Below are 54,817 nucleotides of genomic sequence, written 5' to 3' on the forward strand. Positions count from 1 at the left end.
AGCCTGTACCTCCTTTGCCTCCCACGCCAGCTCCTATAGAGACACCAACGCCTACACCTCAAGCAACGCCAGAAGCTCCACCGCCACCAGGGGGTGTAATCGAGCGGCAACCCATCCAGCCTTGACCTGCACCTCTGGGGTTGAGACCTAAGCAAGTGGTGATCTAGGCTTCAAAGTTAGGGGATCCCTTCCCTTAGGTTGCTTGACTGGTGTGCACAGCATGGCAGGACACAGCAAATGGGCCAATATTAAGCGGCAAAAAGCCCGTGTAGATGCCAAAAAGGGCAGCCTATTTACCAAACTTTCCCGGGCCATCATCGTGGCAGCGCGCAACGGCCTGCCCGATCCTGACGCCAACTTTCGGCTGCGCTCGGCCGTGGAGAAAGCCAAAGCGGCAGGCATGCCTGCTGAGACCATCGAGCGGGCCATCGCCAAGGGATCCGGCAACTGGACCGACGACAGCCCCCTGGAGGAAATTCGCTACGAAGGCTACGGCCCTGGGGGGGTAGCTGTCTTGATCGAGGCGATGACCGACAACCGCAACCGCACGGCTGCCGAGGTGCGGGAGGCCTTCAGCAAAGTCGGCGGCAGCCTGGGGGAAAGTGGCTGCGTGAGCTGGCTGTTCCGGCAAAAAGGGGTGATTAGCCTAGAGGGGGTGACAGATCCCGAAGCTCTGCTGCTAGCGGTAGCCGAAGCAGGCGGGGAGGATCTCAAGGTAGAGGGAACCGACGCAGAAGTCTACTGCGATTACACCCTGCTGGAGCAGGTGGCCACCTACCTCAAAAAAGAAGGCTACCAGGTGCAAGAGGCGGCCATCCGCTGGATCCCCTCTACGGAGGTGCATGTGGAGGACCCCGAGACAGCCAAGCTGGTACTGACCCTCATGGAGCGGCTGGACCACTTGGATGATGTGCAAAATGTCTACGCCAACTTTGAGATCGACGAGGCATTGATGGAGAGCCTGGCCTAAAGGTTCTAGCGCAGCTTGACGGCGGTGCCGGCGGCGGTAACGAGGATCATTGTCGTGCTCATGTTGGTATGAATGCTAACGCCTAGGATGCCATTTGCTCCCAAACGTTTGGCCCGCTGCTCCAGCTCTTCCAAAACCTTTTTCTGGGCATTCTCGAGAACTTCTTCATAGGTTCTTGTGCGTCCCCCGATGATGTTGCGGAGGGCAGCAAGGAAGTCCCGTAGAACATTGGTGCCATAAACTACCTCGGCGGTAACAATGCCCAAGTAACGCTCAACCTCTCTACCTTGGAGCACGTCTGTAGTGGTCAGCAGCATGGCTTGTTTCCGCGTCACCCCCTCACAAGCTAGCCAATCCTCTCCAAGGTGGAAAGCTCTCCAACCCAGTGGTGGGAGCTAGAATGAGCTACCTCTAGGGCACCGTTTTTCAGCTAGCCAATGACAGCCCTAGTTCGCGTAGTGGGGAGCTTGAATCTGGACTTGGTGGTGCAGGTGCCACGCCATCCTGGGCCTGGGGAAACGGTGCTGGGATCCGACTACGCCACCTACCCTGGCGGCAAGGGGGCCAACCAAGCGGTGGCAGCGGCACGGGCGGGAGCCCAGGTGGAGATGTGGGGGGCAGTGGGATCTGACAGCTTTGGCCGCCTGCTGAAAGAGAACCTGGAGCAGAACGGCGTCGATACCCACCACCTGCGAGAGCTGGAAGGGCCCAGCGGCATCGCTCTGATCACTGTGGATCCAGCAGGGCAAAACCGGATTGTGGTCAGCCCCGGCGCTAACGGTCGCTACACCCCCGCCCAGCTGCCTCCTTGGACGCCGGCAGCGATGGTTCTGCTGCAACTGGAAATCCCCCTGGCCACGGTGCAGGCGGTGGCAGAGCAAGCCTTTGCCCAAGGGATCCCCATCCTGCTCAATCCAGCCCCTGTGGTGCCCCTGCCGGGATCCCTGTTGCGCCAGGTGCGCTACTTGGTGCTCAACGAAAGCGAAGCCGCTGCTCTGGCCCAGTTGCCGGTGGAGACACCCGCGCAAGCCGAAAAAGTGGCCCAAGCCTTGCAACGGCAGGGGATCCCGACAGTGATCGTCACGTTGGGGGGAGCAGGCTTGGTCTGGGCCGATGGCGGAGAAAGCGGCTACCTGCCGGCCCACCCTGTGGCGGTAGTGGATACCACCGCTGCCGGCGACAGCTTCTGCGGCGCTTTGGCCGCCTGCCTAGCTACTGGCAAACCCCTGAGGGAAGCTCTACGGTTTGCCAATGCCGCTGCGGCTTTGTGCGTAACCCGCCCTGGGGCTCAGCCTAGTTTGCCGCGCCGCGCTGAGATCGAGGCGTTTCTGGCCGCTGCAGGCCCCCATCCTTAAGCACAGCTTCCTGCGCTACACGGAAAAGGCCTCTTGGCGGTGCTGCCGCAGCCGCTCCAGGCTAAGAGGGCCCTCAAGGTGTTGCCAGGGAAGGGGATCCGCCGGATCCCAGTTGCTGTGGACGTAGTAGTCCAAGGGCGGAAGCTTTCCTTTGAGCTCTTTGAAGGCGCGCCGGTAGCTGCCCAGGGAGTCGCCAAACTCCCGCGCCAACTGCAAAACCTGCGCTACTCGTCGATCCCCTCTGGAAATCAGAGCCTGAATGACCGACCAACTATAGCTTTCTGGGCGGAACTCAATCCCCAAGGGACGCAGGTGTTTTTGGTACCACTGCAGCTTTTTCTCCGCCTGGGGATCTACCCCCTGCCACTGAAAGGGAGTATGGGCTTTGGGCACAAAGGTGCTACAGCCCAAGGTCAAGCGCAGGCGGGGAGCCACCTTCTTGAGCTCCTTGAAGAGGGCAACTGTGGCCTCGAGATCGGCCTGGGTCTCTGCCGGGATCCCCACCATGCCATAGAACTTGATCCCCTTCAGGCCGCCGGCCTGGGCGTGGGCTGCCGCCGCCAAGATCTCTTCGTTGGCCAGCTTTTTGTTAATGACCCGGCGCAGCCGCTCCGAGCCGCTCTCGATGGCCACGGTGATGGACTGGCTGCCGCGACGGGAGAGAACTTGCGCCAGGCGAGGCGTGACCGTGCCCGTGCGCACCGAAGCCAGGCTGAGGCGCACCTGCTCAAAACGATCCTGGGCCAGGTACTCCAGCAGCTGCTCAAATTGGGGGTGCTGGGTTACCGAGGCCCCCAAAAGGCCAATCCGCTGGGTCACCTGCAGCCCCCGCTCCACTGCTGGGATCAGATGCCCCTCCACCTCAGCAGCGCGGAAGGGCAGGGTCAGGTAGCTGGCCAGGCAAAAGCGGCACATCTCCGGACAACTGCGCACCACCTCCACCATGTAGATGTTCTCCCAGGCTGCCTTGGGGGTAACCACGGTGGAAACCGAGAGGGTGTTGCCGCGGAAGGTATGCTTGCGGATGGAGCTGGGGATCCCGTCCAGCTTGGGAATGACTTTCTCCACCGGGCCCTCGGGCTCGCGGTAATGCACCTCGTAGAGGCTGGGCACGTAGATCCCCGGTACCTGGGCCAGCGCCTGCAGCTTTTCCGCTCGGGATCCCCGCCGCACCTGGCGGTAGGTCTGGATCATCTGCTCCACCAGCCCTTCCCCGTCTCCCAGCAGGATGAGGTCGAAGAAGGCAGCAAAGGGCTCGGGGTTGGCCGTCAACACCGGGCCACCGCCGAAAACCAAGGGATCCGCTTCCCCCCGCGCCTCGGCCTGGAGGGGGATCCCCTGTCGCTCCAGCAGATCCAGGATATGGACGTAGTCCAGCTCCCAAGACAGGGAAAAGCCCATCAGCTCTGGATCCCGCGGCAGAGGTTCGGCCAGATCTGTAAAGAGGCGGGAGACGACCACATCTTGACGGCTGGCCAGCAGGCTCCAGATGACCTGGTAGCCAAGGCTGGTGATTCCTACTGAGTAAGTGTTGGGAAAGGCATAGATGACCCGCACGGCGTCCGGGTCGGGTGTGGCCGGGGTGAAAAGAAGCTGCTCGAGGGCAAACTCCGAAGGGGTCAAGGCAAGACGGCAAGGAGCTCCTTTCCCAGCTTAGTCGGGTTTTGCAGGATTCACCGCGCTGCGCCGGCAAGCTCCAGGTACTTTTGCTTTACCGCCTGAATATCTTGCCACATCAGCCACTTGGGACTGCCGGGGGTGCGGTCGGGGTTACGCAGCAGATAGGCTGGGTGAAAAATCGGCATGCACCAGCGCCCCTGCCACTGGATCCACTCGCCGCGAATCTTGGTAATGCCCCGCTTATCCCCCAAGAGCGAGCGCACCGAGGTGGCGCCGGTCAACAAAATGATCCAGGGATCCACCAGGCGGATCTGCTCCAACAAGTAGGGCCGGCAGGCGTCCATCTCCTCCTGGGTGGGCACGCGGTTGTTGGGGGGACGGCACTTGACGACATTGCAAATGTAGGTGTCCCGTTCGGAATCTAGCCCCACGGAGGCCAAGATCTTATCGAGCAACTGCCCCGACTTGCCCACGAAGGGCAGCCCTTGCAGATCTTCCTGTTCCCCCGGCCCCTCGCCGATGATGAGAATCCTTGCCTTGGGGTTGCCTCGGTGCACCACCACATGGGTACGGTTGGCCGCCAACTCGCAGCGCTGGCAGACTCGGCAGTGCTGCTCCAGTTGTTCCAGATCCCGATAGGTACCGGGGGGAATGGGCACCTGGGCCGAGAGCGGGATCTGATCCCATTGGGGAAGCGTCTCCGCAGTGGGGGCAGGCGGCTCTAGGGGATCGTCAAACAGGCTGGGCTGAAGCTCCGAGCCTCTTTTCTTGGCAGCCATTGCAAGCTGGGGGGTTCCTTGTGCAGCGATCTTCGGCTGCTCCTTTGCCCTTGTCAAGCTGGGAGGCTCTTTCCCCCAAAAGGCAGCCTTTACGTCTTGTTAAACTGAGGAGATAAAAGCCGGCCCCAGCCCCCTAAGCCTGTATGCTGCTTCTATCCAAAGACCTGCCCAACCTCGACTATCGCCCCACCCTGCAGCGCTTCGGCGAGGACTGGCGGGATCCCCTTTCAACTCTTTTGGGCTGGGGACGGGCTGCCGGCGCCGATTTGGTGGAGATCTTCCTGGAGCGGGTCAACTCCATCAGCTGCCTGGCGGAAGACGACGCCATCACCAGTATCACCCCTCGGCTTTCCACCGGCGCAGGGGTGCGGGTGTTTCGTGGCCTGGCTGACTGCTACGTCAGCACCAACGATCTCTCCTTTGCCGGCCTCAAAGCTGCTCTGGAAAAAGGCCTGCTGCTCATGGGCCTCACCCCCCCTGGTCCTGCCGCTTTGGTCTCTCCTGCCAACTTAGGGCTGCTCCAAGACTACGCCGAGCGCCGCAGCAAAGACGGCTGGCTCAAGGAATGCAGCCCTATTGGCGAAATGGGCGAGATCCTGCTGCGGGCCAACGCAGAGCTGAAGCGGCAAGCTCGCCACGTCCAGTCCCGCCGCACCAACTACTTCCGCGACTGGCAGGAGATCCTGGTGGCCTGCAGCGATGGCACCTTTGTGCGTGACATTCGCCTCACCCAGTCGGTCAGTTCTACCCTGCTCTGCGCCGACGGCGACCACCGGGCTTCGGTTAGTCAACGGGCGGGGGGCACCGGGGATCCCGACTTTTTGCGCCGCTGGGATCTTGTAGCCCACAGCCAGGAGCTGGCAGAGGCTGCCGGCCAGATGCTCTACGCCGACTACGTGGAGTCGGGCACTTACCCCATCGTCATGTCCAACGCCTTTGGCGGCGTGATCTTCCACGAAGCCTGTGGGCATCTCTTGGAAACCACTCAGATCGAGCGCAAAACCACCCCCTTTGCTGACAAAAAAGGCCAGAAAATTGCCCACAAAAACCTCACCGCCTGGGATGAGGGGCTCTCCGAGGGGGCCTTTGGCAGCCTGGATGTGGACGACGAGGGCATGCCGGTTCAGCGCACCCTGCTCATCGAAAAAGGCATTCTGAAGAACTTCCTGGCCGACCGCGCTGGCTCCATGCGCACTGGCCACCCTCGCACCGGCAGCGGTCGCCGCCAGAACTACACCTTTGCCCCCGCCAGCCGCATGCGCAACACCTATATCGCTCCCGGCGATGCCGAACTGGACGATCTTTTTGCTTCTATTGACAAGGGCATCTACTGCAAGCGCATGGGGGGAGGCAGCGTCGGCCCCACGGGACAATTCAACTTTGCCGTTGAAGAAGCCTACCTCATCGACAACGGCAAAATTACCAAGCCGCTCAAGGGGGCTACCCTAATCGGGGAAGCTAAGGACATCCTGACCAAGATCTCCATGTGCTCCAAGGATCTTCGCCTAGCCCCTGGCTTCTGTGGTTCTGTCAGCGGCAACATCTACGTCACCGTGGGTCAGCCCCACATCAAGGTGGACGCCATCACCGTGGGCGGGCGCTAGATCCAGGGATCCCCCATGGCCTACGACAACGTTTGCAAATACCTGGCAGAGCGCTTCCCGGAGCAGTTTGCCGCCTGGCTGGTAAGAGAAGTGGCTGCACCGGTACAGATGCTGCCTACGGAATTGTCAGAGGAGCCCATCCGGGCAGACTCCGTGATTTTGTTGGGGCTTCGGCAGAGCATTTTGCATCTGGAATTTCAAACAGATCCAGATCCTGAAATCCCCTTTCGCATGGCTGACTACCGGCTTCGCCTCTATCGGAAATATCCCCAGCTACCGGTGCGGCAGGTGGTCATTTATCTTCGCAAAACGCGCTCGGAGAGGGTTTTCCAAACCTTTTTCCGCCTAGAAAGGCTCAGCCATGTCGAGGTCATTCGCTTGTGGGAATGCAACTTGCCGGCCGGAGCCGTTCGCGTGAGCGGTGCGGAGCACATTCGCGTGAGCGGTGCGGAGCACGTTTGGCAAGCCCTGCTCCCTTTTCGCGTCTTGAGTCAGGTGGAGGATCCGGCAGAAACCTTGCGGGGAGTGGTCAGTGAGCTAGAGCGCTTGCCAGACCTCAACGAGCGACGGGAACTGGCAGCGGCAACAGCCGTTTTGGCAGGACTAGCATTGGATCGGTGCTGAATTCGACAAATCATGAGGTCTTTGGATATGAGGGAGTCGGTGATCTACCAAGAGTGGCGGGCAGAAGCTCTGCGCGAGGGCCTAGAAGCAGGGCGCAAAGAAGGTCTGCAACTGGGCCTGCAACAAGGACTGCAACAAGGATTGCAACAGGGATTGCAGCATGGAGAAGCAACGCTGGTTTTGCGGCTTTTGCGGCGGAAGCTGGGATCCCTTGACCCGGCTCTGGAAAACAGGATTTGGACTTTGCCAACGTCGCAACTGGAGGCGCTGGGGGAAGCGCTGCTGGATTTCAACAGCGTGGAGGACTTGACCGCCTGGCTGGCCCGTCGGTAGGGGAGAGAAGGAGTGGCGATACTGCAAGTTGAGGCCTTGGCCGAACGGGTGCAAAGCTGTGCCCAACGTTTGGGGATCCCCCAGTTTGATCTCTACGGGGCTCAAGTGGACGAAACCAGCGTGCAGGTGGATCACGGGGAACCTCGCCAGGTCCAGGCTTCCCACCGCTGCAGCGTAACGGTGCGGGCCTGGAACGACCAGGGTCAGGTGGGGGTGACCTCCACCACCGATGTCGATGAGGCGGGGCTGGAACTGGCTCTGCAGATGGCCTTTGAAGCCAGCCACTTCGGTGTGCGGGAACATGCGCCCCAATTTAGCCCAGAGGCCAAGCTGCCCATTCTCCAGCCCTGCAACGACAAAAGGCCCCTGGCGCTGGCTAGCGAGCTCCTAGAGCAACTGGTGGCTGCTGAGAAGGCTTTGCTGGGATCCCATCCCGCCATCCAAGGGGTACCCTACAACGGCTTGGCCCAGCGACAGATCGACCGCTTTTACCTCAACAGCGACCAAGCCCTGCGCCAAGAGGGCCACACCCTGGCCTCAATTTTTCTCTACGGGAAAGCAGAACAAGAGGGCCGCAAACCCCGCAGCGCCGGCGCCATGCGGGTGGCTCGCAGCCTGGAGGAGCTGGATATTCAAGGTTGCACCAAAGAAGCTGCCGAGAAACTCATCAGCCACCTGGAGTACGAGCGGATCCCTTCGGGGAAATACACGGTGGTTTTTTCTGGGGAAGCTTTTCTAAGCCTCTTGGGAGCTTTCTCCAATCTCTTCAACGCCCAGAACATCCTCGACAACCAAAGCCTTTCCACCCCCGACTCGCTGGGCAAGCAGATTGCCTCACCTCTCCTATCGGTGTGTGATGACGCTCTCCACCCAACCAACGTAGGCGCAATTAGCTTTGACGGCGAAGGCACCCCCACCCGCCGGGTTCCCCTCATCACCAACGGTGTCCTAACCCACTTCTTGCACAGCGCCGGCACTGCCAAACGTCTGGGGGCCCAGCCCACCGGCCATGCCAACATCGGCGCCAAAGTGACGGTTGCCGCCCACTACTATCACGTGTTTGCTGGCGCACCGCCGGAGAGCACCTATGACTTGGCCACGGCTGAGAACGTGGTCTGGATTGACGAGTTGCAGGCCCTCCATGCTGGAGTTAAGCCTCTACAGGGATCCTTCTCCCTGCCCTTTCAGGGCTGGTGGGTGCGCCAGGGAGAGCGCATCAGCATCGAGGCGGCCACAGTAGCCGGGGACTTTCTGGAGCTGTTGAAGTCGATTTTCTACGTCGAGCCGGAGCCACAGGTCACTCCTGCTGGCCTGTGTCCCCGCATTTGGGTAGCTGACCTCTCCATCACCGGCCAGTAGCTCCATGAAACTCACCCGCCTCGACCTTAACAGTTGGCTCGTCCAGACCCAGAGGCAGACCTTCCTCCTGGATCCGTGGCTGGTGGATCCTTTGGTCTTCTTTGGCCTGCCCTGGTTCCTCCGCCTGGAGCACCGCCAGCCGCCCCCCTTTACCCCGGAGACTCTGCCCAAAATTGACGGGATCCTCCTCAGCCAGGGCCAGCCGGATCACTGCCACCCGCCTACCCTGCAAAGGTTGGACAAGCAGATCCCGGTTTTGGCTTCACCGGCTGCAGCTAGGGTAGTGAAGCGTCTGGGATTTGCAGCGGTTCAAGCTCTGGATCCCTGGCAGGGGGTGCAGTGGGGGGATCTGCGCATCACAGCAGTTCCCGGCGCGCCTTTGGGGCCGGTGCGGGAGCTGGGCTTTTTGCTGGAAGAGCTATCCACCCAGACGCGGCTTTACTATGAGCCTCATCTTTCCCAACCCGATGTCCGCCCGCGGCTGCAGCAGGAGTTTTCTCCCATCCACACTCTGTTGATTCCGGTGGTGGGGCAAATCTTTCCCCTCTTGGGCGAGGTCATCATGGGGCCGGAGCGAGCCCTGCAGGTGGTGGCAGCCCTGCGCCCGCAGCAGGTGATCCCGACGGCGATGGGAGAGGTGAACTACCAGGGCTGGTTGGCCGCCCAGATCCGCCCTCTGGGGAGCCTAGAGGAGTTTCGGGAAAAGCTGGGATCCCTGAACGCTGCCACCGGCCGATCAATCCGACTATGCTGCCCTGCTCCTGGGGAAACGGTGTCTCTTTCTGTTGCGGCCAAGGCATGAGCATTCCTTCCCAAGCCCCGCCTGGCCCTGATCTGGTGGCTATTTGGCGGGCAGATTACGCTCGCTTTCCCAAAAATCAAACTTACTCAATTTACGATCCCCAAGTTTACTTCCGGGATCCCCTCAACGAGTTTTGCGGCCTGGATCGCTATCGAGCCATGATCGACAGCCTGGGGCGGTGGCTGCAAGATATCCATCTCGAGCTGCACGACATCCAACCGGTCGGCGCTATATCAGCACCGAGTGGACGCTAAGGGGATCCCTGTCTTTTTTGCCCTGGCGTCCCCGCCTGTGCATCCCTGACTAGACAGCAATGCAACTCAACGCCACCCTCAATCCCTAGCGCTGCTCTCGCTGGCAGGTACTGCTGCAAGCTTTAGAGGGCGGGGAGTTTCTTTGCTAGAATTAGAGAGCTCACTTTTCGGCGCTGCTGAAAAGTAGTTGCATAGGTGCACTGGAGAGATGGCCGAGTGGTCGAAGGCGCAGCACTGGAAATGCTGTGTGGGGCAACTCACCGTGGGTTCGAATCCCACTCTCTCCGTCACAGAATCGTTTCCCTAGCTGCTGAGGTTTCCTGAGCTCGGGTCGTATGACTTTGCAGCTTGTTAGCTCCGCTTTTGCCCCCTCAGAACCCATCCCCTCCCGCTACACCTGTGAAGGAGACGACCTTTCTCCCCCCTTGAGTTGGTCGGGGGCACCTGCAGGAACCCAAAGCTTTGCCCTGATCATGGATGACCCAGACGCCCCCAGAGGCACCTTTGTCCATTGGGTAGTCTACAACTTGCCTGCCAGGGTCACGAGTCTGCCAGAAGGGATCCGCTCCGACAGCGATCTCCCCCAAGGGGCCGTCCACGGGCAAAACAGTTGGGGTCGGAACACTTATGGTGGCCCTTGCCCTCCCAGCGGCACCCACCGCTACTTCTTCACCCTCTACGCCCTGGACAGGCAGCTAGCCTTAGCTCCAGGAGCCACCAAAGAGGCCTTGCTACGGGCCATGGAAGGCCACATCCTCGCCCAGGCGCAGCTGATGGGCACCTATCAAAGGAGGGGAAGCTCGGGGTAGGCCCCCCATCCCTGCGTAGATCTTAGACTGAGGAGATCCCACAGCTCTTCTCTCCACACCACCGAGCCAGCCACTGCTTTTCTACCCAAAACGGGGATCCCTACCTGGGCCGGCAACTGCCAGACCAAGGCAGGCGCTAGTTGGGAGGAGAGGGCTGGTGCCGCTTCCAGAAGCACCCACCCTAGGCACTCGGCCTTGGTTTGCCGCAGCAAAGCTGCAAAGGCGGCTGCTTGGCTAAGGGCAGCTTCTTCAGGCAGCGTCAGAAGTACCCTGAACCCCCACGCAGCAGCTAGGTCAGCCCAGGTTTGGCCAGGCCCCAGAGGGTCGGCAAGGCTTCCGGGCACCACCAGCAGCGGGGCCTTCTCTCCCTCCCAAGCAACCATCTGCCGCCAGAGGGTTCTAAGCTGGGCTTCAGAAGGGCTGGGATCCACCTCGAGCAGGCCCCAAGGGGCTTGCACCGCCTGCTGCCAGGCCTCTGCCACTCCTGGCGCTGCCCGACTTCCAGGCCAGGTGTCTGCCACCATCACTCTCATGGCTCCCCTGTCTCAGCTTCCCAGAGGCTTAGAAACTCGGGTTGCACCTCAAAGCCAAACACCAAGGCCATGTCGCGCAGCATCGAGACCGATCCCAGTTTCTGCTGCTTAAACCAGCGCATCAGCACAAAAATCTTCTGGTAGACGAAGATCTCCAATGCCTCCGGGTTGTAGACGATCCCTTCGCGCGGGTTGAATTGGTGAGGCACCAGCATGGCGGCGTAACGGGCCAGCTCACCACTGCGCCAGTCGAGAAAGTAGGGCATCCAGGGGTAAACCGTGTCCCAGCGGATGAACCACAGGCGCACTTCTGGGATCTCCGAGAGCTCGCGCGGATCGTCGGGGCTGCGCGGCCAATCGATGGCGCACTGAACCTGCTGAGCGGCGCCAACGGGATCCGCCATCAAGGTTTTCACCAACTCATGGCCCGGCGTTAAATCCAGGGTTTGAATGGCTTTGGCCGGCAAGTAGAAGGTAATCGGCACGACGACAAGCAGTTACCTTAACGCCTTGAATCCTGGTCAGGGCTGTGGATAGCATCAACCCCTTGCAGCTTATCTCAGCTCTGGGCTATTCACCCCTGCCAGCGGGATCCCTAGCCGAGTTAGGTCGAGGACAAAGCCTGCCGCCACCAGGAACACCTGGTCTGCCAGCGGGGCCAGCTTCTGGGTGAGCTCCCCCATCCGATCGCGAAACTGACGCCCCAACGGATAGGCAGGCACCACCCCCCAGCCTACTTCTTCGGAAACCAGGATCACTTTTCCTCGGCAGCCTTGCAACGCTCTCAAGAAGGATTGCGCCAAGGGATCCCATTCCCCAGGCGAGCAGTCCAAGCTCTGGGCCACCCAGCCCCCCAGCGAATCCACTAGGGCACAGCAGGGCTGAGGTAGCTGCTGCAGTTCGGCGCCCAGGTCAGGCCCCGTTTCCCAGGTTTGCCAGGTGGGAGGACGCCGCTGCCGATGCTGTCGAACCCGCTCCGCCCACTCCGGGTCAGCCTCAGGATCCGGCTTAGGCCCCGTGGCCAGGTAGAAGACCGGCAGTCCGGAAGCGGCAGCTAGGCTCTCCGCCAGCCGACTTTTGCCGCAGCGGGCAGGGCCGCAGATAAGTACAATCGCCATCAGGCAGGAGGAGGGAAGTCCATTGCCTTAGCTTAGCGGTTGAAAACCCCTGCGCGGAGCTCGGGCACATTCTCTGGATCTGTGAGTTTGGAGCTAGGATAAAGCTCAATTAGGAGCAGTTTTACAAGAGGCATGACGGATCCCAAGCCAGCATCTTCCCCTGGCCAAAATGCTGCTTCAGCTGCCTCGCCAACCTTTCCTCCCCTTTGGCTGAGCCTGGCGTTGGGGATCACCACTGCGCCGGTTTTGTTGGGCTTGGTCTTGGCGGATCGGGCGGGGAAGTGGCTGGGATCTCTGAACTGGGAGGATCCGGGCTGGTGGTTGGGGGAACGGCTGCCCAACCTCGACAGCGCCTCTCTCGGCTGCCAGGCGCAAGAGCACCCTGATTCTGAGCCGGTGAAGTAGCTGGCCTGCTGCCTGCATATCATAGGTAGAACAGGTTCCTAGCAGGAGTGAGCAGTCTTTGCGGAGATCGCTTAGGCCAGCCCGAGATTTCACCTCCAGCTTCTTGGGAGAGGTGGGTTGGCTAGTGGCTTTTTTCTTTACGGCAGTGGTGAGCGGCTGCGTGGGTTACCTCTTCGGCCAACGTGCTCTCTCGGGGGTCTCCTCCCCGGTTGCCGAAACCAGCACTTCTTCTGCCTCGCGGGTCATTCGCGATCCCCGCACTGTGCCCCTCCTCAACGAGGCGGAGGTGATCGCAGCAGCGGAAGCCCTTCTTCGCCCGCCTCCCCCTCCTACTCCGCTTTTCACACCCCCACCCGTAGCCATTGCCCCTCCTACCCCCACTCCTCCACGCCGCTTGTCTCCCGAGTTGGCCTCGGCTCCCTCTCCCTTGTCTACCCCGCAGCCTGTTTCCCCCTCTCCGCCGCCGCGTCCTTCGCCACCACCTCCGCCTCTCCAAGTGGCTGCCAGCGGGCAGGTGGCCATGCAGGTGCTCTCCGTGCGTCGCGAGGGAGGGCAGGTGGTTTTAAACGTTGCCCTACAAAACAATTCGCCGGAAACGGTGCGCTTTCTCTACAGCTTCCTCAACGTTACCGACGACAACGGCCGGCCAATCGACGCTCTCATTGAAGGCCTGCCTGGAGAGCTGCCTCCCAACAGCCAAGTTTTCCAGGGAACGATCCGCATCCCTGCTTCCACCTTGGCTAGCTCCCGCTCATTGTCTTTGAGCCTAGCGGATTATCCCAGCCGCCGCCACCAAGTTGGGGTCAGCGGGATCCCTGTGCCACCCTAGCCTCTTCTTCTGCCCGTGGAGTTGAGAACCGGTGCCCAGCCCAGCCTTTGAGCGCCCTGAGCAAATCCGGGAGCTCTTTGACCGCATTGCTCCTCACTACGACGCCCTTAACCAAACTCTAAGCCTGGGGCTACATCAGGTTTGGAAGCGCATGGCCGTACGCTGGTCGGGTGCGGCTGCGGGGGAGCGGGTGTTGGATCTCTGCTGTGGCACTGGCGACCTGGCCCTGCAACTGGCCCGGAGAGTGGGACGAGGCGGACAGGTGGTGGGACTGGATTTCTCCCCAGCCATGCTGGCCATTGCCCAGCGCCGGGCCCGGCAATTGTTCCCCGACTACTCCCTGGAGTGGGTCTTGGGCGATGCTCTGGCCTTGCCTTTTCCGGATGGCAGCTTTGACGCCATTACGATGGGCTACGGCCTGCGCAACGTAACCGACATTCCTCAGGCCCTGCGGGAGATTTGCCGGGTGCTCAAACCTGGCCGCCGCGCTGCCATTTTGGATTTCCATCGCCCCAGGGGGATCCCTTTCCTGGAGAGCTTTCAGCGCTGGTACCTCAACAGCTGGGTTGTGGCCCAGGCCAAAGCCTTGGGATTGGCAGCCGAATATGCCTACATTGACCCCAGCTTGGATCGCTTTCCCTCCGGAGAACAACAGCAGCAAATGGCCTTGCAGGTGGGATTTTCTGCTGCCAAGTTCTATCCTCTCGCCGGCGGCATGATGGGGGTGCTGCTGGTGGCCCGCTAGTCTTCCACCACCCTAGCGCTGAGGAGAACCCTGCTGCCAAGTTCTGGCAGGGCAGGGGCGGCCGTAACCAGCACTTCTTGGACGCGCGCCTCCTCGGAGGGGGGTTGCGGCAGGCGCAAGGCAACAATGGCACTGCCCTGGGCATCTACTTGAAAGCTGCCGCAGTAGAGCATCTCCTCAGTGTCCAGCTTGAGCCAAAGGTGGTAGCGCTCCCCTTCAGGCAAAGAGGGCAGATCCCTTGCTGCCAAAACCACCGCCTGCCACTCCCCCGGGCGAAACAGCAAGTTAGCTGACCCTGCCTCCCCTTGCAAGGTAACTAGGCGAGATCCCGGCTGTTGGAGCAACTGGGCCAGCGCCTGCCCCGCTTCTAGGGGAGCTGGCTGCGGGGTCTGCCGTAGCCGCCAGTTATCGAAAGCCAGCAACAGCAGGGCCACTGCCCCTAGGCCCCTCAACCAGCGCTTTTTGAGGCGAGCCAGCCCTAGAGAGGGCAAGGCTGGCTGGGGGGGGATGGGCGGGGCGCCCGCTTCTGCCATCACCTGGCTTCGCACGCTGGCCGACGGGATCACCCCCGGCAGCCCATAGGGCAACAGATGCAGGGCTTCTTGGAGGGCTTGCAATTCTGCCGCTAGCTGGGGCTCTTGAGCCAAGCGCGCCTCTAGGGCCCTTGCCTGCTCGGGTGGCAAGATCCCCAGCAGATAATCGGCTAGGATTTCTTCTCCCAGCTCAGAGGAACATGTAGACATGGCCATCCCAAAGCCCCGCCGCCTTACTGGTCAAGCAGAGGCCGCAGGGATCTCCGCAACTTGCAGAGGGCTTGGCGAGAGCGGGCTTGGACGGTTGCCAGGGGCATCCCCAGCTCCTGGGCAATGTCTGCCGCGCTTAGGCCTCGATAGTAGAGTAACTCCAGCAGCTGGCGCTGGCTTTCCGACAGCTGACTGAGAGCCTCCTGAACGGGCTGCCGCCGCTCTTCGACGGAGAGCTGCTCAAAGGGGGCTGGGGATCTATGGCTGGCAATCAGCAGAGGCTGCCAGGGTTTCCCGAGGCGGCGCTGGCTGCCTCGAGAGCGCAGACGCTCAAGGGCCTGCGCCCGGGTCAACCTACACAGAAGACTGTTGATGGATCCCTGCCTTGGATCGTGGCTGGGCTTCCGCCAGAGAAGGGCAAACACCTCCTGAGTCAGATCCTCCGCCTCAGTCATACAGCCCAGGATCTGGAGGGCCAGGCCATAGACCAAGCTGGCGTAGCGATCATAAAGAGCCGCTAGAGCAGCAGGCTGCCCCGCTTTGAGGCCTTCCATTAGCTCCAAATCGGTGCAGGCTGGCCAATTCCTCACCCGCTTGCGCCAGAGGAAACCGAGCTGCTTGTCCATCATTTGCCCCCCTGCCGCCGAAGTTGACAAGCAGTACGCCTAGGCCTCCGCCTAGCTGCGCTTCGGGGTTGGGAAAGATCCGGTGACCGCCTGGATCTTTTGCCGCCGCCCACCGCGCTCAATCTCCAGCTCCAGCTTGCTGCCTACCTCCATTCGCTCCACCTCTTGCTGCACCTGGTCGGCAGTGGTTACAGGGCGGCCATTGATGGAGAGAATGATGTCGCCAGCGCGCAGCCCGGCCCGCTCGGCTGGGGATCCCTGAACAACCTCGCCGATGAGCACCCCCCGATCCACCGTTACGAAAATGCGGCTGTTGGGATCCTGGTTGAGGCGTTCCTTCAGCTCAGGAGTGAGGGTAAGCATGCGGATGCCCAAGTAGGGGTGATCCACCCTGCCCCGGGCAATCAACTGCTTGGCCACCCGCTGGGCTGTCTCAATAGGGATGGCAAAGCCCAGCCCCTGCGCTCCCTGGATGATAGCGGTATTGACCCCAATCACTTCCCCTTGGGCGTTGAGCAGCGGACCGCCAGAGTTGCCGGGGTTAATGGCTGCATCGGTCTGGATGAAAGACACCCGCTTGTCGGGCACGCGGATCTCGCTGCTGGAACGGCCCAAGGCACTGATGATCCCAGCGGTTACCGTGTTGTCTAGCCCTAGCGGGTTGCCAATGGCAATGGCCCACTGGCCCGGCTCGAGAAGCTCAGAGCGGCCCAGCTTCACCGTTGGCAGGTTTTGGGCGTCAATCTTCACCACAGCAATGTCCGTAACTGGATCCGTGCCAATGACCTTGCCCTCAAAGCTACGGCTATCTTTCAGCGTCACCGTTACTTTGTCAGATCCCTCCACCACGTGGGCATTGGTGATGATCTGGCCGTCCGGGCTAATGATAAAGCCGGAGCCGGTGCCTTGCTGTCGCCGCTGTCGCGGCAGGGGAGGGATCACCTGGCCAAAGAACTCGCGGAAAAACGGGTCGCTAAAGAACTCCTCTGGGAAAGCCCCAGGAACGTTCACTGTCCGCTCCGCGTCGATGCGCACTACTGCCGGCCCCACCTTCTGGGCCACCTCGGCAATAAAGTTTAGGTTTAGGTTCGGCTGGGGCGGAGTTGCCGTCGTCTGAGCCAATACCCCCTTGCCTCCCACCAGAGCTGCCCCCAGACCCATGCCCAAGAGCACCAGCAGCACTGACAAGAGAAGAGACCTTAGCCCCGAGACAGCCCAAGGCCGCAAAAAGGGAAAGCCTCTTTCCCCCTGCGACAAACAGTGCGGTTGGGTAGAAGTGCCTGAACTGGGAGAGGGTTGCTCTGGCGTGGAGGGGCTGCGCTTCATGGCCACAGGAAAAGGGTGTAAGCCCTACCTGAAGGGAGAAACCTAGGGCTAATCTAGCACGGACAGCAGAGTTCCCAAAGCGGCGACAGCAGCGCTTTTCCGCACTTCTATTAAGGCCAAAGAGCAGCAGAATCTACTGGTTTGGGGTAGTCCACCCCACTTTTGGACGGGGTTTGATGGAGGGGGAATGCCAAAGTAGCTCTTGCCCTTGGCTTTGGCCAGCTTGCCGCTAACGTAGAAGTGGAGCTCAGGGATTGAGACCATGACCAATCTAGCCCGTCGCCTGTTGGTCCCTCTAGTGGGGGGGATGCTCTGGCTACCGGTGGCTACGCCGGTTCTGGCGCAGAGGGATCCCTTGCCACCTCCGCCCCGTGGCGAGGGATGGCGGCCTGTAAATCCAGGGACAGGCGGAAACGGCTTTGGCCAGCCCTTTCAACTGCGAGCCACGCTGCTGTTGCGCTCCGGAGACTTGATCCAAGCGGTGCATCGCTCTGCTGAGCCCCTTTTCTTGGCCCCTGGCGAAACTCGCACCGTCAGGCTCACTCTGGAAACCCCCCTGCGGGATATCTACGGCAACACGGTTGTTCCGGCAGGAGCCCTCCTAGAAGGCCAATTCCAGCCAGTAAGCGGCGGCGCCCAGTTTGTCTCGCGAGCTTTGATTTTCAATGGCCGATCCTACCCCCTCTATGCGCAAAGCCAGGTGGTCCCGCTGCGCAAGGATCCCCGTCACACCTCCGCGGAAGCAATTGTCCAAGATGCCCTGATTGGGGCAGCCGCAGGGGCTCTCTTGGGGGGCCTTTTGGGCGACCGGGTGATCTCAACCGAGAAAGTGCTGGGCGGAGCAGCCGCAGGGGCGGTGATTGGCAATGTAACAGCGCCAGAAGTGGCGGTGATTGAGGCCAACGCCAGCCTGACCTTGAGGGTTACGCAAGACTTTCAACCCTATCTGCCCTAGCGGCAAAGGGAGAGCTCCTTTCCTGGGAAAGATTTTAAGAAGTGTGAAGATCTAAGATGGCAGACGGCAGGCATATCGGAAAATAGCATGCGGGTATGCCTGCCATACTCCTTTTTTAAAAAAGCGACTTGAGGATGGATATCCATGAGCGTTATCACGAAGTCGATTGTGAATGCGGATGCGGAGGCCCGCTACCTCAGCCCGGGAGAACTGGATCGGATTAAGTCCTTTGTTACCTCGGGGGAGAAGCGGCTGCGCATCGCTCAAGTCTTGACGGAGTCGCGCGAGCGCATCGTTAAGCAAGCAGCTGATCAGCTCTTCCAGAAGCGTCCCGACATTGTCTCTCCAGGGGGCAACGCCTATGGGGAGGAAATGACGGCAACTTGCCTGCGGGACATGGACTACTACCTGCGCCTGATTACCTACGGGATCGTTGCCGGCGACGTTACCCCGATTGAAGAGATCGGCTTGGTGGGTGTGCGGGAGATGTACAACTCTCTGGGCACGCCCCTCCCGGCAGTGGCGGAGAGCATCCGCCTCATGAAGCAGGTAGCCATGGGTCTTTTGTCTCCCGAGGACGCGGCTGAAGCGGCCTACTACTTCGACTTTGTCGCGGGAGCCATGAGCTAGGCTCTTTTTCGACTGCCCTCTGTTTAAGGTTGTTTGATTTAGGAAGCTCATCATGCAAGACGCCATTACTGCTGTTATCAACAGCTACGATGTCCAAGGCAAGTACCTCGACAGCTCGGCCATGGACAAGCTAAGGGCTTTCTTCGCCACGGGCGAGCTGCGGGTGCGAGCGGCTGCCACTATTGCCGCCAACGCTTCCAACATCATTAAGGAGGCTGCTGCCAAGGCCCTGCTCTACTCCGATCTCACCCGCCCTGGTGGCAACATGTACACCACTCGTCGCTATGCTGCTTGCATTCGCGACATGGACTACTACCTGCGTTATGCCACCTATGCGATGTTGGCGGGGGATCCCTCCATCCTCGACGAGCGGGTGCTCAACGGCCTCAAAGAAACCTACAACTCGCTGGGGGTGCCAATTGGGGCAACGATTCAGGCCATCCAAGCTATGAAAGAAGTAACCGCTGCTTTGGTGGGCCCTGAAGCCGGCAAAGAAATGGGTGTGTACTTCGACTACATCTGCTCTGGTCTCAGCTAACTGCCAGCCTCGTGGCCTTGGCGTGAAGTTCATCTAACAAGCACGACAGGCGACTTGCCCCAGGGATCTGGTGTGCTAACTAAGGTACGCGAGCTTTCTGAGGTGGGTCGCCTGTGTTGCTGGTCAAGTTAATCCTTGCCAGGGGGGATCCTCCACCATGCGCATGTTTAAGATCACCGCCTGTGTGCCTAGCCAAACCCGAATTCGCACCCAACGGGAGCTGCAGAATACCTACTTTACCAAGTTGGTGCCCTACGACAACTGGTTCCGCGAGCAGCAGCGCATTCAGAAGTCGGGTGGCCGCATCTTGAAAGTAGAGCTCGTTGCCGGCAAGCCAGGAATAGACGTGGGGCTGCTGTAGTGCCCTTGCCCATCTGCGGTGGCCTCCTTGCCAGATCTGGCAGACTCAGCTTCAGGGAACTTGGCTCTGGGGTTGGGGAGGCCAGGCTGGCTATTTTGTGGGGATGAGGTTGACGGAGCGGGAGCCGGTCATTACTGTTAACAACCTGAGCAAGGTTTACCCCGTAGCCATCAAGGAGCCGGGGGTAGTGGGTACCTTACGCCACTTTTTTCGCCGCACCTATCGCTACATCCCGGCGGTGCAATCCCTGAGCTTTCAAATTCAAGCGGGGGAGGTGGTAGGCTTTCTAGGGCCGAACGGGGCTGGCAAGACCACCACCCTTAAAATGCTGACGGGTCTCATCTACCCCTCCAGTGGCACGGTACAGGTGGTTGGTCATTTGCCCTACCGGCGCGAGCCAGCTTTTTTGCGGCAGATTACCCTGGTGATGGGGCAAAAGCAGCAGCTCCTCTGGGATCTACCGGCGATGGACTCCTTGCGCATTAACGCCGCTGTTTACGAGATCCCGGAGAAAGTGTTTCAGGAGCGGGTGGAGGAGTTGGCGGAGCTGCTCAACCTGAAGGACAAGCTAAAGCAGCCGGTGCGCAAGCTTTCCCTAGGGGAGCGGATGAAGGCAGAGCTGCTGGCGGCCCTGCTCCACCGCCCGCAGGTTTTGTTTTTGGACGAGCCCACCTTGGGGTTGGATATCAACGCCCAGGCTGCGGTGCGGCAATTTCTGCGCGACTACAACCGCCGCTATGGGGCAACAGTGCTCCTGACCAGCCACTACATGGCCGATATTACCGCCCTCTGTGAGCGGGTGTTGGTGATTAGCGGCGGGCAGCTTATCTACGATGGCGGCCTGGAAGAGCTGCGGCAGCGCTTTGCCCCCTACCGAGAGGTAAAGCTGGAATTGGCCCACCCCTGTCCCCTGGCGCAACTGCAGTCCTATGGCGAGCTGCGCAGCGAGGGGGATCCCGGCAGCAGCTGCGAGGTGCGGCTGTGGGTACGGCGGGAACACCTCACCCAGACGGTAGCCAGGCTCCTGGCGGAGCTGGAGGTGTTGGACTTGGCGGTAACCGATCCGCCCCTTGAAGAGGTCATCGGGCGAGTGTTTGCCGGAGAGATCTAGGCCGCTCCCCCGCCAACTCCTCTTCCTCTTGGGGAGGAGGCAGCCGGGAAGCCTAGCCTTGCGCTCAAACCTTCTGAGTGGCAGCCTCCCGCTGGGCAGCCGTTGAGCGAGCTGCGTGCAGAGCGGCGTAGAGCTTATTGAGGGCATTCATATAGGCTTGCGCAGAGGCAACAATAATGTCCGTGTTGGCAGCATGTCCTGAGAAAATGCGGTCCTCATGGCGCAGGCGGATGGTGACTTCCCCCATGGCGTCAATGCCGGCGGTAACCGACTGGACGGAAAATTCAATGAGCTGGTTAGGAATGTTAACAATGCGGTTGATGGCTTTGTAAACTGCATCTACCGGTCCCGTGCCCACCGCTGCATCCACCTTTTCCTCGCCTTCAGGGGTAATCAGGCGCACGGTAGCTGTGGGCGTCTCGTGATTGCCACACACCACTTGCACATGCTCCAGCCGGTAGAGATCCGGCACTGGCCGGGTTTCGTCGTTAACAATGGCCTCCAGGTCGAGATCGGTGATCTCTTTCTTCTTGTCGGCCAGCTCTTTAAAGCGCAAGAAAGCCTTGTTGAGCTCTTGCTCTGACAACTCGAAGCCCAGCTCCTTGAGGCGGGTACGGAAGGCATGGCGGCCTGAGTGTTTGCCCAACACCAAGGTGCTCGATTGCAGACCGATGGTTTGGGCGTCCATGATCTCGTAAGTCTGGCGGTTTTTGAGCATCCCGTCTTGATGGATGCCGGACTCGTGGGCAAAGGCGTTGGCCCCAACAATTGCCTTGTTGGGCTGCACCAACATGCCGGTGAGGTTGGAGACAAGGCGAGAGGTGCGGTAGATCTCCTGAGTCTTGATGTGAGTAAGGGGTTTTTCAGAGTCCACTGGCAGGCCAAAGTAGGGGTTAAAGTAGCTGCGGCGCACATGCAGGGCCATCACTAATTCTTCCAGCGCCGCGTTACCGGCCCGCTCGCCAATGCCGTTAACGGTTACTTCCACCTGGCGCGCGCCCTGCTTGATGGCCTCTAGGAAGTTGGCTACTGAGACTCCCAGGTCGTCGTGGCCGTGGACAGAGATGATGGCCTGCTTGATGTTGGGCACGTTCTCACGGATGCCTTTAATCAGTTGGCCGAATTCCTCGGGCATGCTGTAGCCGACCGTGTCAGGGATGTTGACGGTTTTGGCCCCGGCCCGGATGGCTGCTTCAAGAACCTGGTAGAGGAATTCGGGATCGGAGCGGGTGGCGTCCATGGCGGAGAACTCCACATCGTCGACGAAGGATTTGGCATAGGCCACCATCTCCTCGGCAATCTGCAGCACCTCAGCGCGGGTTTTGCGCAACTGATATTTGAGGTGGATGTCAGAGGTGGAGATGAAGGTATGGATGCGGGGCTTGGCAGCAGGCTTGAGGGCTTCAGCTGCCGCTTCAATATCAGCCTTGCAGGCACGAGCCAGGCTGCAGATGACGGGGCCATCGGGGGTGCCCACGTGTTCCGCTATCTTCTGCACCGCCTCAAAGTCGCCGGGGCTGGCGTAGGCAAACCCCGCCTCAATGATGTCGACCCCTAGCCGAGCCAATTGCCGGGCAATGGCCAGTTTCTCCTCAGCGTTGAGGGTTGCGCCAGGACACTGCTCCCCATCGCGCAGAGTAGTGTCGAGAATAAGCACATGATCCAAAGCTTGGCCATCGAATGAAGAAGAGGGAGAAGATGCGGCAGCGTTCATAACTTGTTCGATTGAAGAAGGGGACAGTAGGCAGTGCTTTTTATTTTGGCATTCCTAGAAGCGGCGTAAAGAGCCACCGGGGACAGGTCAGCGGCTGGCAAAGGCAAGACCCGTTGGGTGGCCTCGGGAGGAGGCATTGCCGACCGCCTTTGGCGATACTCGACCGAGGGAGAAGGGGAGGGGTGAGGCTGAGCTAGCCAATGCAAAAGAAGTAGCTGCAGACCAACTCCTGGCTGGACAAGGGTTGCCTTCTCCAGCAAGCCAAAATGCTACGATAGCGGCAAGGAAAAAAGGAAGGCAAAGCGTTACATGGCAGAATATACTCGGTCGATTTCCTTTTACGGACGGGAAATTGACATCAATATTGGCTTGATGGCCCCCCAGGCAGGCTGTGGAGTCTGGTTAACCTGTGGGGAAACTTCCGTCTTGGTCACGGCTACCCGCCAGGCAAATCGCGAGGGGGCTGACTTTTTGCCGTTGCTGGTGGACTACGAGGAGCGCCTCTACGCTGCTGGTCGGATCCCAGGGAGTTATCTGCGGCGCGAGGGTCGGCCCCCGGAGCGGGCTACTTTGATCTCGCGTCTCATCGACCGACCCCTGCGGCCCTTGTTCCCGGAGTGGCTGCGGGATGACGTACAAATTGTAGCCACTACCCTCTCTGTGGACGACAAGGTGCCCCCTGACGTGCTGTGCATCTTGGGAGCCTCGCTGGCCCTCCACGGCGCCCGCATTCCCTTCAACGGCCCGGTGGCAGCGGTGCGGGTGGGCCTACTCCAGGATGAGTTTATCATCAACCCCACCTACGCCGAAATCGAGGCTGGCGACCTGGATCTGGTGGTAGCTGGCTGCGCCGACGGCGTGATCATGGTCGAGGCAGGCGCCAAGCAGCTGCCGGAAAAGGACATGGTCGAGGCTATCGAGTTTGGATTCGAGGCTGTTCAGGAGCTCCTCAAAGCTCAACAGCAAGTCCTTGCCGATCTCAACATCCCTCGTGTAGAGCTACCCCCACCCCCCGTCAATGAGGAGCTGGTTGCCTTCGTAGCAGAACAGGCCCAGGAGGAGATTCGCGCTGTCCTCAAGCAGTTTTTGGACAAGACCAGCCGCGAGCAGCAACTGGAGGCCATCAAGGCCAAGCTGGCGGCCCAAATCCAAGAACGGCCAGAGGGGGATCCCTTGCGGCTTTACCTGCTGGAAAACCCCAAGGAGTTGGACAACCAGTTCAAGGCTCTCCTCAAGAAGCTGATGCGCCGACAGATCCTGGAAGAGGGGGTGCGGGTAGATGGGCGCAAGCTGGATGAGGTGCGACCAGTCTCTTGCCGAGTGGGCTTGATCCCGCGAGTCCACGGCAGTGCTCTGTTCAACCGCGGCCTCACTCAGGTTCTTTCCATTACCACTCTTGGCACCCCTGGCGATGCCCAGGAGTTGGACGACCTCCACCCCGTGGACGAAAAGCGCTACATGCACCACTACAACTTCCCTGGCTTTTCCGTGGGAGAGGTGCGGCCCTCTCGTTCGCCAGGGCGGCGGGAGATTGGCCATGGGGCGCTGGCGGAGCGGGCCCTGGTGCCCGTGTTGCCCAAGGAGGAGGAGTTTCCCTACGTGGTGCGGGTGGTCTCGGAGGTGCTCTCTTCCAATGGCTCCACCTCGATGGCTTCGGTCTGCGGCTCTACCCTGTCTTTGATGGATGCCGGGGTGCCGATCAAGGCACCGGTCAGCGGCGTGGCCATGGGCCTCATCAAAGAAGGGGATGAGGTGCGCATCCTCACGGACATCCAAGGGATCGAGGACTTTTTGGGCGACATGGACTTCAAAGTGGCCGGCACGCGGGCAGGGATCACCGCCTTGCAAATGGACATGAAAATTACCGGCATCACTGTTGACATCCTCGAGAAAGCTCTCCTGCAAGCCAAGGCTGGGCGCGACTACATCCTCGACAAGATGCTGGAGGTCATTCCTGCCCCCCGGCCGCAGTTGGCCAAAACGGCTCCCCGTCTGCTCACCTTCAAGGTGGATCCAGAAGACATCGGCAAGATCATCGGCCCTGGCGGCAAGATGGTGCGCAGCATTACTGAAGCCACAGGAGCCAAGGTAGACATTAGCGACGACGGCACGATCACAGTGTCTTCCACCGTCAGCGGCCAGGCCGAAGCGGCGCGGGCGATGATTGAAAACCTGGTGCGGCGAGTGGAGGAGGGGCAAGTTTACCTGGGCCGGGTGACCCGCATCCTCCCCATTGGCGCTTTTGTGGAGTTCCTGCCCGGTAAGGAGGGCATGATCCACATCTCGCAGCTGGCGGAGTACCGTGTCACCCGAGTAGAAGATGAAGTTGCCGTGGAGGACGAAGTGGTGGTCAAGGTTCGCAGCATTGATCACAAGGGCCGGGTCAACCTCACTCGGCTTGGCATTAGCCCTGAGGAAGCGGCGCGGGTGCGCAGCCACCGCCGTTGAGGCTAGGGTTTCTCCCCAGTCCCGTAGGGGCCAAGGTTCTGGCTTGCCCGCTCAACTAGCTGCCTCCCGCGGCGAAGTGGGCTGGGCCTTGGCTTGGGGGCTGGGGTGGGCTGCCTTGCTCAACCTTTCCGCTCAGCACCCCTTGCTGGTGCGGCTTGAGAGCGATGCCCAAGAATGGCTCTATGCCCTGCGCGGCCCCCAGCAGCCTTCCCCGGAGGTGGCAATCGTCGGCATCGATGGCCGCCTCGAAGGACAGGGGGAAAGTGGGGAGAGCAAGCCTCATCCCCATGTTGACTTTCTCCTGGAGCGCTCCAACTACGCTGCCCTGACCCTGCGCTTACTGGAAGAAGCAGAAGCCAGGGTGGTGGTGCTGAATCTGCCCAGTAGCTTTGTGGTCCCCCAGACGCTGGGTGACGAGGATTTGGATGCTCCCCTGCGTCAGGTAGTCCAGCGCTACCCAGATCGCGTAGTTTTGGCTACCCGCAGCAGTGAGAGCTTTGGCCGCCCTGAGATCACCATCTACAACCACTTCTTGCCTTTTTCCTCCCTACGGCTGGAGTATTTGGTAGCACCAGAACATGTTCAGGGAGTGGTGCAACACCGCCTGGATGGGGCTGGGATCCTGCGCCAGGCCCAGTTGCGAGGGCTCTACCTGCGCCGCGACAGCCAAAAGGAGCAGATGTTTGCCTCGGTGGAGGCCTTGGCTTTTGCCAAGTACGATCCAGAGCGGGCCAGCCGCTGGCTGCGCGAGCGGGGCTTCCGGCCGGTGCAATTCAACCCTCTCGGCGCCCAACACTCCATTCCCATCCTCCCTATCGAACAGGTTTGTCCGCCCCTCCCGCTCAACCTCGGCCAGACTTGCGGCGCTCATGAAGGGATCCCTCCCCTCAAGCCCGAGGTAGCTCGTCAACTGCAGGACAAGATTGTTCTGGTCGGCTTTGTCGGCGGCTACCCCGAGACCTTTCCCGTGCGGACAGCGGATGGATCCCAGATTGCGGCAGTAGAACTCCAGGCGCAAATCCTGTCCAGCCTGCTCACTGGCCAGGTGTACCGATCCCTGCCGGCGGAGCTAGCAGCGGGAGTTGTCTTCCTCCTAGGCGCGGCAACGGGCCTGCTCTTGGTGCGCTATCGCTCCTCTTCGCGCGAAAACCGCTGGAAACAGGCGCGCTCTCTCCTCTTGCCGCTGCTAGGGCTAGCCGTTTACGAGGGCTGGGCTGTGGCCCAATTCTTGCTGGGGCGTTGGATTTGGCCGCTGACCTTGCCAGCTTTGGCCGTTGGCCTGACGGGGGTGAGCTTGCTGCTGACCCTGGTGATCTTGGAAAACCACCAGCGGCTTTTGGCTCAACAGCAGGAACTGGAGCGCCTGCGCCGGGCTGAGCAGGAGGCAGCCATTGACCAAGCCCGTAAGCTCCTTTACCGGGTAGCCACCGACATTCACGATCGCGAGCTGCAGGAGCTGAAGGTGGTCATGGACGAGCTGGAGAGCTTGCAATGGCAACAGCAGCAGGGCAGGGCTCCCGATCCGGCTATCTACGATCGTCTGCTGGAGCAACTGGAGCAAATTGGGCGGGGCATTCGCGCCCAGCTCAATGACGTGCGCACCCTGGCCACCAAGCTGCACATTTCCCCTAGCTTGCGGGAAGGGCTGCACCGGGGCATCGACACCTACCTGGACGAGCTTATCCAAACGGGCAGCCTGACCTTGCCTGTAGAGCGCCACCTACAGCCCTTAGCGGAGCCCAATACCAGTGAGTGGTTTGACCAGCGGGAGGACATCTTGCGCTTTTTGCGGGAGGCCATTGGCAACGTCATTGCCCATGTCCAGCCTCCCAAGGGCAACGCCTCCTTCGTCAAGGTGTCGCTGGTTCAAAGGGATCGCCTCTGCTGTCTGTCAATTATCAACGACGGCATAGAGTACGCCCCTACCCCGGGCGGCGGCTACGGCAGCAAGGCCATGAATACCATCGCCCGCTACCTGCCTAAGGGCTCTTGGCACCGCACCCAAACCCCGGAAGGCTACACCCACGTAGAGCTACACTGGGAGATGCCTGGTCCCTAGCTACAAAGAAGGCAAGAGAAGCTCTTCGGAAGCTCCCGCTTGCCTCCCCTTCTCCTAGCGACCCAAGGCCTGTAGCCAGCCGATGAGGGTGGTGCCGGACAACGCTTCAAACAAAATCAGCGCCACAAAGCCAATCATCGCCAAGCGCCCGTTCAAGCGCTCCGCATACTCGGTAAAGCCCACCCGTGGAACAGGGTCTACGTACATCTCTGGCTCAATGGCGTAGTTGTTGAGGCGGCCACCGTCTTCGACAACCACGGAGCGATATCTGCTCATAGGGTTCTCCTCATCCTTTCTTTAGCAGTGTAGCCTGCTCTATAGAGAATTGTAAAGTTTTGTTGAGGAAGCTGGGTAAGCAGGGTTGTGGCTTTCGTCAAGAGGTGCGAGCTCGGTGACTGAGACGCGGGATTTTGCTCCCCTGCAACCCGAGGACTACATCCCACTCTTCTCAAGCCAAGCCAGGTTGGGGATAATAGCAGCGGCCATGGGAGCAGCCATGTCAGCCCAGGAAAAGTTGCGAGCGCTGCTGGAGACCCAGCCAGTAGCCAGTCTGGCAGTGCTGGAGCGGGGAGCGCCGGCGGTGTCGCTGGTGCCGTTTGTGGTGCAGTGGGATCCCCTGCGTTTTGCCATCGTCATTAGCGACCTTTCCCCCCACACTCAGGCCCTGCGGGAGGATCCGCGGGTCGGCCTGCTCATCCACGAGCCGCCCACGGCAGGGGATCCGCGCAGCAACCACGCCTTGCCGCGGCTAATGGTCAGTGGAACAGCCCAGTTCCTCAGCCGCGAGGAGGCCCAAGTCCAGGGGTTCGAGGCGCTCTATCGCGCCAAGTACGAGATTGCCGAGATAATCCTGGGGCTAGCGGACTTCCACTTCTGTCAGATCACCCCCACTGGGGGCAGCTTCATCCAGGGGTTTGGCCAGGCCTTCCGGCTGAGTGGACCCAACCTGGATCAACTGGAGCACCTAGGCCGTGCGGATCCCGGATCCAGGCTAGGAGCAGCGGGTTGACCAGCTCCGGCGCCTCATCTTGGGGGCAGTGGCCCACCCCCGGCAGGGGGATAAACCCCACCACGCAGGGAAACTCGGCCAGGGCCCGCCCTAGGGCAATGGGCTCCCAGGGATCTGCCTCCCCCCAGAGGATGAGGACGGGGCAGGTGACCTGCGGCAGGAGATCTTCGGCCAAGGGCCCCTGGGAGTAGCGGACAAAAGCCAAGAAGACCTCTGCCGCCCCTGGGTCGAGAGCCGGTTGCAGCAAAAGCTGCACTAGATCCTCCGTAACTGCCTCCTTGCGCCCATAGGCTTGGAGGAGGATCTGGCGAATGGCTCGGGGCTGAGCTAGCTGGGCAAAGAAAAACCGCCCGAAGGGGGGCCACCCCAGCAGGAACTGCAGCAGAGAAGCAGTCCAGCGGCGCAGCCAGGGGAGCTGGTGTCGCTTGCGCTCGTGCAGCAGCCGCAGCGAGGGATCCAACATCGCCACTCCCAAGACCTGGGCTGGCTCCAAAACAGCCGCCTGCAAGGCCACAATGCAGCCAATGGAGTTGCCCACCAGATAAGCCGGCTCCCCCACCACCTCCCGCCCAAAATCGGCCACCTGGGCGCCCCAGGTTTCGAAGGTGTAGGGGAGCGGGGATCCGGGCAAGGGCTTGGCGGATCCCCCAAATCCCAGGAGATCAAGGGCGTACACGCGGCAGTGCCGCCCCAGCTCCGGCAGATTTTTCCGCCAGTGGTCGCTGCTAGCCCCAAAACCGTGGATGAGCACCACCGCTGGACCAGCAGATCCCGCCTGCTGGTAGCGAATGGGCTGGCCCCGCCAGAGCCAGCGCCCCTCGCAAGGAGCAACACCGCTTGGAGAAGGCTGTTCGGGGAGCATGGGGATTAGGATGGCGCTCTTTTTTGCTGGCACAATTTGAATTGGGAAGCAAGTCCTCTCCCCCCTCGTGGCATGTCGCTGGTCACCTGCCCCCTCTTGGGCGTCAACCTGCACCTTACCCTGCCGGAAGCCCACCTGCAGAGCTACGCTGCCTGGATTGAAGCGCGCATCAGCCAGGGTCTGGGCGCCCAGGTGGTTACCTGCAACCCGGAGATGATTGTGCAGGCGCAGCGGGATCCGGCCTTTGCCCAAGTGCTGCAGGAGGCCGAGCTGGTGATCCCAGACGGCATTGGGGTAGTGTGGGCGTTGCGGCGGCAGGGGATCCGCGTCCAGCGGGTGCCAGGGATCGAGCTGGCCGAAGCCCTAATCTCGACGGCAGCTGCGCGGGGGTGGCGCCTGGCTTTGGTGGGGGGGAAGCCGGAGGTCAACCGGGCCGCGATTCAGCATTGGCAAGCCCGCTTTTCTTCCTTGGCCATCTGGGGCCACCACGGCTACTTCTCCCCCGCCGAGGAGGAAAACCTGCTGCTAGCTCTCCAGGCTTTTCAGCCGCAACTGGTGTGGGTAGGGCTGGGCTCCCCGCGCCAAGAGCTGTGGATTGCTCGCTGGCGAGCTCTGTTGCCCCAAGCCATCTGGATGGGAGTGGGCGGCAGCTTCGACATTTGGGCTGGGCAAAAACGACGGGCCCCCCGCTGGTGGCGCGACCATCACCTGGAATGGCTGTATCGTCTCTATCAGGAACCCTGGCGCTGGCGACGCATGCTGGCTCTGCCCAGATTTGCCTGGCAAGTGCTGTGGTCTTCTTCCTCCTCCCCGGCTTCCTCTTTGTAGGTGCTTTGCTGTAAACTACCCTACGGCTAAAGCCGGGAGCTTTAAGGACGCCGCTCCGCTGGCCCGAGTAGGGAAACTGCTTCCGGAAGAAGCAGTAGCTAGCTTGCAGGCCAGGGTTGTAGAGGGTGGCGCTCCTTGCCACGGCTAAGTCTGGGGATCTGTGCGCCGCGTTTTTCCATATGGCTGGTCAGCCCGTTGGCTATGCTTCTTGCTACTTGGCCAATCCAAGCCCAAGCCTCTCTCTTCCAGCTTTAACGGACTTAGGCCTTCAACCTCGCCCGCGATCCCTGCCCAGCGGCTCCGGGAGCATGGTGTTGCTGCGGGGTGTGAGCAAAGTCTTTCCCAACGGCGAGTGGATCTTGCGGGAGGTAGACTGGGAGGTGCGCCGCGGCGAGTTTGTCTTCCTAACGGGAGCCTCGGGAGCGGGCAAATCCACCCTCCTGCGGCTGCTCTACGGGGCTGAACAGGCCACCAAAGGCACGGTGATGGTGGATGGGGTGTGCCTGTTTTCTTCGGAAGGTCGGCAGCGGCCCTACCGGATTTCCTCCCGTCCCCTGGCGATGTTGCGGCGGCGTTTGGGAGTGGTCTTTCAAGACTATCGCCTGTTGGCCAATCGCACTCTAGCGGAAAACGTGGCCTTTGTCCTGCGCGCCCAAGGGCTCTCCCCAGCAGAAATTCGCCGCCGCCTCGGGCCAACCCTGAAGATGGTGGGGCTGGCTGACAAGGAGGATCGCTTCCCCCACGAACTTTCAGGGGGAGAACAGCAGCGCCTCAGCCTGGCCCGTGCCATTGTCAACCTGCCGGTGCTGCTGCTAGCAGACGAGCCAACGGGCAACCTGGATCCGGAAAACTCGCTGTTGGTCCTTCAGATTTTGGAGCGGCTCAATTCTTTTGGGGTGACTGTCATCATGACCAGCCACGACCCCTATCTTGTGGAGCGGGCCGGCCACCGGGTGGTGCGCATAGAAGGAGGACGTCTGTATGATATGGGCTGAGGAGCTGCCGGGATTCCCAACGCAAGGCGGCGCTCCAGAGGGCTGGAATCCCAAGCTGGGTTCAGGTGGCGGTAGGCAGCATGCCATTTCTCTATAAGATCCGCTATCTCCTGCAGGAGACTCTTTTGGGGTTGCGGCGGGGAGGCTGGCTGAACTGGGCTGCTATCAGCACCCTGCTGGTGTTGCTGTTTTTGGTCGGGATCGGCGTGGAGCTGTCTTGGGGCGTGGAGGCGACGGTGCGCTCCCTGGGAGGACAACTGGAGATCTCCGTTTATCTAGAGCCGGGGCGCCGAGGGGTGGAGCTGGAGCCGCAAATTGCCCAACTGCCTCATGTAGAAGCGGTGAGAGTGATTACCAAAGAGCAGGCCTGGCGCGACCTTTTGCTGGAGATGGGGATCCAAGATGAGGCGGCCCTGGAAACCCAGTTGGGAGAAAACCCCCTCGTAGATACCCTGCGGGTCAAGGCGGATTCTGCCGCAACCCTGGCTCAAGTGGCTGAGCAGATCCGTCGCCTGGAAGGGGTGGACGAGGTATACTACGGCAGCCGTGTTGTGGAGGAACTGGCCCAGCTTCAGGAGCTGCTGCGGCTGGGATCCCTGGGCATCCTTGGGGTGCTGACCCTGGCCGCGGTGGCTGTAACCACCACTACCATTCGCCTTGTCGTCATCGCCCGGCGGCGGGAGATTGAGGTGATGCAGCTGGTGGGGGCAACAGCAGCCTGGATCTACCTGCCCTTTGTTTTGCAGGGCTGCCTGTTTGGGTTGATCAGTGCCCTTGGGGCTTGGGGCTTAGTTGTGGGATCCCGTCAGTTGCTGCAGGAGGCGCTGGAGCAGCTCATTGCCCTGCCCTTGATCAAAGTGTTCCAGGCAGGTTCGGATCCCCTGAAGGCTTGGTTCTTACCGCTTTTGCTGTTGGGGATGGGAATTTCCCTAGGCACCAGCAGTAGCCTCATTGCAGTGCGCAAGTCAGCAGGTCGCAGGTTCTAAGCTTGGGACTTCTATGCTAGTCTACTCGGCCCCCTTACGCTACGATTGACTCAGGAACAGGAAGACTCCAACTATGGTGTCCCGCAACCCTCACTTGGCCATTGACAACGACGAGCTCATGCGTCGGGTAGAGGCATTGATTAACGCTTCCAAAAATCGCTATCGCATTACCGTGCAGGTGGCTAATCGTGCCAAGCGTCGCCGCTATGAGGATCCCGACGATGTCGAAGAAGGCTGGATGAAGCCCATTCGCCGCGCCATCCTCGAGATGTCGGATGAGCTGACCCAGCCAGAAATCATTGGCGATGAGTAGAAGTCGGCCCACCTCCTTGGAGCGGGAGGGAGCGCTCTTGAGGGACAAAGCTGGGTTTTTTGTCTACCAGCAGGCGCAGTTACTCCAAGAAGAAAAAGGCAATCCCAAGAATGGCATAGGTGGCCAAGAGCAAAAGCCCCTCCAACCAATTGGAACGCCCGTCGCTGGTAACGGAGTTAACCAGCAGCACGGAGACAGCAATTGCCACCAACTCCACTGGCCCGAAGTTAAAGTTCATCGGTTGGCCGAGGAGGCTACCGGCCAGCACCAAGAGAGGAGCCACGAACAGGGCAATCTGCATCGTCGAGCCCAGGGCCACCGAGAAAGAGAGATCCATCTTGTTTTTCAAGGCCACTGTGATTGCCGTCGCGTGTTCGGCCGCATTGCCGATGATTGGCAGCAGGATCACCCCCATAAACAGAGGCGTGACTTGCAACTGCTCGAGGGCGGTCTCTAGGGTATCCACCAGCAACTCCGACTCAAGGGCCACTAGCACTGTTAGCCCCAAAAGAGCGAGCACCCAGGGCCACAGCCGACTTTGCTCCGACGAGGCCGTCAAGATCTGGGGGATGGATCCCTCTGCCTGCAGAACCGGATTGGGGGCAAGACGGGCAGCAGCTTCCTCTTCTGCGGCTTCAGCTTCGTGAATGCTGTAGAGGTAACTGTGGGTTTTGAGGGAAAAGAGCAAGGTGAGACCGTAGACGACTAGCAATACCAGAGCTACTGCCGTCGAGAGCTCCTGAATCGAGATCTCGCCCAAATTGGCATCGGCATAGGTAACCACGCTGGGTAGGATCAGCGCCACCACCGCCAGGTTCATTACTGAGGCGTTCATGCGCGCTACCTCAGGCCGAAAGCTCTGCTCGCGAAACTTGATCCCGCCCAGAAGCATGGCCAAGCCAGCCACCAGGAGCAGGTTGCTGATGATGGCGCCAGTGATGGAAGCCTTGACCACCTCCACCAGGCCAGCCCGCAGGGCCACCAGGCCAAGGATGAGCTCGGTGGCATTGCCAAAGGTGGCGTTGACTAGCCCCCCAATCGTCGGCCCCGTCAAGGCAGCAATCTCTTCTGTGGCCTGGCCGGTAAACTTGGCCAAAGCCACCACTGCCAAAGCGGCGCAGAGGAAGATTAGGTTGGGATCCCAACCCCGAAGGTGGCCTATCCAGGAGAGGGGAACCCCCGCCAGCAGCAGAAACGGCAAGACGTTTAGGACTTGCTGCCAACCTGCTGCAGAACGAGCCGGGAAATTTGTATCCGCCAGAGTCATAGCTCCAAAGATGAAGACCAATAGCTAGTTCCAGTTTCAGATAAAGTGGCTGCCGCTGCAGCTTTGAGACTTTGCGGAAAATAGGACTGCCCAAAGCAAGAGCCACCGTCTGGACATCTCCCGAAGCAGTCTAGCCGTTGCTGGGGAGGCGCGGATAGGGGCTGCTGAGCTTCCCCTGCCAGGAGCTCTCTCCAGCCTCTCAAAACGAGGAGTGCCAGAGGTAGCTTTCAGCCTAGGTCCAGTTGCAGGGCCAGATCCAGCAGCCGATGGGCCAGGGTAGCCTTGGGAGCCAGGGGGAGCCGCTCGGGATCTCCCTGACGCGGGATCCAATAGCCCTGGTTGTGGCTGCTGCCAAAGCCGCTCTCCGGCTGGTCAATGGGGTTGGCTACGATGGCGTCTAGCCCTTTTTGCTGGAGCTTCTTGCGGGCTAGGGGGAGGGGATCCCCGCTCTGGGCAGCAAAGCCAATCAGGCGCTGGCCGGGACGTCGCTGACGGGCCAAAGCTGCCACCAGATCAGGAACGGGTTCCAAAGGCAGTAGCGACGGCAGCTCAGTCTTAGCCAGCTTGCCCGCGTAGGTCTGCGCAGGTCGCACATCCCCCACCGCTGCTGCCATCCACAGGAGATCGGCCTGGGGAAACTCGGCCTGCAAAACCTGCTCCAGTTGGGCTGCTGTCTGCACAGGGATGGCCCGAATGGCGAAGGGTGCTGGATCAAAGGGGATCCCCAGTGGCCCATGCACCAGGGTAACCTTGGCACCTCGGCAGGCGGCAGCCACCGCCAGCGCCACCCCCATCCGTCCACTGGCCGGGTTGCCGATGAAACGCACGGCGTCAATGGGCTCCCGTGTACCCCCCCCTGTCACCAACACCCGCTTGCCCTGCCAATCTTTTTTCCCCCCTGTCCAAAACAAAGCCCGCACGTACTCCTGCAACACCTCCGGCTCCAGCATCCGTCCTTCCCCCACCGCATCGCAGGCCAGGCGGCCACTGGCAGTAGGCAAGGCCCAAAAGCGGGGATCCCGTTGCAGTCGCTGCCAATTCTCCGCCACCGCCTCAGCCTTCCACATGTGTGTATTCATGGCCGGCGCCAAGGCCACCGGACCGCGGGAAGCCAAAACCACATTGGTGAGCAAATTGTCCGCCAGCCCCTGGGCTAGCTTGCCCAAGGTGTTGGCCGAAAGCGGCGCAATCAGGAGAGCCTCGGCCCATTCCCCCAGCTCGATGTGCAGCGGTCGCCCCCGCGTAGCTTGCCAAAACTCGGCATCTGTAAAAGCTGGCTGACGGGACAGGGTAGCAAAGGTCAGCGGGGAGATAAATTGTTCGGCGGCTCTGGTTAAAACCACCCTTACTTCTGCCCCCTGCTGGGCCAGAGCTGACACCAAGGCTGCCGTTTTGTAGGCTGCAATTCCCCCGCTCACCCCAACCAAAAGACGCCGCCCCGACCAAAAGAGATCCATATCAGTGAACACTCAAACAGCCTTGCTTCCAGTTTCCCTACTTTTGCCTCCTGCCAGCGACACAAATCCCTCGCCCAAAGGCGCTAGTACTCCGACAGTAGACCTAGCTGAGAACAGCACTTGCAAGCCTATGGCTTGCCTGCGGAGAACCCCTCTTTGCAAAAGTCCAACCCAACTCTACAGGCTCCGTCCCCTAGACAGAATTCACTACTGCGGCTTTGCGCACCCGCCTCCTTAGATCCTACTCGGTTGCCAAACTTATCCCTTCTAACAAGTCTAACAAGATAAGAAAGAGCTGAAGGCAACTCTATTGCAATCGCTATTTGTTTTTGGCTACACTAACTGTTGTCCTTAAACGCGCTTGATATGACTACGACCGGAAAGCCGAAGCCACTCACTGGCCAAGAGCTCCTCGACAAGGTAACCTCCATGGGAAACGCAGATCCCAAGGAGAAAGCTCGCGCTTGCGGTTACGTCACCTATACCAAGAACGGGCAGGAGCGAGTAAATCTGATGCAGTTCAACAACGCCTTGCTCAAGGCTATTGGGGTAGATCTCGGTACCAGTGATGAGAACGGTTCCCGCGGTCGCGCTCCTACCTTCCGGGTTTCGGTTCATAAGAACGGCAACATCCTAATTGGGGCCGCCTATACAAAGAAAATGGGCCTCAAGCCCGGAGATCAGTTTGAGATCAAGTTGGGCCACCACAACATCAAGCTGGAGCGCGTCGACTGATTTCCCATCACCTACCTTGTCGAGGTTCTCTCTAGTAATGCCAGCGTTTCAGGGGGGTACGGTGGGTGGGAAATCTTCCCCCTCCTTGAGGCAGAGAAGGGATCCTCACATCTGTTACGGATCCGCAGGTTGGGTCACTGCCAAGGGAGTTGCTGCAGTGGGTCTCCTCTCAGCCAGCCCCTGGGCAGCAGGACGCATTTGGCTGCAATTTGAACAACGGCTGACGGTTCAGTTGGAGCCGCTGACAGCGGTCGTTTTCGACGTGTAGGGTAGGGCAGCGAGCTGCTGCTTAAACCGCAGGAGCTCTTGCGCTTCAGCACCAACTCTGCCCTCACCATCCCGATGCAGCCAGGGCTGCCCCTGCAGCAGGTTAGTCAGCTGCGCTTTCGCCCTGAGCCGCAGGACACCTACAAGCTGCACTTGTCCTGTCGTCAAGGCCGTGCTCCCACGAGTGGCAGGCAACCAGAACCTGAAGACGGTGCTAGTTAAGCTGGATTCGAAGCAGCAGCCCCTGATCCTTGGCCATGCTGTACCCATGCCGGTGGTGGTGCGAACCCGCCCCTACGACGAAAAGTTCTACGCTGAGATTGTCAAGCCCAACCGGTTGCAGGTCGAGGATGCGGAGGTGCTTTGGGCAGCTCAAAAGGCCAAGGAGGAGCTGGGGTTGTAGGGAGGACTCCCCCACAGGCCAGTCATCAGGCGCAGCAAAAAGCGCCGCAGTGGCGGGAAAACTATCATCCCCTGGAGAACCCAGCGCCGCCCAACCACTACGGGCCAGTAGGAGTTGGAGAAGGTGCGGGTGAGCAGGTCGGTAAAGAGCAGCACCACCCAGTTTTCCCAACGGCGACGGCGGCCGTAGCGCCGCAGGACTCTAACATCCCCCAGATCCTCCTGCCGCCTGCGAGCCTCCAGCAACACTTGGGCCAGGGCGGCAGCATCGCGGATACCGAGGTTTAGCCCTTGGCCAGCCACCGGATGGCAGTGGTGAGCCGCATCTCCCACCAAGGCCAAGCGGTGCTGATAGTAGCGGCGGCTCTGGCGCAGACGAGCGGGGAAGAGCTGAGGCGGGTTCAACAAGGTCAGGCAGCCGCCCTGGGAACCATAGTAGCGCTGCATCTCGGCCAAGAAGTCAGCCTGAGAAAGAGCCAGCGTGGCTTTGGCCTGCTCATGGGGCAAGATCCAAACTACCTGGCAGCGATTGCCAGGCAAGGGCAGGATGGCAAAGGGCCCAGCAGGCCAAAAGCGTTCGTAGGCGATGTTTTGGTGGTCTTGGGCAGGAGCCACCAGGGCAGTGATACACGACTGCCAGTAGTCCCAGCCGTCGCTTGGGATCCCTGCCCACTGCCGCACCTGGGAGCGCAGACCATCGGCGGCTACTACCAGCGAGGTTGCCAGTCGGCGCTGACCCTGGGCTGTTGTCAGCTCCACCTCAGCCGCGCTTTTCCCGTAGGTAACTCGCTCCACCCTGGCTTCGTAGTAGCAGGTAATGCAGGGATCGGCAGCCACCTGCTCCTGGAGCACCTGCTGCAGCCAGGCATGTTCGCCGCAGTAGAAAACTGCTGTTTCCCCCACATCCTCCGGTCTAAACGTCACCCGCTGGGGAGCGTCGGCATCTGTCAAAATGACTTGGGCAAAGGGGGTAATGTGGGGAGCTAGGGCCTCCCACACGCCAATTGACCGGAAGATGCGGATTGACAGGGGCGAAAGGGCGTAGGCCAGGGGGCGTTGCCGAACAGCCTCAGACGACTGGGCCTCAACGAGGGCTAAACGCAGGCCGGAACCCCGGAGGGCACAGGCTAGGGTTAGACCCGTGATGCCTCCGCCGACAATCACCACATCGTAGAAGGCTTCCAAGGTATCTAAAGGGGAAGCAAGGGCTGTCATTTCCCACTTGGGTAGTCAGGTGCTGTAGGCCACTGCCTCCACGCAACTCGAGTTAGCTGGCGTGGCCGCTCGCACGGCTCGGAACATGCCAAAGCGGCAGAGGCCGGTACTGAAGGCCAGGTGCATGAGTAAGAAAGTGGGCACCTCCCGCAGCGACTTGATCAGGCCCACCAAGCCAAACTTTAGCAACCCCTCCGGCCGGACAACCCCCTGCCAGATGGAATCTAACCAAGAAGGAAGGGTCTCTTGGGTCCAGTCAGCAGTCTCCACTCCCCCCTCTACCAGCCCCGTGGCTTCCAGCGCTTCCACAAAGCCTTCGATGCTGGAAAAAGCAGGGTGCGCCCACTGATCCAACAACTGCCGCATCACCAAGCGCTCCCAAAAGTTGAGGGGCTTTTGGCGGTCGTCGCGCTGGTTCCAGTCTGCCACCACTAGAATGCCGCCTGGCTTGAGCACCCGCAGCATCTCGCTAGCATAGCGGGCCTTGTCTGGCATGTGGGGGCCGGCCTCAATGGACCAGACGACATCGAAGCTGGCGTCGGGAAAGGGGAGGTCGAGGGCGTCGGCCACCTGAAATCGCACAGGCAGATCAGGAGGGGTGAGCTCTTGGGCCCGCTTCACCTGCTGCGGACTGATGGTAATGCCGGTTACCACAAAGCCATAGTCGCGAGCCAAGATGCGGCAGCTGCCGCCAATGCCACAGCCCACATCCAGCACTGTTGACCCCGGCGGCAGCCGATCCAGCCCGCCCCAGCGCACCATCTCATGGACAAAGTCGTGCTTAGCCTGGATGAAGTTTTTCCGCCGCGGCGGGGATCCGTAGTGGCCCAGGTGGATGTGTTCGCCCCAGTAAAACTCCAGGATCCCGTCCCGCGTCCACTCGTCGTAGGCGCGGGCTACCGACTCAGGAGAGCGATACTTGCGAGCAGTCAGCACGTAGGCCGCTAGACCTACCCCTAGGAGCAAAACTGGGGCCAAAATCCAAGGCATTGGGCGCATCAATAACTTGAGGCTGCTCGAGTTGAGACAGACAGAATCCCAAAAGCTCACTAGGGCATTATAGCCTTGGAGAGCCAGTTTTCTTGACCCCGCGGAGGTTACTAGGCTCCTCCTCGCGAGTCTGAGAGATACAAAAAACAGCGCCTTTCTCCCTGCTAGCAGCAGGAAGACTTCTGGCGCCTCTTGCAAGGGGCCTCTTTGAGGATCCCCCCAAAGCACTTGCCTGGAGGTTAGCTCATGCTAACTCGCGTACGGTCGTAGGTCAAGCGGAAGGTGGGGTGCACTTTCCCTTGGATACGGTTCCAGAAGTTGCGCACGTTGGTGTGCAGGCCAACCCGCTCTGTACCGCGTACCAGCATCGCCTGCTGCCGAATTCGAATAGCGCGTTGGTGGCCCGCCATCAGCCGACGAGCTAGCTCATCCAAAACGTGGGAACGGCCAGGGGTTGCTGCCGCCTCGGAGGCTACTGCTGGAATCTCTTGAGCCACTGCCTCAGCCGCTTTGGGACGATAGGCTACTCCCCGGTAGAGAAAGTCCAAGTTGGTGGACAAAACCAGCGGCTTGGTTAGGTGGCGGAACCGCCAGTCCAGCCCTCGATAACGGCCCCCCACCTTGCCAGGGGAAACGGTCACAGTCGGCGGTGAGAAGGTGTAACCGACACCACGGTAAGAGAGTTTCATCATCTTCGCCTCCAAAGTTGAGAGTTGTTGGTATCCCCTTCACCTCCCAAGGTGAGAGGTGAGCTGGGATATTTTGCAAACAGCTACAGGGGTTGAGGCGCGTTCCTTCGGGATAGCTCCCTACTTCCGTCCTCTGGCTGTGGGGTTGCTCTTGAACCCGCCAGAGGATGAACGATTTCTTCATCTCGTATTATAAGCTACGGTTTTGAGGTTTTCTAGGTAACCTTTAACAAAAATTTTGGCTGCTCTCCCGCGGGGCTACCCCTGCTGGACTGGAGTGCGCGGGGATCTGTCCACGCGGCTGAGGGAAGCAGTATCGTGGAAGAGCCCTCAGGATCGGCTACAAAAGTTCATATTTCGGGGTGGGTGTCCCTGTGCAGGAAGACTTTCGCCTGATTCTGGACATTGCCACAGTACTGGCGGCAGCGGCAGCAGGAGGGCTTCTAGCGGCACTGCTGCGGCAGCCAGTGCTTTTGGGTTACTTGCTAGCCGGGATCCTAGTGGGGCCAACAGGGCTGGGGTGGATTAAAGAGGTGGTGCAGGTGGAAACCCTGGCCCAGTTTGGCGTGACCTTTTTGCTGTTTACCTTGGGGGTGGAGTTTTCCCTCAAAGAACTGCGCCAAGTGCGCGGGATTGCTCTAGGCGGCCTTTTGCAGATTGGCCTAACGATTGCAGTCACAGCGGTGCTAGCGATGGCCAGTGGCTGGCTGACGCCGGTGCAGGGGATCTTTTTGGGAGCGGTGCTCTCCTTGTCTTCCACGGCGGTGGTGCTCAAAAGCCTCACCGAGACCAACCAGATGGGCACGCCCCAGGCCCAGGCCATGCTGGGGATCTTGATCGTGCAGGATTTGGCGGTAGGGCTAATGCTGGCGGTGTTGCCAGCTTTGGATGCTCCCCTGCCAGAGCTGGCGGGATCCCTGGCTAAGTCAGTAGCGGAAATTGGCCTGGTGGCAGTAGGAGCAGTGCTGGGGGGTATTTGGCTGGTGCCCGCCTTGCTGCGGCTATTGGCCCAGCAGGAGAACAAAGAGGTATTCCTACTGGGGGTCATCAGCCTCTGCGTGGGGATTGCTCTCCTAACCGAGCGGCTGGGCCTTTCCAGCGAGATCGGGGCTTTCATTGCGGGGCTGATGATTTCGGAAGCGGAATACGCCGACCAAACCCTGGCCTACGTAGAGCCCTTGCGGGATGTGTTTGCTGCCCTCTTTTTTGCTGCCATTGGCATGCTCATCGATCCCCGCTTCATTGCTGACCACCTGACGCTGATTCTGGGGCTGGTGGGGCTAGTGATGGTGGGCAAGTTTTGCCTGGTGGCGCCTCTGGCTGGGCTGTTTGGCTACCCCCTCCCGGCGGCGGTGTTGGTAGGGCTGGGCCTTTCTCAGATTGGCGAGTTTTCCTTTGTCCTGGCCAGCGAGGGGCAGGCCCTGGGACTGGTGTCGCGGCAGCTGTATTTGCTCATTGTCAGCACCACTGCTGTTACCTTGCTGGTCACTCCCTTTTTGCTTAAGGGCGCGCCGGGGCTGCTGAGGAAACTGCAAGGGATCCCCTTCTTGTCTCGCTGGCTAGCAGCAGACGAGCGGCCTCGCGACCTGGATGCCAGGGCTCCTCAAGAGGGCCACGTGGTGGTGTGTGGCTACGGTCGGGTGGGGCAAGATGTGGTGCGCATTCTGCAGGCCCGTCGCTATCCCCTCTTGGTAGTTGACTCCTCGGAACAGGTCATCCAACAGCTGCGCTCGCAGGGGATCCCCTACCTCTACGGCAATGCTGCCAGCGCCCTGGTGCTGGAGAAAGCTCGCCTGAACCAAGCTCACGCCCTGGTCATTGCCTTGCCAGATCGTCTAAGCACCCGCCTCTGCCTCAAACAGGCGCTAGAACTGGCGCCCCACCTGGAGGTAGTGGTGCGGGCCACTCACGAAGAGGACATTGAACAGCTCTACCAGTTGGGGGCTAGAGAAGTCGTCCACCCGGAATTTGAGGCCAGCTTGGGGCTGTGCAGTCACCTGTTGCTCCAGCTGGGCGAGCCCCTGGAGGTTGTCCAGCAGGAGATCCTGGCCATCCGCAGCTGCCACTACCGCAACCTGCGACCTCTCCCCCCCAGTTGCCTAATCCCCACGTCTGTCAGCTGGCCGCCACCGCCTCCTGCTAACGACAGCCATGACGCTAGTCCATCGGAATCGGTGCTGGCTTGGTGGGAGCAGTGGCGGCGCCCCGGGCAGCCGGAATGGGCAGGGATCCCTAGCTCGGCTGAGTGAGAACACAAGCTGGGGCAAGACTAAGCTGGGCGACTTACTCTCTGGGAGGTCTCTGTGCGCTGGCCTGTTTGGCTACCCAGACCACTCGCTTAGTTGAGAGCCTTTGCTCTGCTTGCCCTTTTGGCTCTCGTGGCAGGGGTAGGGAGGACTCTTCTATTTTGGGGAGCAGTAGCCAGCGCTATTTTCGAGAACAAGGCACTTCTGGGGGTAGCCTTTGCCACGACTGGGGTGTCATGGCGTGCCTTGTTGCCTACGTCCATCATTGGCTCACCGGCCCAGAGAACAGGCGTCACCCTACTTTGAGAAGTTGGAGAGGAGGGATTGGGGCAATAGGCGTGGCCGGGGCCAGCTCGGTTATAGGGTAGTTTCAACGCTGCCCTCAACTTGGTCAAGTGGTATCTGGCTACCTGCAGCTTGCGGGGGAGAGAATTCAGCAGCAGCAACTACCCCCGGGCTGGGGTCGCCGCTTCCGGGTAGATAACCAACATCCCCTCGTAGAGGATCTGGCCGGGCTGCAGCTCCAAGCGATCAATGCGCACACCTGGATCCAACTGGATGGGAAAATCTGCCAGGCCGGGGATAGGGATCTCCTGACCTTCACTTATCCACACAGGGTTAACCAGCCGCAACTGGCTAGGGCCCTGAGCCTGCAGCCCAGTCACCACCGTAACGGGCACCTCCGCCCCCTCAGGAGTAACCAGTTGGGCCCGGATGCGCAGCCGCCCTGGCTCTAGGGCAACCTGGGGCTGGCGGATTAAAAAGGGAACCGTTTGCTCTCCAAAGGGCAGTTGCACCCGCGCTTGGGCCAGTTGCGACTGGATGAGGGGAGCCTGAAGGGTGCGATTCAAGTCTGCTTCCGTGAGGCGCAAGCTTACCTGCACTGGCACAGGGGCCAACAGCCGCAGGGGGCTGCGCCCTTGAATAGCTTCCCCCACATTGAGGCGAATATCTTGGCCCCGCAGCCGCAGATGGCTGATCTGGAAGCCTTGGTAGATGAGGTTGTCTCCTGAGACCTGAGCTTGAGGGATCTGACCCTTGAGAATCTGGGCGTCGGAACCGGCAATTTGCACCTGCAAGTTGTCCACCTGCTGCACCTCAGAGCGAATCCAGGCAGCCACCAGAGGATTGAGCAGGGATCCGGCAATTTGGGCAAAGGCAGGCCAGGGCAAAAACATAGCAGGCAGGCCAAGCAGCAGAGCAAACCCCAGCCGCTGCCCCCCGGCGGAGGGCTGTTGTTGGCGGCTAGTTGTTGGCTTCAGGGGGAGAGAGTCCTGTTCAGGCCAAGATGGGGACAGCACGAGGCACCTTAGAAGAATAAGAACCAAAAGGCGAGAAGCTAGGGGGCTTTCTCGGGCCAGGCTAGGACTAGATTACGACAGGGCGGTGGCAGCGCCCAGGGGCTTCTCGCGCACTCTTGGGGAAGCTAGCCGTCTATCAACTGCCACCAAAGATACCCCAACCGCAGGTAGTGAAGCCGCAAGCCAGGGAAAGGGAAAACCCGCGGCGGCTGACGAAAGAGGGCACTGATCTGGGGTCGATTACCGGCGATATCCTGAGCCAAGATTTTGCCCGCCCACACCCCTGTGGCCACACCGCTGCCATGGTAGGCTAGGCCGTACCACAGGCTGGGATCCGTTGGCGAAGGGCCGATGTGAGGGTGAAGCTGGCGGGAGAGGCAAACCAAGCCATTCCAGGCGTACTCAATCTCCACCCCCTCCCAGGCGGGAAAGAGGCGGTAGAGCCGCTGCACCATCCAAGCTTGCAGGCGCTGCCGTTGCCCTGGGTCGTCGCAGGTGCCATCCCGCCCCCCAAACAGCAGCCGCCCATCGGGCAAGAGACGGTAGTAGAACAGAAGCCGCCGCGTGTCGTAGACAGGGGTCGGATCCCACCAGCCCTGGGCTTTTTGCTCCGCTGGCGTCAGGGGGCGGGTCACCACGATGTTGGAAAGCACCGGCAGCAGGGATCCCGCCAGTTGGGGATAGAGGTGGGCTGGCGTGTAGCCATTGGTGGCAATCACCAGGTGGCGCGCCCGCACCGTCCCCCCCGGCGTATGGCAAAGGTGGTAGGATCCCACTTTCTCCCAGGCGATAACCGGGCTAGCACTGTATAGCTGGGCTCCCCACCGGCGGGCAGCCTGAGCTAGCCCCTGGGTAAGCTTGAGGGGGTTGAGGCCAAAACCAATGCCGATGTGGAGAGCGCCGTAGTTCTCCCGACTGTCGAAGCCCCGCTCCCGCAGCTCTTTGGGGCTAAGGAGCTGAACGGGGTAGCCGGCCACCTGGGTGTAGATCTGGTATTCCGCCTCCAACTCCTGCCAAGCACTGGGGCGATGGGCCACCGCGTACCAGCCCTGGCCCTGGGCATCCAGGGAAAAGCCCTCGGTAGCAGCCAGCTCTTGGACGGTTTCCACTGCCTGCCATTGATCCCGGTAGTAGCGCTCCGTCTCCGCTAGCCCTACCCGCCGTACCATCTGGGCGTGAGTCAGGCAGCTTGCCCCCACGCCGCAGAAACCGCCATTACGCCCCGAGGCCCCCCAGCCCAGGGATCCCGCCTCCAGCAGGCAGGCGGAAATGCCGTGATCGCGGACTAGGTGCAGGGCTGTCGAAAGCCCTGTGAACCCGCCCCCAATGATGGCTACCTCAGCCTCCACCTGCCCTTGCAGAGGTGCTGGGTGTCGCCAACTGGAGTCTGCTATCGTGCTGTCCCAGTAACTGCCAACTGGATAGGAAGGATCGTAGGTTCTAGCAGGATAGGGGTTTGTTTTGGGGCAAAAACTCCAAGAAAGCATAGAAGCCCTGAGGTCAAGAACTCGTTCTTGAAAGTTCAGAAAATCCGCTTCTGCAGCAGCAGCCTCTTCGGCAGCGAGCAGCAGTAGGAAGCTTTGCTGCCTGTCCCCGCTGGCCAAGGCCCTGCAGCAGCTACTGAAGATGGAAAACAGCAGCCAACTGTTGCCCACACCCCTTACTAGGGGCGCATAGCTAGCTACCCCCCTCGCCTGAGCTAGGGTAGGGGCGGGGCGGATCCCCTGCCGGGATAGACAAATTGGACAAACTTTCCCTCTGCCCCAATGAGCCTTTCTGCTGGCCAAAGGGTGCGGCTGTTGCCAAAGGCTGGTATTCCAGCCCTAACCAGGGCTGCAGTCTCGACTGTTACCGCTAAGGATTTTGGTGAGCAGGTAGAGCTTGTCCATCTTTCTTTCCAAGGTCAAACCGCTTTCCCCGCACGGGGAAGCCAGGCTGCCCAAGCCAGCGCCCGTGTCACCGACCCAGTAGCTTCACCAGCAAAACGCCCAACCCGTACAGGAACGTGATCGCGCCGGCTAGGAGGCTCTGGGTAAGGGGATCCGTGGAAGGGGTAAGAATGGCCCCCGCCACCACTGAAGCCACAACGACGTAGCGCCAGCCCTTGAGCATCTGCTCGGCAGTTACCAGCCCCAAAGCCCCCAGCAGTGCCTGCAGAATTGGCACCTGAAAGGCCAAGCCAGTGCTGAACATCAACAGCAGCACAAACTCAAAGTAGCGATCGATGGACCATGCCTGCTCCACTACCCCTTCCCCATAGCGAATAAAGAAGTTCAGCGCTGCCGGAATGAGAAGGTAGTAGGCAAAGGCTAAGCCCGCCACAAACAAGAGGCTGGATCCCAGCACCGCCGGTCCCAGCAGCTTGATCTCCCTGACGCTTAGCCCTGGCAACACAAAGCGGACGATTTGGTAGAGCAAAAAGGGCGTGGCCAAGAGCAAGCCGGCATAGGCCGCTACCTTGAGGGAGACGAAGAAGTACTCGCCCGGCGCCAGTTGCAGGAAGGTTACCCCCTGGGCTGGCACCTCCAGAAAAGCAACAAGGCGGTTTACCCCCAGAAAACAGGCGACGATGCACAGGCCCACAGCAATGAGGCTGGCCAAGAGGCGGCGGCGCAGCTCCTCCAGGTGCTCCATCAAGGTCATCTCGACCTCGTAGGGAAACTCTGGATTGGGCACCCGCGTGGGCGCTTGCGCTGGCGCAGCTTGCTGCGAGGAGTCAGTCTCAGAGGCAAGGGGCATGAGCCGGCTGGCAACACAACCTTTCCCGCTATCTTAGCCTTGCCCCAGCCTCAAGGAAAAGCGCCCGCCCAACACGCCCCCCTCAGCATGGGTCAGCGCACCGCTGTCCCAGGAAACTCTTTTAGGTGGCGGTTAACGGCAAGCAAGGGGAGCCAACTTCCCCTCCCAGGTAAGATGGTTACGCGGTGCTAACTGCCAGCTTTGCGGCAAGACAGCGTCTATTCCAGACTGGGGATGGAGGTATGGGACAAGGGCAACTCCGGCGCGGCATCCTAATTGGTCTGGGCCTGCTGGCGGCCATGAGCGTGTGGGTAATCGCTTGGCTGCTCACCCAAAGTCCGCTGGCCTTGTTGCTGGTTCGCCATGAGCTGCCGCCGATTGTGGGCCTGGCCCCCCGCTCCACCCAGGCGCTGCTGCTGCTAGCTGTTCCCCTGGAAAATCTGCAGGCATTCTGGCAAGCGGCAACCCCCGCCTCCCAACGACGCGCTACCCGCCAGCAGTGGCGCAAATTTTTCTCCAGCGAAGGTCCAGGATGGCTGGGATCCCTCTTGGCGGGGGGATCCCTGAATTTCGAGCGGGAGGTGCAGCCCTGGCTGGGAAAAAGCACCCTCTTGGCCAGCTTGCCGGAGTGGGGCACCTTGGTTGCCCTGGAAATCTGCAAGCCAGCGCTGGCGCAGTTTGAGCTCAACCTGTTGTGGGAGCGGCAGAGTTTGGCCGGTCTGCCGGTCCAGGTGGACACCTACAAGGGCATCCAGGTAGTCTCCAGTCCACTGCCAGGGTTGCCGGGGTTTGCGGCAGCCCTTTTCGGGGAGCGCTACGTGCTGTTGGCGGAGAAGGCAGCAGCCCTTCGCGCCGCTATCGATGCCTGGCAGGTGCCGCAGCTGTCGCTCATGGCCGAGCCGCAGTTTCGGCAGGTCATCCAGGCGCTGCCACCGGCGCAGGTAGGTTGGGCCTTCTGGCAAAATCCGCAGCCGGCCTCCGCTGAAGGGTTGACCTTGCAGGCGGTGGGGCTGGGGCTAGGGGTGAGCTTTCAGGGTTTGCTAGCAGAAACGGCTGCCCTTTGGCATACGCCTGCCAACTTTGCCCTGCCCAGGAGCGAAGCTTTTCGTCCCCAGGTTATTGGTCAGCTGCCCGACGAGACGCTGGCGCTGGTGTCTGGCCGCAACTGGGCTGTCTTTTGGCAGAGCCTGGGACAGGTGCAGCCCCTCCGCCTTCTGGGATTGCCGCTGGATCCGGGTCAGTGGGGGCCAGCCCAGGTCGACCTGGACTGGCAGCGGCTGGTGCCGGAAACGGGAGAGTTTGCCCTTGCCCTTCTACCCGCGGATGGGAAACCGGCTTGGCTCTGGGTTGGCAAGAGGCCGGAGGCACCGACGCTGGATGAGCGGGCAATTGCGCAGGGCTGGCAGGTGGTGTCGATGGCAACAAAACACGGCGTCGCCACCGCCTGGAGCAAACCCGTAGTCCAGCCCCTAGCAGAGTTGGTGCCTCAGAACCTGCCCGCGATCCCAAAGCCGCCGCTGCTAGCCCAGGTGTATCACGCTGACCGGGACGGCTATTCCTATCTGGCTTCGTCTTTGGCGGCTCTGGAAGCGGCCCTGGCAGATCCCCCCTTGAGCGCCACTCGTGCCTGGCGCCGCCTGGTGGCTCCCCTGCCTCACCGCAACCTGGGTTATGGATATGGATCCTTAGGCTTACTGGAAACCTGGCTGCCTCAGCTTTCGGGATCCCGCTGGTCATCCACTCGCTTTGCCTTTGCCACTACTGCCTTGAAGTTCTCTGAAGCTCCCTACCCTGATCGGGGCCGCTGGCTTCTCCAGAGGGGCAAGCTGTTTTGGCAGTGGTATTAGACTATCCAGGGATCGCGGCAGCCGGGGTAGATGAACTTGGCCAAATAGACTTGGTTGCCCGTCTCGTTCCATTCCACAAAGTCAAAGATTTGGGTCAGCAGGAGCACCCCCCGGCCCGATTCCTCTGTTTCCAAGAGGCCGCAGCGGCAGCGCTGCAGCTCTTGCTGGGGACAGAAGCCGGATCCCTGATCCCGCACTAGCCACTGGTAGAAGCGCTCGGAGCTGGTGTATTCGACGATCACCCTCTTGTTGGGATCCAGACCATTGCCATGGCGGACAGCGTTGATGATGGCTTCTTGCAGGCCCAGGCGTACCTCTGCCTTCCAGGGGGGAGGAACTTTGGCAACCAACAGATCCAGAATCGGCTGAGTGTAGAGGGTGGAGGGAAAGCTGACAACGCTCCAGGAGCAATGGGCGGGTTTTAGGGACAGGGCAATCACAGGGGCGGTCTTCCCGGCGCACAACGCTCTTGTCGATCTTAGCAATGGCCGTCTGCGTCGGCCGGCGCAGGCCAGTTTCGGGAAAGGGGTGGCCATTTTTGCCGTACCATCTTGAGTGGTGAAGCTCTTCGCGGTTACCTCTGGTGTTATGGCGATCAAAGTTGGCGATAAAGTTAGGGTGCGCTCCATTCGCGATCGCGGGCAGGAAGAGGTGAGCGCCTTGGTGGGCAAGGAGGGCGTGGTCCTGGCGCGGCGGGTGGTCGATGGCAGCGGCATTGGCTATATCCTGGAGTTTCCTGACCGCTCGCGGCACTGGTTTTTCGAAAGTGAGGTGGAGGAGGTCGATTCTAACCCGACGCAGGAGAAGGCTCGCTGAAGCGCTGGAGGTGGCCTAGCAAGTTTCCCTAAGCGGGTGTTTGGCTGGGTAGCCAGCTTTGGCGCTGTTGCTAGAGAAGCGTGTTGGTTTATCTTGCCGTTGTTGGGATTAGGTAGCTGTGGCTTCTCCCCATCTAAATCGCCGTTTGTTGGCCCGCCAGATGGCTGCTCAGGTGGATGGTCTGACCGTCAAAATGGCTGCCGCTGCCCTAGAGGCCATGCTAGACAGCATCAGCCAATGTCTGGCGGAAGGAGGATCCGTGCGGCTGGCGCGCTTTGGCACCTTCTTGCTGCGGCCCCGTCCGGCCCGGCAAACCTATCACCCCCGCACTAAGGCTCCTGTCCACATCCCGGCTGCCCAAGTGCCCTATTTTGTCCCCAGCCCGGAGCTGGGACGCCCTAGGAGAAAACGCCGAGGGGATCTGGAAGCGCCGGCATCCGTCTAGAATGGCCGTTCTGGTTTGGTTTCGCACCGATTTGCGCCTGCTGGATCACCAGCCGCTGACGCGCGCTTGCCAGCAGGGATCCTTCCTCATTCCCCTCTACTGCCTGGATCCGCGCCACTTTGGCCGGACGGCCTTTGGCTTTCCTAAGACCGGTCCTTTCCGCGCCCAGTTCCTGCTGGAAAGCCTGGCTGACCTGCGGCAGCAGCTTCGGGCCCGCGGCTCTGATCTGGTCATCCGCCAAGGCCAGCCGGAGCAGGTGATCCCGGCCCTGGCGCGGGAGTGGGGGGTGAAGGCTGTCTATGCCCACGAAGAGGTGGGCACGGAGGAGGAGGCGGTTGCCAGGGCCCTGCAGCAAGCGCTTCAGCCCTTAGGGATCCCGCTGCACCTGGAGTGGGGCCACACTCTCTACCATCCTGCTGACCTCCCCTTTGCCCTGGCAGACCTGCCGGAGGTGTTCACCCGCTTCCGCCAGCAGGTGGAAGCCAAGGCCGCCGTTCGCGCTCCCCTGCCCATCCCCTCCCTGGCGCCCCTGCCGCCAGGGCTGGACCCTGGCCCTCTGCCCACTCTGGCAGAGCTGGGGTTGAGCTTGCCGCCGCCGGATCCCCGCGCCCGCTTTGTCTATACCGGCGGCAGCACCGCTGCCCAGGCGCGCCTGCAGATCTACATCTGGGATCTGGATCGGCTGCGCGTCTACAAAGAAACCCGCAACGGCATGCTGGATCCCAACGACAGCTCGCGTCTTTCTGCCTGGTTGGCGTTGGGTTGCCTTTCTCCTCGCACGGTGTATGCCGAAGTCAAGCGCTACGAGGAGGAGCGGGTGCGCAACGAATCCACCTACTGGCTGGTCTTCGAGCTGCTGTGGCGGGATTACTTTCGCTTCATCCTGGCCAAGCATGGCGCCAAGCTGTTTCGTCCCTCGGGGATCCAAGGGATCCCCATCCCCTGGCAGCAGGACTGGGACCGCTTTCAGGCTTGGTGCCGCGGCGAGACCGGCTACCCTCTGGTGGATGCCAACATGCGGGAGTTGGCCGCCACCGGCTTTATGTCCAACCGCGGGCGGCAGAATGTGGCCAGCTTTCTCACCAAGAACCTGGGGATCGACTGGCGCTTGGGGGCGGAATGGTTTGAGTCGCTGCTGATTGACTACGACGTGGCCAGCAACTACGGCAACTGGAACTACACCGCCGGCGTGGGCAACGATGCCCGCGGCTTTCGCTACTTCCACATTCCCAAGCAATCTCGCGACTACGATCCCCAGGGCCACTACCTACGCCACTGGCTGCCGGAGCTGGCCGGAATCCCGGGGGACAAGATCCACGAGCCCTACCGTCTCAGCGCCGCTGAGCAAAAGCAGTTTGGCGTGCGGCTGGGGGTAGACTATCCCCGCCCCGTGGTGGATTTGGGAAAGTCCCTGCAGGCCAGTCGGCGGGCTTACGAAGCGGCCCTGGCCCGCCACCGTGGCGGCTAGGAGGATCCCCTCGAAACGGGAGTGGCGGGCTAGGGGACGACGCGGCTAAGACGCCGCAAGCCAGGCAGGCCAGCATCCACCACCACCAAGCTGCCGTCTGGCAAGGCAAGTAGAGAGCCAGGCCGCTGGAAGCGAGCTGAGGCAACCGGGCCATCCTGCCAGCCCGGCTCATCCCCCCCGGCCAGGGTAGAGACCTGCCCGCTGGGCTGAAGACGGCGAATGCGGCGGTTGTCTTGGTCGGCCAGCCAGAGGACCCCCGCACTGTCGAAGGCCAGCCCTGCAAGGGTTTGAAAACGGGCCTCCGCCAGAGGGCCATCGCGGTAGCCTGCTTCCGCCTGGGAGAGGGTGGTCAGGTGTCCGTTGGCAGAGAGCCGGCGCAGGCGATGCCTATCGGCAATCCAGAGGTTACCCGCCTTGTCCACTGCCAGAGCTGTCGGCTCCAGAAGCTGGGCTTGCTCTGCCGGCCCATCGGCGGATCCCGGCTGGCCGGTGCCAGCGGCCGTCGTCACTTTGCCCGTGGGAGTGATGCGGCGGATGCGGCGGTTGGCGCGATCGGCCACGTAAAGGCTGCCGTCCAGACCCAGGGCCAGGCCAAAGGGTTCGCGAAACTGCGCCTCGTCGCGCTCTCCATCTCGGTGGCCGGCTGAACAGGTGCCGGCAAAGGTGCTCACCCGCCGCTGTCGGTTGATGTAGCGCAGGCAATGGTTGCCGCTGTCGGCCACCCACAACCCCCCCTTGGGATCCCAAAGTAGCCCTTGGGGGGAGTGAAACTGGGCCTGCTCCGCCACCCCATCCCGGTGGCCAGCCCTGCCGCTGCCCGCCCACACCTCCAGTTCCCCTTCAGGGGAAAGCCGGAAAATGCGGTGCTGGGCCGGGTCGGCTAAGTAAAAGAACCCCTCGGGGTCTGCGGCAATGCCGCCGATCTGCTGCAGGAAGATCCCGGCCTCCCCTTCGTTATCGGAGCTGCTGCCCTCCGGCTTGGCTGCCGCAGCGGTGCGGCCATCGAGGAGGGTCTCCACTCTCCAGCCCGAGGCCGCTGTAGGAGTGGGGGTGGGAGTGGGCCACTCGTAAACCCAGGTTCCCAGTCCTTGTCCTTCAGCGTCGGCCACCGCCACCCAGACCGTGCCGGAAAGAGAGGCTGGCGGCATCACCGTCAGACTGTTGCGGCTGCGCGAGCGAATTTCCCCCCTCAGGATGCGCTCCGGATTGGCGGCTGAGGCAAAAAGAACGCTTTCCACCCGCTCCAGATTTTCCCCCGACAGCAACAACGGCTGGCCAGGCGCCGGCACCCCTGCCCCTGCGTGCAGCAGCGGCACTTCCACCTCGGAGAGCACCAGCAGGCTCAGGCGGCGACTGCTGCTGTCAGCGCTTCCAGAGCGGGCAGAAAGAGTCAGGGATCCCTTTCCTTGTGCCAAGGTGGTGGATCCCCGGTAGGCGACAGCCCTAAGCTCGGCTTCGCCAGCGGGCGGGTCGGTAAAGGTGAAGGTGGCTGGTTGCCCCAGGCGCAGGGGCGCGTTGGCAGTCTGGCGATAGCTGCCCAGGTTAATGCTCAGGTCGATCCCTTCCACCCCCGGCCAGGTGGGGGTGCGGGCCAGCCAGCGCTCCACCTCAGAAGCCGGCAGCTGGGCCACCAGATCGGATCCCTGTTCTTGGAGCAGCAAAACGATGCGGTTGCTGGGCACCGCCAAACCCGATTGGCGGGCCTGTTCGAGCGTAAGGGCAAAGGTGGAAAGACCAAGGGGAGTTGGCGTGAAAACTGGCTGCAGGGTAGAAGGGGGAACAAGGCTGGGAGAGACATTCGAGGAAGAGAGCTCGCCGCAGGCTGAGAGGGCCAGCACCAGGGCACTGAGTGCAGGCAGGGAGAGCGGCGCAGGGGAAACCCGTCGTGGCATCGTGCAGCTCATCCTCTCCCACAAGCTGGGAAGTGGCAGCAACCCAAACCCCTCATGTTGACACCGACTACCTAAAAGCCGGCAGAAATCGCTCCGCTGCCTTCCTTTGGACAGCCGCGCCCCAGCGTCTATTGGGCAAGGAGAAGCCCCCGAACCACCGTCCTGGGCCTTTAACCCTAACTCTACTCATGCTTAATCTGTCTCACCCAAGGGTGAGTTGCACCCCTCACTCCCTCTATCCTTACGCAAATCCCTTTCGAAAAGCCAGCTGCAATCTGATGCTTACTAAGCCAGGTCTGTTTTTGTTCGCCCAACAGTTAGAGACGGGATCCCGAGCAGAAGCTTTCGCTGCCGTCGCTTCTGGGGATCGGTGCCCCTCAGCTTGCCTCCGCCCCAGGCAGATCTGAGGACTACCGGCACCCCTAGCGCAATTCAGGTTTCTGCCGCCAAAGAGGTGAGGCTGCCCCAAGCGCCAGAGCAGCCAGAAGCATCAAGCTCCCCCACTGGCGACCCGCAGGGCTTGGGTTCATCTTGCCCTTCTAGTAGCAGGACACTGCCGGATGCCCCTTAATGTACCAGCGCCACGGGAGCTCCGCACCGCGGGTAATGCCGATGCGGGTGGTCTGGACAATGGGGAACTGTGCCTCCCAGGCAGGGGATCCCTCCAGCCAAATGCCTTCCTGGCCGACTGCCACCGGCTCCAGCCGCCAGCCGTTGTGGGATCCGTCAATGCGCAACGCCTGACAGAGTAGGCCCGGACCCGCCGCCACCCGCGCCGGTTTCATGCGCTTATTGGCCGGGATCCACTCCGGCAGGCAATCCAACTGGGCTGCGCGGATTAGAACGGCTGACGCGATCCCCTCCGCGTCGGTGACGATGTTCAGGCAGTGGTAGAGGCCGTAGATGCGATAGACGTAGAGATGCCCTGGCGGCCCAAACATCACCTGGTTGCGGCGGGTCTTACGGCGATAGGCGTGGCAGGCCGGATCCCCAGCTGTATAGGCTTCTGTTTCCACAATCTGGGCCCGCACCTGCAGCCCATCGGCAAATTGCCGCACCAGCACCATGCCCAGCAGAGCAGGCGCCACCATCGGCGCCGGCTGGCTCAGCCAGTCCCTAGCGTCCACCGTAGGCTCACTAGCCCTCAGCCCCCTGCCACAGCAGGGACAATGCTCACCTCATCTCCATCCTGCAGAGGGGTGTCGGATCCTTTCAGGAAGCGAATGTCTTCGCTGTTAACGTAAAGATTGACAAAGCGGCGCAATTCTCCCCTCTCATCGCACAGCCGCGCCTTAATGCCTGGATAGCTTTGCTCCAGAGCCTCCAGCAGTTCACGGATGGTGGATCCCTCGCAACTCACCACCTCCTGGTTCCGGGTGAGCGCCCGCAGCGTGGTGGGAATTAACACCTTGACTGCCATAAGCCCAGTGCTTCGTCCATCGACCAACATTAGAAGACTAGGGTAGCAGCACCCTGTCAATGCCGTGAATCACCCCGTTGGAAACCGGAATATCCGCCAAGTTCACATTGGCCCCGTTGACCCGGATGCTGCCATCGGCTCCCACCTGCACCCGCAGCGGCAGCCCCGCCAAGGTGGTCAGAGTGGCCGATTGGCCAGGCCGCAGGTCAAACGAGGTAATCCGCCCCGGCACCACATGATAGGTGAGGATGCGGGTGAGCTGATCCCGATTGGCCGGCTGCAACAACGTCTCCACGGTGCCCGGCGGCAGTTGCCCAAAGGCCACATCGGAAGGGGCAAAGACCGTGAACGGCCCCGGCCCCGCCAACGCCGTGTTCAGCCCCGCCGCCCGCAAAGCCGTCGCCAACGTCGAGTAGCTGCTGGGCAAAGTTTCCAGCTCAACGGCAATGGTGTTCAGCCCCTGAGGCCGAGCCGTGGGAGCCAAAGCAAGGGGGGTCAACACGGCCACTGCCACCGGCAAGCAGCGACGCGCAAAGTGACGGACAGAACGGAGGATAGGCATGGTGCAGAGCTCCTGAGCGAGTGGGTCTGTGCCAGGGATCGTAAACAGTTCTTCATTAAGACGCCGTTAAGAGCCCAGGGGGATCCCTCTCGCTTCAAACCGAGGCCTCCTGCCAGTCCAGCCGCTCCAGGGTGCGGGCCCGCTCCAGCGCCTGTTCAAAGCTCTCCAGCTTAGGCGAAATTACCAGCGGGTGGCCCACATGCGCCTGCACCGCCTCCTGGGTTTTCAAGCCATTACCGGTAATATAGGCTACCGTAATCGCCTCGGGATCGAGCTGGCCGGCTTCGGCCAGGCGTTTGAGCACGGCAATGGTGGTGCCGCCAGCCGTCTCGGTGAAGATGCCCTCAGTCTCGGCCAGGAGCTTGATGCCGGCAATGATCTCGGGATCCGTGGCCGTCTCGATCTGGCCGCCGGTCTTGCGGGCAATCTCCAGGGCATAGATGCCATCAGCAGGGTTGCCGATGGCAATGGATTTGGCGATGGTGTTCGGCTTAACGGGAGTAACAAAATCCCGCCCCTCGCGGAAGGCCTGGGCGATGGGCGCACAGCCCCGGGCCTGGGCGCCGTGGAAAATAACCGGCTTTTCTGCCACCAGGCCCACCTTCACGAACTCCTGAAAACCTTTGTAAACCTTGGTGTACAGGGATCCCGACGCTAGCGGGATCACTACCTGATCCGGCAGTTGCCAACCTAGTTGCTCCGCCACCTCGTAGGCTAAGGTTTTCGAGCCTTCTGCGTAGTAGGGGCGCAGGTTGATGTTGACAAAGCCCCAGCCGTAGCGATCCGCCACCTCGGCGCAGAGGCGGTTCACCTGGTCGTAGTTGCCCTCCACAGCCATGACGGTGGGCCTGTAGATGAGGGACCCTAGTACCTTGCCTGCCTCCAGATCCGCCGGGATGAAGATAGTGCACTCCAGGCCGGCATGGGCGGCAATGGCAGCCGTGGAGTTGGCCAAATTGCCCGTGCTGGCGCAAGAGACCGTGGTAAAGCCCAGCTCCTTGGCGCGGGTCAAGGCTACCGACACCACCCGATCCTTGAAGCTGAGGGTGGGCATGTTGACGGCATCGTTCTTGAGGTAGAGGTTTTTTAACCCCAGTCGCCGCCCCAGCCGCTCCGCTTTCACTAGGGGAGTCATGCCGGTGCCGACATCGATAGGGCGCTCCGAAACCACCGGCAGGAAAGGCCGATAGCGCCAGATAGACAGCGGCCCGGCTTGGATGCTCTGCCGGCTGACGACGCTCTTGAGCCAGTCGTAGTCGTAGACCACTTCCAGGGGGCCAAAACACAGGTCGCACACGTGCTTGGCGACCGGCTCGTACTCGGCCCCACATTCGCGGCAGCGCAAACGGCTAAAGCCCACCTGCGGGTTACGCAAGGCAAAGTTGGAGGGCAAATCAGCAGAGCCAAGCAGGCGTT

Annotated in this window: 57 protein-coding genes, 1 tRNA gene and 1 riboswitch (1 of these 59 running past the window's edge); of the genes, 32 read left to right on the forward strand and 26 right to left on the reverse strand. The window is 61.0% G+C overall.

Going from position 1 to position 54,817, the window contains the following annotated elements; all coding sequences use genetic code 11:
• Window positions 1-220 precede the first annotated feature (220 nt).
• Complete coding sequence (locus tag NW807_RS06885; RefSeq protein WP_414394604.1) at window positions 221-970, forward strand: YebC/PmpR family DNA-binding transcriptional regulator; 750 nt, start codon at window positions 221-223, stop codon at window positions 968-970.
• A gap of 5 nt (window positions 971-975) precedes the next feature.
• Here NW807_RS06885 and NW807_RS06890 read toward each other — a convergent pair whose 3' ends face one another.
• Window positions 976-1,287 (reverse strand): YbjQ family protein, encoded by a 312-nt coding sequence (locus tag NW807_RS06890; RefSeq protein WP_414425718.1) that lies wholly within the window; start codon window positions 1,285-1,287, stop codon window positions 976-978.
• A 120-nt stretch (window positions 1,288-1,407) separates the two neighbouring features.
• On the opposite strand from NW807_RS06890, the gene rbsK reads away from it, so the two are divergent.
• Window positions 1,408-2,325, forward strand: coding sequence for a ribokinase (gene rbsK / locus NW807_RS06895; RefSeq protein WP_414425646.1), 918 nt, complete (start codon window positions 1,408-1,410; stop codon window positions 2,323-2,325).
• Window positions 2,326-2,340: 15 nt separating this feature from the next.
• Here rbsK and NW807_RS06900 read toward each other — a convergent pair whose 3' ends face one another.
• Window positions 2,341-3,948 (reverse strand): B12-binding domain-containing radical SAM protein, encoded by a 1,608-nt coding sequence (locus NW807_RS06900; protein ID WP_414425647.1) that lies wholly within the window; start codon window positions 3,946-3,948, stop codon window positions 2,341-2,343.
• Between the two features lie 50 nt (window positions 3,949-3,998).
• On the reverse strand, window positions 3,999-4,604 hold the full coding sequence (locus tag NW807_RS06905; protein WP_414394814.1) for a uracil-DNA glycosylase: 606 nt from the start codon (window positions 4,602-4,604) through the stop codon (window positions 3,999-4,001).
• A gap of 263 nt (window positions 4,605-4,867) precedes the next feature.
• Between NW807_RS06905 and NW807_RS06910 the strand changes: the two genes are divergently transcribed.
• The 8 genes from NW807_RS06910 (at window position 4,868) to NW807_RS06945 (ending at window position 10,509) form a co-directional block, all read left to right on the forward strand.
• Entirely contained in the window at window positions 4,868-6,328 is a 1,461-nt protein-coding gene (locus NW807_RS06910) for a TldD/PmbA family protein (protein WP_414425648.1), read from the forward strand.
• Between the two features lie 15 nt (window positions 6,329-6,343).
• Window positions 6,344-6,952 (forward strand): Rpn family recombination-promoting nuclease/putative transposase, encoded by a 609-nt coding sequence (locus NW807_RS06915; protein WP_414425649.1) that lies wholly within the window; start codon window positions 6,344-6,346, stop codon window positions 6,950-6,952.
• Window positions 6,953-6,964: 12 nt separating this feature from the next.
• Window positions 6,965-7,285, forward strand: coding sequence for a DUF4351 domain-containing protein (locus NW807_RS06920; RefSeq protein WP_414425650.1), 321 nt, complete (start codon window positions 6,965-6,967; stop codon window positions 7,283-7,285).
• An 18-nt stretch (window positions 7,286-7,303) separates the two neighbouring features.
• Window positions 7,304-8,644, forward strand: coding sequence for a TldD/PmbA family protein (locus NW807_RS06925; protein ID WP_414425719.1), 1,341 nt, complete (start codon window positions 7,304-7,306; stop codon window positions 8,642-8,644).
• A 4-nt stretch (window positions 8,645-8,648) separates the two neighbouring features.
• Window positions 8,649-9,446 carry an MBL fold metallo-hydrolase gene (locus tag NW807_RS06930; protein ID WP_414394615.1) on the forward strand — a complete coding sequence of 266 codons (798 nt, stop codon included), beginning with the start codon at window positions 8,649-8,651 and terminating at the stop codon, window positions 9,444-9,446.
• On the forward strand, window positions 9,443-9,700 hold the full coding sequence (locus NW807_RS06935; RefSeq protein WP_414425651.1) for a DUF2358 domain-containing protein: 258 nt from the start codon (window positions 9,443-9,445) through the stop codon (window positions 9,698-9,700). Before NW807_RS06930 ends, NW807_RS06935 begins: the two co-directional genes overlap by 4 nt.
• 202 nt (window positions 9,701-9,902) lie before the next feature.
• Window positions 9,903-9,987, forward strand: a tRNA-Ser gene (locus tag NW807_RS06940).
• 48 nt (window positions 9,988-10,035) lie between these two features.
• Complete coding sequence (locus NW807_RS06945) at window positions 10,036-10,509, forward strand: YbhB/YbcL family Raf kinase inhibitor-like protein (RefSeq protein ID WP_414394618.1); 474 nt, start codon at window positions 10,036-10,038, stop codon at window positions 10,507-10,509.
• On the opposite strand, the gene NW807_RS06950 is transcribed toward NW807_RS06945, so the two are convergent.
• From NW807_RS06950 to cobU, 3 genes are all read right to left on the reverse strand, one after another.
• Window positions 10,485-11,042, reverse strand: a complete 558-nt coding sequence (locus tag NW807_RS06950; RefSeq protein WP_414425652.1) for a hypothetical protein — start codon at window positions 11,040-11,042, stop codon at window positions 10,485-10,487. The two genes, NW807_RS06945 and NW807_RS06950, sit on opposite strands and share 25 nt — an antisense overlap.
• Window positions 11,039-11,527 (reverse strand): CRR6 family NdhI maturation factor, encoded by a 489-nt coding sequence (locus NW807_RS06955; protein WP_414394621.1) that lies wholly within the window; start codon window positions 11,525-11,527, stop codon window positions 11,039-11,041. The genes NW807_RS06950 and NW807_RS06955 overlap by 4 nt, the downstream gene beginning before the upstream one ends.
• A gap of 69 nt (window positions 11,528-11,596) precedes the next feature.
• Window positions 11,597-12,160 carry a bifunctional adenosylcobinamide kinase/adenosylcobinamide-phosphate guanylyltransferase gene (gene cobU / locus NW807_RS06960; RefSeq protein ID WP_414394623.1) on the reverse strand — a complete coding sequence of 188 codons (564 nt, stop codon included), beginning with the start codon at window positions 12,158-12,160 and terminating at the stop codon, window positions 11,597-11,599.
• A gap of 132 nt (window positions 12,161-12,292) precedes the next feature.
• On the opposite strand from cobU, the gene NW807_RS06965 reads away from it, so the two are divergent.
• Genes NW807_RS06965 through ubiE form a run of 3 tightly spaced genes read left to right on the forward strand, consistent with a single transcriptional unit; the run spans window position 12,293 to window position 14,139 of the window.
• On the forward strand, window positions 12,293-12,565 hold the full coding sequence (locus NW807_RS06965) for a hypothetical protein (protein ID WP_414409899.1): 273 nt from the start codon (window positions 12,293-12,295) through the stop codon (window positions 12,563-12,565).
• Window positions 12,566-12,623: 58 nt separating this feature from the next.
• Window positions 12,624-13,394 carry a hypothetical protein gene (locus NW807_RS06970; RefSeq protein WP_414425653.1) on the forward strand — a complete coding sequence of 257 codons (771 nt, stop codon included), beginning with the start codon at window positions 12,624-12,626 and terminating at the stop codon, window positions 13,392-13,394.
• A 31-nt stretch (window positions 13,395-13,425) separates the two neighbouring features.
• Window positions 13,426-14,139, forward strand: a complete 714-nt coding sequence (gene ubiE, locus NW807_RS06975) for a bifunctional demethylmenaquinone methyltransferase/2-methoxy-6-polyprenyl-1,4-benzoquinol methylase UbiE (protein ID WP_414425654.1) — start codon at window positions 13,426-13,428, stop codon at window positions 14,137-14,139.
• On the opposite strand, the gene NW807_RS06980 is transcribed toward ubiE, so the two are convergent.
• Genes NW807_RS06980 through NW807_RS06990 form a run of 3 tightly spaced genes read right to left on the reverse strand, consistent with a single transcriptional unit; the run spans window position 14,136 to window position 16,669 of the window.
• Complete coding sequence (locus tag NW807_RS06980) at window positions 14,136-14,888, reverse strand: anti-sigma factor domain-containing protein (RefSeq protein ID WP_414425655.1); 753 nt, start codon at window positions 14,886-14,888, stop codon at window positions 14,136-14,138. The genes ubiE and NW807_RS06980 overlap by 4 nt on opposite strands.
• 17 nt (window positions 14,889-14,905) lie before the next feature.
• On the reverse strand, window positions 14,906-15,508 hold the full coding sequence (locus NW807_RS06985; RefSeq protein ID WP_414425656.1) for a sigma-70 family RNA polymerase sigma factor: 603 nt from the start codon (window positions 15,506-15,508) through the stop codon (window positions 14,906-14,908).
• Between the two features lie 51 nt (window positions 15,509-15,559).
• Complete coding sequence (locus tag NW807_RS06990; protein WP_414425720.1) at window positions 15,560-16,669, reverse strand: HhoA/HhoB/HtrA family serine endopeptidase; 1,110 nt, start codon at window positions 16,667-16,669, stop codon at window positions 15,560-15,562.
• 427 nt (window positions 16,670-17,096) lie between these two features.
• Between NW807_RS06990 and NW807_RS06995 the strand changes: the two genes are divergently transcribed.
• The 5 genes from NW807_RS06995 to NW807_RS07015 all read left to right on the forward strand — a co-directional run bounded on the left by NW807_RS06995 (window position 17,097) and on the right by NW807_RS07015 (window position 20,429).
• Window positions 17,097-17,789, forward strand: a complete 693-nt coding sequence (locus NW807_RS06995) for a hypothetical protein (protein WP_414394634.1) — start codon at window positions 17,097-17,099, stop codon at window positions 17,787-17,789.
• Between the two features lie 144 nt (window positions 17,790-17,933).
• Window positions 17,934-18,419, forward strand: a complete 486-nt coding sequence (locus NW807_RS07000; RefSeq protein WP_414359834.1) for an allophycocyanin — start codon at window positions 17,934-17,936, stop codon at window positions 18,417-18,419.
• 52 nt (window positions 18,420-18,471) lie between these two features.
• Window positions 18,472-18,957, forward strand: a complete 486-nt coding sequence (gene apcB, locus NW807_RS07005) for an allophycocyanin subunit beta (RefSeq protein WP_414394636.1) — start codon at window positions 18,472-18,474, stop codon at window positions 18,955-18,957.
• A 157-nt stretch (window positions 18,958-19,114) separates the two neighbouring features.
• The gene (locus NW807_RS07010; RefSeq protein ID WP_011431036.1) at window positions 19,115-19,318 is read left to right on the forward strand and encodes a phycobilisome linker polypeptide; all 204 of its coding nucleotides are present in this window, start codon (window positions 19,115-19,117) and stop codon (window positions 19,316-19,318) included.
• Between the two features lie 103 nt (window positions 19,319-19,421).
• Window positions 19,422-20,429, forward strand: coding sequence for an ABC transporter ATP-binding protein (locus NW807_RS07015; protein ID WP_414425657.1), 1,008 nt, complete (start codon window positions 19,422-19,424; stop codon window positions 20,427-20,429).
• A 64-nt stretch (window positions 20,430-20,493) separates the two neighbouring features.
• Here NW807_RS07015 and NW807_RS07020 read toward each other — a convergent pair whose 3' ends face one another.
• Complete coding sequence (locus NW807_RS07020; RefSeq protein ID WP_414394640.1) at window positions 20,494-22,143, reverse strand: 2-isopropylmalate synthase; 1,650 nt, start codon at window positions 22,141-22,143, stop codon at window positions 20,494-20,496.
• A gap of 309 nt (window positions 22,144-22,452) precedes the next feature.
• Here NW807_RS07020 and NW807_RS07025 point away from each other — a divergent pair, with 309 nt between their 5' ends.
• Both NW807_RS07025 and NW807_RS07030 read left to right on the forward strand, forming a co-directional pair.
• Window positions 22,453-24,591: a polyribonucleotide nucleotidyltransferase gene (locus NW807_RS07025; protein WP_414425658.1), complete on the forward strand. Its 2,139-nt coding sequence runs from the start codon at window positions 22,453-22,455 to the stop codon at window positions 24,589-24,591.
• A 43-nt stretch (window positions 24,592-24,634) separates the two neighbouring features.
• On the forward strand, window positions 24,635-26,650 hold the full coding sequence (locus NW807_RS07030; protein WP_414425659.1) for a CHASE2 domain-containing protein: 2,016 nt from the start codon (window positions 24,635-24,637) through the stop codon (window positions 26,648-26,650).
• 54 nt (window positions 26,651-26,704) lie between these two features.
• On the opposite strand, the gene NW807_RS07035 is transcribed toward NW807_RS07030, so the two are convergent.
• A complete protein-coding gene (locus NW807_RS07035) occupies window positions 26,705-26,926 on the reverse strand; it encodes a high light inducible protein (RefSeq protein ID WP_414394644.1) in 222 nt (73 codons plus the stop codon).
• Between the two features lie 115 nt (window positions 26,927-27,041).
• On the opposite strand from NW807_RS07035, the gene NW807_RS07040 reads away from it, so the two are divergent.
• Window positions 27,042-27,659: a pyridoxamine 5'-phosphate oxidase family protein gene (locus NW807_RS07040; RefSeq protein ID WP_414394646.1), complete on the forward strand. Its 618-nt coding sequence runs from the start codon at window positions 27,042-27,044 to the stop codon at window positions 27,657-27,659.
• On the opposite strand, the gene NW807_RS07045 is transcribed toward NW807_RS07040, so the two are convergent.
• Window positions 27,553-28,521 carry an alpha/beta fold hydrolase gene (locus NW807_RS07045; protein WP_414425721.1) on the reverse strand — a complete coding sequence of 323 codons (969 nt, stop codon included), beginning with the start codon at window positions 28,519-28,521 and terminating at the stop codon, window positions 27,553-27,555. The genes NW807_RS07040 and NW807_RS07045 overlap by 107 nt on opposite strands.
• A gap of 72 nt (window positions 28,522-28,593) precedes the next feature.
• Here NW807_RS07045 and NW807_RS07050 point away from each other — a divergent pair, with 72 nt between their 5' ends.
• The 4 genes from NW807_RS07050 (at window position 28,594) to NW807_RS07065 (ending at window position 31,643) form a co-directional block, all read left to right on the forward strand.
• The gene (locus tag NW807_RS07050) at window positions 28,594-29,349 is read left to right on the forward strand and encodes a WecB/TagA/CpsF family glycosyltransferase (RefSeq protein WP_414425660.1); all 756 of its coding nucleotides are present in this window, start codon (window positions 28,594-28,596) and stop codon (window positions 29,347-29,349) included.
• 308 nt (window positions 29,350-29,657) lie between these two features.
• Window positions 29,658-30,344, forward strand: a complete 687-nt coding sequence (locus tag NW807_RS07055) for a cell division ATP-binding protein FtsE (RefSeq protein ID WP_414409888.1) — start codon at window positions 29,658-29,660, stop codon at window positions 30,342-30,344.
• An 80-nt stretch (window positions 30,345-30,424) separates the two neighbouring features.
• The gene (locus NW807_RS07060) at window positions 30,425-31,330 is read left to right on the forward strand and encodes a cell division protein FtsX (protein WP_414425661.1); all 906 of its coding nucleotides are present in this window, start codon (window positions 30,425-30,427) and stop codon (window positions 31,328-31,330) included.
• 73 nt (window positions 31,331-31,403) lie between these two features.
• Window positions 31,404-31,643, forward strand: coding sequence for a DNA-directed RNA polymerase subunit omega (locus NW807_RS07065; protein WP_414405696.1), 240 nt, complete (start codon window positions 31,404-31,406; stop codon window positions 31,641-31,643).
• Window positions 31,644-31,722: 79 nt separating this feature from the next.
• Here the strand turns inward: NW807_RS07065 and cax are convergent, their stop codons facing one another.
• Together cax and coaBC are read right to left on the reverse strand one after the other, a co-directional pair.
• Window positions 31,723-32,910: a calcium/proton exchanger gene (gene cax / locus NW807_RS07070; RefSeq protein ID WP_414394655.1), complete on the reverse strand. Its 1,188-nt coding sequence runs from the start codon at window positions 32,908-32,910 to the stop codon at window positions 31,723-31,725.
• A gap of 227 nt (window positions 32,911-33,137) precedes the next feature.
• The gene (coaBC, locus tag NW807_RS07075) at window positions 33,138-34,367 is read right to left on the reverse strand and encodes a bifunctional phosphopantothenoylcysteine decarboxylase/phosphopantothenate--cysteine ligase CoaBC (protein WP_414425722.1); all 1,230 of its coding nucleotides are present in this window, start codon (window positions 34,365-34,367) and stop codon (window positions 33,138-33,140) included.
• A 429-nt stretch (window positions 34,368-34,796) separates the two neighbouring features.
• On the opposite strand from coaBC, the gene NW807_RS07080 reads away from it, so the two are divergent.
• Window positions 34,797-35,102, forward strand: a complete 306-nt coding sequence (locus tag NW807_RS07080) for an AbrB family transcriptional regulator (RefSeq protein ID WP_414394661.1) — start codon at window positions 34,797-34,799, stop codon at window positions 35,100-35,102.
• Between the two features lie 451 nt (window positions 35,103-35,553).
• Window positions 35,554-35,772, forward strand: coding sequence for a hypothetical protein (locus NW807_RS07085; protein WP_414405698.1), 219 nt, complete (start codon window positions 35,554-35,556; stop codon window positions 35,770-35,772).
• Here NW807_RS07085 and NW807_RS07090 read toward each other — a convergent pair.
• The 3 genes from NW807_RS07090 to NW807_RS07100 form a co-directional block, all read right to left on the reverse strand.
• Complete coding sequence (locus NW807_RS07090; RefSeq protein WP_414412097.1) at window positions 35,742-36,986, reverse strand: FAD-dependent hydroxylase; 1,245 nt, start codon at window positions 36,984-36,986, stop codon at window positions 35,742-35,744. The genes NW807_RS07085 and NW807_RS07090 overlap by 31 nt on opposite strands.
• Window positions 36,987-37,001: 15 nt before the next feature.
• The gene (locus NW807_RS07095) at window positions 37,002-37,985 is read right to left on the reverse strand and encodes a methyltransferase domain-containing protein (protein ID WP_414394667.1); all 984 of its coding nucleotides are present in this window, start codon (window positions 37,983-37,985) and stop codon (window positions 37,002-37,004) included.
• Window positions 37,986-38,215: 230 nt separating this feature from the next.
• Window positions 38,216-38,668 carry a DUF4278 domain-containing protein gene (locus tag NW807_RS07100; RefSeq protein ID WP_414425662.1) on the reverse strand — a complete coding sequence of 151 codons (453 nt, stop codon included), beginning with the start codon at window positions 38,666-38,668 and terminating at the stop codon, window positions 38,216-38,218.
• 93 nt (window positions 38,669-38,761) lie between these two features.
• Window positions 38,762-38,841, reverse strand: a riboswitch (Glutamine riboswitch).
• A 198-nt stretch (window positions 38,842-39,039) separates the two neighbouring features.
• Here NW807_RS07100 and NW807_RS07105 point away from each other — a divergent pair.
• Window positions 39,040-40,914, forward strand: a complete 1,875-nt coding sequence (locus NW807_RS07105; protein ID WP_414425663.1) for a cation:proton antiporter — start codon at window positions 39,040-39,042, stop codon at window positions 40,912-40,914.
• A gap of 443 nt (window positions 40,915-41,357) precedes the next feature.
• Here NW807_RS07105 and NW807_RS07110 read toward each other — a convergent pair whose 3' ends face one another.
• The 3 genes from NW807_RS07110 to tatC form a co-directional block, all read right to left on the reverse strand.
• The gene (locus NW807_RS07110) at window positions 41,358-42,212 is read right to left on the reverse strand and encodes a DUF2993 domain-containing protein (protein ID WP_414425664.1); all 855 of its coding nucleotides are present in this window, start codon (window positions 42,210-42,212) and stop codon (window positions 41,358-41,360) included.
• 125 nt (window positions 42,213-42,337) lie between these two features.
• Complete coding sequence (locus NW807_RS07115; protein WP_414420998.1) at window positions 42,338-43,561, reverse strand: NAD(P)/FAD-dependent oxidoreductase; 1,224 nt, start codon at window positions 43,559-43,561, stop codon at window positions 42,338-42,340.
• A gap of 607 nt (window positions 43,562-44,168) precedes the next feature.
• On the reverse strand, window positions 44,169-44,855 hold the full coding sequence (gene tatC, locus NW807_RS07120) for a twin-arginine translocase subunit TatC (protein ID WP_414425723.1): 687 nt from the start codon (window positions 44,853-44,855) through the stop codon (window positions 44,169-44,171).
• 338 nt (window positions 44,856-45,193) lie between these two features.
• Between tatC and NW807_RS07125 the strand changes: the two genes are divergently transcribed.
• Window positions 45,194-46,798 (forward strand): DUF3352 domain-containing protein, encoded by a 1,605-nt coding sequence (locus tag NW807_RS07125; protein ID WP_414425665.1) that lies wholly within the window; start codon window positions 45,194-45,196, stop codon window positions 46,796-46,798.
• On the opposite strand, the gene NW807_RS07130 is transcribed toward NW807_RS07125, so the two are convergent.
• Window positions 46,795-47,238, reverse strand: coding sequence for an ATP-binding protein (locus NW807_RS07130; RefSeq protein WP_414425666.1), 444 nt, complete (start codon window positions 47,236-47,238; stop codon window positions 46,795-46,797). The genes NW807_RS07125 and NW807_RS07130 overlap by 4 nt on opposite strands.
• A gap of 148 nt (window positions 47,239-47,386) precedes the next feature.
• Between NW807_RS07130 and NW807_RS07135 the strand changes: the two genes are divergently transcribed.
• From NW807_RS07135 to NW807_RS07145, 3 genes are all read left to right on the forward strand, one after another.
• Window positions 47,387-47,614, forward strand: coding sequence for a cytochrome b6f subunit family protein (locus NW807_RS07135; RefSeq protein WP_414405707.1), 228 nt, complete (start codon window positions 47,387-47,389; stop codon window positions 47,612-47,614).
• Between the two features lie 118 nt (window positions 47,615-47,732).
• Window positions 47,733-48,059 carry an HU family DNA-binding protein gene (locus tag NW807_RS07140; protein ID WP_414421000.1) on the forward strand — a complete coding sequence of 109 codons (327 nt, stop codon included), beginning with the start codon at window positions 47,733-47,735 and terminating at the stop codon, window positions 48,057-48,059.
• Between the two features lies 1 nt (window position 48,060).
• Complete coding sequence (locus tag NW807_RS07145) at window positions 48,061-49,527, forward strand: DASH family cryptochrome (RefSeq protein ID WP_414425667.1); 1,467 nt, start codon at window positions 48,061-48,063, stop codon at window positions 49,525-49,527.
• Window positions 49,528-49,556: 29 nt separating this feature from the next.
• Here the strand turns inward: NW807_RS07145 and NW807_RS07150 are convergent, their stop codons facing one another.
• The 5 genes from NW807_RS07150 to thrC all read right to left on the reverse strand — a co-directional run.
• Window positions 49,557-51,419: an NHL repeat-containing protein gene (locus tag NW807_RS07150; RefSeq protein ID WP_414425668.1), complete on the reverse strand. Its 1,863-nt coding sequence runs from the start codon at window positions 51,417-51,419 to the stop codon at window positions 49,557-49,559.
• A 539-nt stretch (window positions 51,420-51,958) separates the two neighbouring features.
• A complete protein-coding gene (locus NW807_RS07155; RefSeq protein WP_414394683.1) occupies window positions 51,959-52,546 on the reverse strand; it encodes a DNA-3-methyladenine glycosylase in 588 nt (195 codons plus the stop codon).
• A 17-nt stretch (window positions 52,547-52,563) separates the two neighbouring features.
• The gene (locus NW807_RS07160; protein ID WP_414394685.1) at window positions 52,564-52,839 is read right to left on the reverse strand and encodes a ubiquitin-like small modifier protein 1; all 276 of its coding nucleotides are present in this window, start codon (window positions 52,837-52,839) and stop codon (window positions 52,564-52,566) included.
• A gap of 37 nt (window positions 52,840-52,876) precedes the next feature.
• The gene (locus NW807_RS07165; protein ID WP_414425669.1) at window positions 52,877-53,401 is read right to left on the reverse strand and encodes a fasciclin domain-containing protein; all 525 of its coding nucleotides are present in this window, start codon (window positions 53,399-53,401) and stop codon (window positions 52,877-52,879) included.
• A 94-nt stretch (window positions 53,402-53,495) separates the two neighbouring features.
• A protein-coding gene (gene thrC, locus NW807_RS07170; RefSeq protein ID WP_414425670.1) for a threonine synthase crosses the window boundary here: on the reverse strand, window positions 53,496-54,817 show its 3' portion. Its footprint extends 19 nt past the window's final position; 1,322 of the gene's 1,341 nt are visible here — the last part of the coding sequence; its start codon lies off the right edge, out of view; it ends in the stop codon at window positions 53,496-53,498.

The sequence above is a fragment of the Synechococcus sp. R70.1 genome (assembly GCF_047461675.1).
Taxonomy (GTDB): Bacteria; Cyanobacteriota; Cyanobacteriia; order Thermostichales; family Thermostichaceae; genus Thermostichus.

Bases quoted from the DNA above. Each gene is read 5' to 3' on its own strand.
- NW807_RS06885 (WP_414394604.1), top strand. From the start codon at position 221: ATGGCAGGACACAGCAAATGGGCCAATATTAAGCGGCAAAAAGCCCGT.
- NW807_RS06890 (WP_414425718.1), bottom strand. From the start codon at position 1,287: ATGCTGCTGACCACTACAGACGTGCTCCAAGGTAGAGAGGTTGAGCGT.
- rbsK (WP_414425646.1), top strand. From the start codon at position 1,408: ATGACAGCCCTAGTTCGCGTAGTGGGGAGCTTGAATCTGGACTTGGTG.
- NW807_RS06910 (WP_414425648.1), top strand. From the start codon at position 4,868: ATGCTGCTTCTATCCAAAGACCTGCCCAACCTCGACTATCGCCCCACC.
- NW807_RS06915 (WP_414425649.1), top strand. From the start codon at position 6,344: ATGGCCTACGACAACGTTTGCAAATACCTGGCAGAGCGCTTCCCGGAG.
- NW807_RS06920 (WP_414425650.1), top strand. From the start codon at position 6,965: ATGAGGTCTTTGGATATGAGGGAGTCGGTGATCTACCAAGAGTGGCGG.
- NW807_RS06930 (WP_414394615.1), top strand. From the start codon at position 8,649: ATGAAACTCACCCGCCTCGACCTTAACAGTTGGCTCGTCCAGACCCAG.
- NW807_RS06935 (WP_414425651.1), top strand. From the start codon at position 9,443: ATGAGCATTCCTTCCCAAGCCCCGCCTGGCCCTGATCTGGTGGCTATT.
- NW807_RS06945 (WP_414394618.1), top strand. From the start codon at position 10,036: ATGACTTTGCAGCTTGTTAGCTCCGCTTTTGCCCCCTCAGAACCCATC.
- NW807_RS06950 (WP_414425652.1), bottom strand. From the start codon at position 11,042: ATGAGAGTGATGGTGGCAGACACCTGGCCTGGAAGTCGGGCAGCGCCA.
- cobU (WP_414394623.1), bottom strand. From the start codon at position 12,160: ATGGCGATTGTACTTATCTGCGGCCCTGCCCGCTGCGGCAAAAGTCGG.
- NW807_RS06965 (WP_414409899.1), top strand. From the start codon at position 12,293: ATGACGGATCCCAAGCCAGCATCTTCCCCTGGCCAAAATGCTGCTTCA.
- NW807_RS06980 (WP_414425655.1), bottom strand. From the start codon at position 14,888: ATGGCCATGTCTACATGTTCCTCTGAGCTGGGAGAAGAAATCCTAGCC.
- NW807_RS06985 (WP_414425656.1), bottom strand. From the start codon at position 15,508: ATGGACAAGCAGCTCGGTTTCCTCTGGCGCAAGCGGGTGAGGAATTGG.
- NW807_RS06990 (WP_414425720.1), bottom strand. From the start codon at position 16,669: ATGGGTCTGGGGGCAGCTCTGGTGGGAGGCAAGGGGGTATTGGCTCAG.
- NW807_RS06995 (WP_414394634.1), top strand. From the start codon at position 17,097: ATGACCAATCTAGCCCGTCGCCTGTTGGTCCCTCTAGTGGGGGGGATG.
- NW807_RS07000 (WP_414359834.1), top strand. From the start codon at position 17,934: ATGAGCGTTATCACGAAGTCGATTGTGAATGCGGATGCGGAGGCCCGC.
- apcB (WP_414394636.1), top strand. From the start codon at position 18,472: ATGCAAGACGCCATTACTGCTGTTATCAACAGCTACGATGTCCAAGGC.
- NW807_RS07010 (WP_011431036.1), top strand. From the start codon at position 19,115: ATGCGCATGTTTAAGATCACCGCCTGTGTGCCTAGCCAAACCCGAATT.
- NW807_RS07015 (WP_414425657.1), top strand. From the start codon at position 19,422: ATGAGGTTGACGGAGCGGGAGCCGGTCATTACTGTTAACAACCTGAGC.
- NW807_RS07020 (WP_414394640.1), bottom strand. From the start codon at position 22,143: ATGAACGCTGCCGCATCTTCTCCCTCTTCTTCATTCGATGGCCAAGCT.
- NW807_RS07025 (WP_414425658.1), top strand. From the start codon at position 22,453: ATGGCAGAATATACTCGGTCGATTTCCTTTTACGGACGGGAAATTGAC.
- NW807_RS07035 (WP_414394644.1), bottom strand. From the start codon at position 26,926: ATGAGCAGATATCGCTCCGTGGTTGTCGAAGACGGTGGCCGCCTCAAC.
- NW807_RS07045 (WP_414425721.1), bottom strand. From the start codon at position 28,521: ATGCTCCCCGAACAGCCTTCTCCAAGCGGTGTTGCTCCTTGCGAGGGG.
- NW807_RS07050 (WP_414425660.1), top strand. From the start codon at position 28,594: ATGTCGCTGGTCACCTGCCCCCTCTTGGGCGTCAACCTGCACCTTACC.
- NW807_RS07055 (WP_414409888.1), top strand. From the start codon at position 29,658: ATGGTGTTGCTGCGGGGTGTGAGCAAAGTCTTTCCCAACGGCGAGTGG.
- NW807_RS07060 (WP_414425661.1), top strand. From the start codon at position 30,425: ATGCCATTTCTCTATAAGATCCGCTATCTCCTGCAGGAGACTCTTTTG.
- NW807_RS07065 (WP_414405696.1), top strand. From the start codon at position 31,404: ATGGTGTCCCGCAACCCTCACTTGGCCATTGACAACGACGAGCTCATG.
- cax (WP_414394655.1), bottom strand. From the start codon at position 32,910: ATGACTCTGGCGGATACAAATTTCCCGGCTCGTTCTGCAGCAGGTTGG.
- coaBC (WP_414425722.1), bottom strand. From the start codon at position 34,367: ATGGATCTCTTTTGGTCGGGGCGGCGTCTTTTGGTTGGGGTGAGCGGG.
- NW807_RS07080 (WP_414394661.1), top strand. From the start codon at position 34,797: ATGGGAAACGCAGATCCCAAGGAGAAAGCTCGCGCTTGCGGTTACGTC.
- NW807_RS07090 (WP_414412097.1), bottom strand. From the start codon at position 36,986: ATGACAGCCCTTGCTTCCCCTTTAGATACCTTGGAAGCCTTCTACGAT.
- NW807_RS07095 (WP_414394667.1), bottom strand. From the start codon at position 37,985: ATGCGCCCAATGCCTTGGATTTTGGCCCCAGTTTTGCTCCTAGGGGTA.
- NW807_RS07100 (WP_414425662.1), bottom strand. From the start codon at position 38,668: ATGATGAAACTCTCTTACCGTGGTGTCGGTTACACCTTCTCACCGCCG.
- tatC (WP_414425723.1), bottom strand. From the start codon at position 44,855: ATGACCTTGATGGAGCACCTGGAGGAGCTGCGCCGCCGCCTCTTGGCC.
- NW807_RS07125 (WP_414425665.1), top strand. From the start codon at position 45,194: ATGGGACAAGGGCAACTCCGGCGCGGCATCCTAATTGGTCTGGGCCTG.
- NW807_RS07135 (WP_414405707.1), top strand. From the start codon at position 47,387: ATGGCGATCAAAGTTGGCGATAAAGTTAGGGTGCGCTCCATTCGCGAT.
- NW807_RS07145 (WP_414425667.1), top strand. From the start codon at position 48,061: ATGGCCGTTCTGGTTTGGTTTCGCACCGATTTGCGCCTGCTGGATCAC.
- NW807_RS07150 (WP_414425668.1), bottom strand. From the start codon at position 51,419: ATGCCACGACGGGTTTCCCCTGCGCCGCTCTCCCTGCCTGCACTCAGT.
- NW807_RS07160 (WP_414394685.1), bottom strand. From the start codon at position 52,839: ATGGCAGTCAAGGTGTTAATTCCCACCACGCTGCGGGCGCTCACCCGG.
- NW807_RS07165 (WP_414425669.1), bottom strand. From the start codon at position 53,401: ATGCCTATCCTCCGTTCTGTCCGTCACTTTGCGCGTCGCTGCTTGCCG.